This is a genomic window from Microbacterium arabinogalactanolyticum, assembly GCF_030268005.1.
Taxonomy (GTDB): Bacteria; Actinomycetota; Actinomycetes; order Actinomycetales; family Microbacteriaceae; genus Microbacterium; species Microbacterium arabinogalactanolyticum.
In genome coordinates, this window is the sequence record NZ_BRZC01000007.1 from 776,410 (window position 1) to 834,080 (window position 57,671).

Genomic DNA, 57,671 nt, shown 5'->3' on the forward strand with positions numbered 1-57,671 from the left:
GCCATGCCGACGATGCCGTAGATCACGCCCGCGCGGGCGGTCTCATGGCGGCTGAGCCCGGCGAGGCTCAGGATGAACAGCAGGGCGGCGACGATGTAGGCGCCGCCGGCGATGGCGTCGACGGTCACTTGCTTCCGCCCTTCATGAACATGCTGAGCATTCGGCGGGTCACGGCGAAGCCGCCGAAGATGTTGATGCTGGCGACCAGCACGGCGACCGCGGCGATCACCTGCACGACGGGATTCGCGGCCGTGATCTGCAGCATGGCGCCGACGATGATCACGCCCGAGATGGCGTTCGTGACCGACATGAGCGGCGTGTGCAGTGCGTGGTGCACCTTGCCGATCACGTAGAAGCCGATCACGACCGAGAGCATGAGCACGGTGAAATGCTGCGGCAGCGGGGCGGGCGCGAAGACGTTCACGAGGAACAGTGCCGCGATGCCGGCGACGATCAGGCCCACCTTCTTCCCCACCGACAGCGGCTGCTTGGCGGGGACCTCCGCGGCCGCCTCAGCGGGAGCGGATGCCGGTGCCGCGGCGACCTGCACGGCGGGCGGCGGCCAGGTGACCTCGCCATCGCGCACGACCGTGACCGAGCGCTGCACGACGTCGTCGAAGTCGATCGTGAGCGCCCCGTCCTTGTTCGGCGTGAGGAGGGCGACCAGGTTCGCGACGTTGGTGCCGTACAGCTGGGATGCCTGCGCGGACAGACGCGAGGCGAGGTCGGTGTAGCCCAGGATGATCACGCCGTTGTCGGTGACGGTCCTCTCCCCCGCGACAGAGCCCTCGACGTTGCCGCCCTGGCCTGCGGCCATGTCGACGATCACGCTGCCCGGCTTCATCAGGGCGACGTCGGATGCCGTGATCAGGCGCGGCGCCGCGCGCCCCGGGATGAGGGCGGTGGTGATGATGATGTCGACGTCGGCGGCCTGCTCGGTGTAGATCTCGGCTGCGCGGCGGTTGTAGTCCTCGCTGGTGGCCTTTGCGTAGCCGTCGGTGGACTTCTCCACGGCGACGTCGACGGGCAGGTAGACGCCGCCGACCGACGTGACCTGATCGGCGACCTCGGCCCGCGGGTCCGTCGCCCGCACGATGGCGCCCAGGCGGGCGGCCGCGCCGATCGCGGCGAGACCGGCGACCCCGGCACCGGCGACGAGCACCTTGGCGGGCGGCACGTTGCCGGCGGCGGTGGCCTGGCCGGTGAAGAACCGGCCGAACTCGTGCGCGGCCTCGACAACGGCCCGGTAGCCGGAGATGTTCGCCATCGAGGTCAGCACGTCCATCGACTGCGCGCGCGAGATGCGCGGTACGGCGTCCAGCGCGAGGGCGGTGACGCCGCGCGCGGCGAGCGCCTCGACCAGGTCCGGCCGCAGCGCCGGGGACAGCAGGCCGACGAGCGTCGTCCCCGCGGAGAGCAGGCCGATCTCCGCATCCGTCGGCGGGTTCACCTTCAGCACGACGGCGCTGTGCCAGGCATCCGCCCGCGACACGATCGTCGCACCGGCGCGACGGTACTCCTCGTCCGAATACGAGGAGCGCGCGCCCGCGCGCTCCTCGACGGCCACGTCGTAGCCGAGTCTCAACAGGTTCTGCACGGTGGCCGGGGTCGCGGCGACCCGCGCCTCATCCGGCCCCTCCTGCACGATTCCGATCTGCGTCATCGCGATCCTTTCGTCCGGCGTCCGCGCCGGATTCACGTTTCGCTCAGACTACTGATCGGGGTGGAAGAACTGTCCCACTTCTCGGACTGTGACCGCTCAAGATCCGCCGTTCTTTACCTCGAAGAAAGACGGATGCGGAGCTCAGCGTCCGGACACCTGCCCGAACAGCTTCGCGATGGGAGCCAGCACCAGCGGACGCGCGGCGAACCAGCCGCCCACGATCACGGCGATCGCCAGCACGAACACCCAGAACCCGGTCCAGTTCGCGGCGTACTCCACGCCGTCGACCGAGCCCATCGACGCGAACATGTGGTTCAGGTTGCGCAGCGCACCGGTCAGGAAGACCAGCGCGACGTGCACGACGATGAACGCCACGAAGTACAGCATCACGGGGAAGTGCACGGCGCGCGCCCACTCGATCGGGTACGCCTTCGACAGCTTCTCGGCCTTCTTGGGCCACAGGCCCGACATCCGGAAGCCGGTGATCGCCGCGAGCGGCGCCGCCAGGAACACGGTCGTGAAGTAGGCCAGCTGCTGCAGGCTGTTGTAGTTCACCCAGCCGTTGTCGGTGGGCCAGTCGAAGGAGACGTACTGCAGGCCCGCGGACAGCGCGTTCGGGAAGACCTCCCAGCTGGTGGGCACCAGGCGCAGCCAGTGCCCGGTGGTGAACAGCAGCACGACGAACACCACGCCGTTGATCATCCACAGCAGGTCGAGCGACTGGTGGAACCACAGGGTCAGGCTGATCTTGCCCTTCGCGTTTCCCCTCGGCGTCCAGAACGCCGTGGGGCGCTTCTCGGTGCGCACGCGCAGGCCCGAGCGGATGATCAGCACCATCAGGAACATGTTGAAGAAGTGCTGCCAGCCCACCCACGGCGCGAAGCCGGGGGCGACGTCGACGTGATACTCCCCCGGGTAGGTGGTGAGGAAGTCCTGCATGAAGGGCGTGCTGAGGAACGTGCGCACCAGGAAGACGACCGACACCGCGAGCAGCCCGAGAGCCGCCAGGCCCAGCAGGCCGCCGATCGCCTGAGGCCATGTCGGTCGCAGCTTCGAGGGCTGCTCCTCGGGCTGGGCGACGTGGCGCGGAGCGGTGCCCGCCCAGACGGTGCGCGTGAAGGGCAGCGGCGTGGAGACGTCCGCTTTCGCGGATGCCACGGCGGCCGCCTTCCCGTCGACGACGGCGACCTGGCTCGCCGCGCCCGCTGCAGCCTCCTGGGTTGCAAGACCCGCCGAAGCGGTCTCCGCACTCACAGTCGCCACGGGTGCTTCTGCGACGCGTGCCACTCCGGCAGGTGGCCACGGGTCGCCGCCGGCGACGCGCGGGAGCCCGCGGCGCAGGGCGGCGCCGTCGGTCAGCACGGCGACGGGAACGTCGGATGCCGCGGACGGTGCGGCCTCGACCTTGGCGGCCACGAGTGTCGCCTGTGCCTCGACCGCACCGGATGCCGCCGACGGGACCGCTTGCTCACGCACGCTGCCGGTGCTGGCGGCGGGAAGCGGTGCACTCGCTGCGGCTGCGGCGGGGACAGCGGATGCCGGGGGCCACGCTTCGCCACCCGCGACGCGCGGGAGGCCACGACGCAGGGACGAGCCCGCTGCCGCTGCCGGGGCCGTCGCTGCCGGGACGGATGCCGCGGTCGCAGGTGCCTCGGCGGCAGGCGCAGCGACTGCACCGGAACCGGTCGAGGGAACCACCTGTTCGCGTGCACTGCCGGTGCTCTCGACGGGAAGCGGTGCGCTCGACGCCACGGCCGGCGTCTCGGCCGCAGCGAGTGCCGGCGCAGCATCGACGGCAGCGGCGGGCGCGACGGCATCCGCGGCCTCGAGCTCCGTGGCGGGAGGCCAGGGCTCGCCACCCTTCAGCCGCGGAAGGCCGCGGCGCAGCATCCGAGAAGCCATGGCTACTTCTTCCGTGCTTCGATCGCCTCGATCAGCTGCGGGACGATGGTGAACACGTCACCGACGATGCCGAAATCGGCGACGTCGAAGATCGGCGCCTCGCCGTCCTTGTTGATCGCGACGATGGTCTTGGCGGTCTGCATGCCGGCGCGGTGCTGGATCGCGCCGGAGATGCCGAGCGCGACGTACAGCTGCGGCGAGACCGAGACACCGGTCTGGCCGACCTGGTGCGCGTAGGGGATGTACCCGGCGTCGACAGCGGCGCGCGACGCGCCGACGGCGGCACCCAGGGCATCCGCCAGCTGCTCGACGAGCACGAACTGCTCTTTGGACCCGAGTCCGCGACCACCGGAGACCACCTTGGCGGCTCCGCGCAGGTCGGGTCGCGACGAGGTCTTCTCCTCGGCGGCGACCTCACCGGCGGATGCCGCGGGTGCACCCGACGCGGTGACGGTCAGCGCCTCGGCGACGAGCGGCGCCGCCTCCGCGCGGGTGTCGACGGCGCCGAGGCGCACAGTGATGACCGGGGCGCCGAAGGTGGGCGCCGAGTCGGACTGGAACGAGCCCCCGAACACCGAGTGGTGCGCCACCACGCCCTCGTCATCGCGCGAGACGCCGACGGCGTCCACGGAGAGGGCCAGTCGCTCCCGCACGGCGAGGCGTCCTGCGACGTCACGTCCGGCGATCGAGTTGGAGATCAGCACGGCATCCGGACGCACCTGCTGGTACGCCGCCTGCAGGGCGTCGACGATCGGGACGGTGAGCGCTGCGGCGTCGCCGTCGGCGGTGAGCACGACCTGCGCACCCATCCCCGCCACGGCCTCGGCCGCGACCGGCGAGCCGCCGACGACCAGCGCGACCGGGGCGCCGATGGACGATGCGGCGCCGATCAGCGCGGCGGTGCTGGGAAGCACCTCGCCGTCGGGCGCGACGTCGGCGAGGACGAGGATCGACTTCTCGGGGTAGCCCATGATCACACCAGCCTGTTCTGCGCGAGGAACTCGACGAGCTGGGCGGCGGCATCGCCCTCGTCGACGATCTTGACCCCGGCCGCGCGCGGCGGCTTCTCGGAGACGGCGGTCATGATCGTGTGCGGGGTCTCAGCCGGGTCGGCCGAGACGCCCAGGTCGGCGAGCGAGAGCACCTCGAGGGGCTTCTTCTTCGCCGCCATGATGCCCTTGAAGTTCGGGAAGCGCGCGTCGGGCAGCGCCTCGGTGATGGAGATGACGGCGGGCAGCGCGGCCGTGACCTGCTGCGTGCCGGCGTCGCCGGAGCGCGTGCCGCTGATCTGTCCCTCGGCGATCTCCACCGCGCTGAGCGCGGTGGCCTGGGTGAAGCCGAGGTGCTCCGCGAGCATCGCGGGGATCACGCCACCGGAGCCGTCGGTGGACAGGTTGCCGGTGATCACGAGGTCGGGCTCGCCACGGCGGATCGCCGCAGCGAGAGTGGCGGCAGTGAGGACGAGGTCGGCGCCGCGCAGCTGCTCGTCGACGACGTGCACAGCGGATGCCGCGCCGATCGCCAGCGCGCGACGGACGGATGCCGTCGCGGACTCGGGCGACATCGACAGGGCGACCACCTCGGTGCCGGCGTTCTTGTCGGCATAGGACAGAGCGACCTCGAGCGCGCGCTCGGTGATCTCGTCGAGGACCACGTCACCCGCCCCGCGATCGGCCAATCCCGTCTCGAGATCGAGCTTGCGGTCACCGTAGGTGTCGGGGACTTCCTTCACCAGGACGTAGATCTTCATCGAGCCTCCTCGCGCCTGTGTCGATTGTAGTCGGGCGCCTTCTGCCGCACCGATTCAGAGCCTGAAATCGGATGTCACTTCTTATGGTACTGAGTTCCGTCGCATGCTGCATCCCCGACGCCGCATGCGACTAACGTGGGGGCATGGCCCGCCCTCGCCCTCTGTCGATCGATCCGCTCGCCGAAGCGAAACGGCAATGGCTCGCGCACGGCTGGGACGATGCCGCCGACGGCATGGCCGTGGTCACCTCCGTCATGCGGGCGCAGCAGCTGCTGCTGGCGCGGGTGGATGCCACCCTCAAGCCCTTCGGAGTGACCTTCGCGCGGTACGAGGTGCTGCGGCTGCTGGCCTTCAGCCGGTCGGGCACGCTGCCGCTGTCGAGCGTGGTCGCCCGCCTGCAGGTGCACGCGACCAGCGTCACGAGCACGGCGGAGCGGCTGGTGCGCGACGGCCTCGTACTGCGCGAGCCGCACCCCCACGACGGCCGCGCCGCGCTGCTCACGCTCACCGAGACCGGGCGCGACCTCGTCGAGCGCGCCACCCGCGCCCTGAACACCGACGTGTTCCGCAGCCCCGGCATCGACGCCGACGATGCGAGCGCCCTGGTCGGCATCGTGGCCAGGATGCGCAAGAACGCCGGCGACTTCACCGACCCCCGACCGGTCCCCGATCCGCTCTGATGGCCTCCTTCGTCCTGGAGCGCATCATCGCCGCGTCGCCCGAGGAGGTGTTCGACGCCTCGCTCGACGTCGGATTGCACGTGACGTCCCAGAGCTCGCACGGCGAGCGCGCGGTCGCCGGCGTCACCACCGGGATGATGGGCGAGGGCGATGAGGTGACCTGGAGCGCCCGGCACTTCGGCATCCGCTTCCGGATGTCGTCCGTGGTCTTCGACGTCGAACGACCGCGCAGGTTCCGCGACCGGCAGACGAGGGGTCCGTTCGCTCAGTTCCGGCACACCCACGAGTTCCTGCCCGCCGACGGCGGCACGCTCATGCGGGACACCCTCGAGTTCCGCTCCCCGTTCGGTCCGCTCGGCCGGCTGGTGGACGCCCTGGTCATGCGCCGCCATCTGATCGCCGTGATCACCGAGCGCAACGACGCGATCACCGCGCATTTCGGCTGAGCATCCTCATCCTGCGCCGACCTCCGCCACGATGCCCAGCGGCACGTGCGAGACCGGGTCGAGCCCCGTCACGGTGATCCACCCGTCGGCGAGGAGGGCGGCATCGCTCCCGCGCACGGGTTCGCGAGGCAGATCCTCGACCGCCAGGCGCACGTGGTGCTCGTCCTGCTGGGTCAGCGTCGTCTGCACGATTCCGAACGGGGCGAGGTCGGCCTCGACCATTCCGCGCGACTCGGCCGTGTTGGGGACGTTGACGTTGATGACCGTGCCGCGCGGATGCCGCAGCAGCGCCGGCACGAGTTCGGCGGCGGCCTCGGCGGCCTCCTCCCACCGGAACGTCTTCGGCGCCAGCCCGACGTCCAGCGATATCGCCAGACCGCGGGCGCCGTTGAGGCCTCCGGTCAGGGCTGCGCCGACGGTTCCGGAGTGCAGGATCGCCCGCCCGACGTTGGCGCCGTGATTGATGCCCGAGGCGACCACGTCCGTCGGATCGCCGAAGGCGCCGCGGGCGGCGATCAGTGCGATCAGTCCCGGACCGCCGTGCACCGCGAACGCCGGCACGCCTTCCAGGCCCTCCAGGGTGCGTCGCTCCACGCGGATCTGGCCCTCGGCGTTCTCGGCCATGATCGACGCGCTCGATCCGCTCGACTGCGTGACGGGCGCGGCGATCGTGACCTCCATGCCGTGCGCCCGCAGGACGACCGCCAGCGCATGCAGACCCGGGGAGTCGATCCCGTCGTCGTTCGTGACCAGTACGCGGGTCATCGCTCCCCCTCGCTCTCGGTGCGGGGCGTCTCGGCGCCCGGCGCCTCGCGGCGCGGCGTCTCGATCAGGCCGGCCAGTCCGTCCGGGCTCACGCCCATGCTGCCGCCGTCGTCGTCCTCACCCGGGACCGAGACCCGGATCCGCCCGCGCAGCTCGGCGATGGCATCCGCGTCACCGGTTCCCAGGCCGTGCCTCGTGACGTTCAGCGCGCCCGCCGCCGCCCCCAGCGTGATCGCGTCACGCGGCGGTTCGCCGCGCACCATCCCCGCGACCACGCCCGCGGTGAGGGAATCCCCGGCGCCGGCGCTGTCGACCACCTCGAGGCGCGGCGGAGCGACCTCCAGCAGGCCCTGCTCGTCGAGGAGCAGCAGCGGTTCGGAGGCCCGCGTGACGATGACGGTTCCCGCTCCGCGCGATCGCAGCGAGTGCATGGCCGCGGCGAGCGCGTCGGGCGAGTCCTCGTCGAGACCGTGCGCGCGCATCTCCTCGTCGCTGACCTTCAGCAGGTCGACACCGCCCTCCAACGCCGCGTCCAACCGCTCGCCGGCGAGGTCGACCACCACCGTGCAGCCGGCTTCGCGCAGATCCGCGGCGAGCCGGCGGTAGGTGTCCGGCGGCAGCACGTCGTCGTCGGCCGGTCCGCTGAGGATCACGACGCCGGAGCGCATCCCCTCGCGGATGACGGCCCCGTACAGCTCGTCGAGCTCGTGCCGCGCGATCGGATCGCCGACCTCGGTGCCGATCTCGGCGCGCTCCCCGCCGCGTCGGTCCTGCACGTAGGCGGATGCCCTGCCAGGGCGTTCGACGCCGACCACCGTCATCCCGTCGTCCTCGAGCAGGTGCCGGATGACCTGCCCGGCCTCCCCCGCCAGCGAGCAGCACATCGTCACCGAGACGCCGAGGCGCCGCAGCATCCGCGCCTGCCACACACCCTGCCCGCCCGCGTGGATATGGATCTCATCGGCATCGCCCGAGTTCTCGACCGTCACCGTGAGGATCGGTGAGGGGGCGAAGATCGTCACGTCGCTCATGCCGGTGAAGCTACCCGGGCGGATGCGGGTGCGGCACACCCTTGCGCTCGGCGGAAGCCGTCGATCCAGATCCCGCCGGCCCGTAGTATGGCCGGCATGAGCGAGCTGAGAGCGCACAAGATCCTGCAGCCGATGGGACCGGCCGGCGCCATCGTGCTCGACGACGACGAGGTGGCGATCCTCAGCACAGCCAAGGCCTTCCCCGTCGTCGTCGCGATCGGCGGCCGCACGGCGCGGCTGCGCCTGGCGCGCATGGGCGGGCAGAACCTGATCGGGTTCAGCAAGGCGGTCCGCGCCGAGATGGGCGTGGAGCTGGGAGACGAGTTCGACGTCGTGATCGCCGCCGACGCCGCCGAGCGCACGGTCGAGATCCCGGCTGCCCTGGCCGAGGCGCTGGCATCCGATCCGGCCGCCAAGGCCGCCTTCGATGCCCTCTCCTACACGCGCCGCAAGGAGATCGCCCGCGGCATCTCCGAGGCCAAGCAGGATGCCACCCGCGAACGCCGCCTGGCGAAGGCTCTGGAGGAGCTTCGCGGCTGATCGCCGTCTGCGCTCAGGCCGAGTCGCCGGCGGCCTCGGCCTCCATCGCATCGAAGTACCGGACGACGGTCTCGAGCTCCTGCGGCGTGAAGAGCGCATTCACGCGCCCCATGCGCTCGAGGATCGGCGCGTACGGATCGTCGTCGCCTCCCCGGCCCAGCAGCTGAGCGGCGTGATCCGAGATGCGCACGACGACGCGCCTGCGGTCGGCGGGGTCGGCCTCCCGCATGATGAGGCCGTTGCGCTCGAGCCGGTCCAGCACGCGAGTGGTGGTGCTGGTCGGCAGCTCGGTGAGCTGACTGACCTCCCCCGTTGTGAGCCGATCACCGGCACGCGCGATCATGCCGAGCGCCTGCAGGTCGACCACGTTGATGCCCAGCGATCGGGCGATGCGCTCGTTGGTGAGCACGGCACTTCCGATGAACCGCTGGATCCGGTCGAGCAGTCCACGGGTCAGTTCGGGGTCGCTTGACATCCTCAGGGCGCCTTCCTACTATTCCCATATCGGGATAATCCCAGGTCGGGAATGTTCCGAGATGGAGACACCTCATTCTAGGAAGGGACCCCCCGATGGACAATCTCCCCCGCCGCGGCCTCGCCATCGGCATCCTGCTGTTCGCCGCGTTCATGGACCTGCTCGACGTGACCATCGTGCAGGTGGCCCTGCCGGCGATCGGGCGCGACCTCGACGCCGGCTCGGGTGCATTGGAGTGGATCGTGTCGGGGTACATGCTCGCGTTCGCCGCGGCGCTGGTGACGGGCGGCCGGCTGGGCGACATCTTCGGACGCCGCCGCGTGTTCCTGACCGGCATCGCGGGCTTCACGCTCGTGTCGGCGCTGGGCGCTGCCGCCGTCTCCGCGGAGATGCTCGTCACGCTGCGCGTCGCCCAGGGGCTGTTCGCCGCGCTCATGGTGCCTCAGCTGCTGGCCAGCGTGCAGGCGCTCTACGCCCCGCGCGAGCGCGCCCCGCTGTTCGGCATCATCGGCGCCGTGAGCGGCATCGCGGCCGTGGTCGGGCCGGTGCTCGGCGGGTGGCTCGTCGACGCCGACATCTGGGGCCTGGGCTGGCGCAGCATCTTCCTCGTCAACGTCCCGGTCGGCATCGCCATCGTCGCGCTGGCGGCGAAGTTCGTGCCCGACACGCGGTCGGCCCGCGCGATGCGACTCGACCTCGTCGGCGTCGCACTGCTGGTGGCCGCGATCGCCGGCTTCATGGTCCCGCTGATCGAGGGGCGGGAGCTCGGCTGGCCGGGCTGGCTGTGGGCCCTGGTGGCCGCCGGCGTGCTGTTCGGCAGCTGGTTCGTCGCGCACTCCGTGCGCCGGATGAATCGCGACGGATCCGCGCTGCTGCCGATGCCACTGTTCCGCGATCGCGGCTTCTCCGCGGGCATCGTGACGCAGGCGATGTTCCAGGGCGCGATGAACGCCTTCGTGCTGCCGCTCATCCTCTATCTGCAGCTCGCCCTGTCCTTCGACGCGCTCGGCGCGGGCCTGACGCTGCTGACGTTCAGCCTGGGGGCGATGGTCGGCACCGGGTTCGTGGTCCCCCTGGTCCCCCGGCTCGGCCGTGTCCTGGTCACGGTGGGTGCGCTGGTGATGGCGGCGGGGACGCTGGCGACGCTGTGGACCGTGACGAAGGGTGGAGCGGACTTCACCGGCTGGCAGTCCGCGGTGCCGATGGCCGTGGCCGGCATCGGGCTGGCGATGCTGATCATCCCGCTGGTCGACGTCGCCCTCGCCACCGTGCCGGTCGCCGACGCGGGTGCGGCCTCCGGCGCCTACAGCACGTTCCAGCAGCTGGGCGCCGCGGTGGGAGTGGCGGTGTCGACCACCGTGTTCTTCGCCGTCACCGGCGACGACTGGAGCCGGGAGCACGTGCTCGAAGCCCTCACCGCCTCGACCTGGATCTCCGTCGCGGGGCTGGTGATCGCGGCGGGCGCGAGCACTCTGCTGCCGGGCAGGGCCGCGGTGCGCGCCCACCTCGACGCCGTCCACGCCGCCGAGGAGCACGACGACGCGGTCGCGGTCTGAACGACGCGGAGGCCCGGGGCCGTCGAGCCGGGACTCCGCGGAACCGCAGCATCCACGAGGAGCTGCTCAGGCAGATCATCCACGGACCGAGTCAACCACACCGCCCGGGGTCCGCCTGCGCCCTTCTAGTCGCCGTCGTACACGTAGTGGTCGAACCGCTCGGGAACGTTCATGCGCTGCCAGGCGAGTTCCTCGTCACGCCGTGAGCGGTCGCCCGGGAACGCCTTGGCCGTGTACCGCGGCACCTGGCGGGCGTGCCCGGCCATGTGCGCGACCGCAGCGGCCTGACCGCACACCCGCGCGGCGGCGAGCGCCGACGGGTCCTGCGCCTCACGCGCGGCCGCGTGGCAGGCGAACGCCTTCTCCCTCACGGCCTCGATGCTCAGCTCGCCGCGCAGGAACGCACGCGCCGCGTCCAGGGCCTCCTGCGGGCGGGTGTCGTCCGGCCTCTCGGCGAGGAAGAGCGGCAGCATCCGCTCGGCGCAGGCGATCGTCCACTCCACGAGTTCGCGACGGTCCGACACCGAGAGGGTCAGGTCGGCGTCGTCCGGCAGCACCTCTGTCATGGCGCTCATCGGTGCTGGAAGTGAGGGGGGCGCTTCTCGCGGAAGGCGGCCATCCCCTCCTTCTGGTCCGCGGTGTCGAACAGGGCGGCGAACGTCGCCTTCTCGACGGCGAGCCCGTCGGTGAGCGACGTCTCCATCGCGGCGTCCAGCGTCGCCTTCGCGGCGTAGATCGACGGCAGCGACTTCGACGCGATGGTCTCGGCGAGCTTCGTGGCCTCGTCGAGCAGGTCGGATGCCGGCACCACGCGGGACACGAGGCCGATGCGCTCCGCCTCGTCGGCCTTCACCATGCGGCCGGACAGCACGATCTCGGCGGCCTTGTAGTAACCGACCGCGCGGATCAGGCGCTGCGTGCCGCCCATGCCGGGGATCACTCCGAGATTGACCTCGGGCTGCCCGAACACGGCGTTGTCGCCCGCCAGGATGATGTCGCACATCATCGCCAGCTCGCATCCACCGCCCAGCGCGTAGCCGGACACGGCCGCGATCACGGGGGTGCGCACGGCGGCGAAGCGGGTCCACGCGCCGAAGTGGTCGGTGGCGACCATCTCGGCACCGGTCTTCGACTCCATCTCCTTGATGTCCGCGCCCGCGGCGAACGCCTTCTCGGAGCCGGTGACGACGATGGCGCCGACGCCCTCAGCCGCGTCGAAGGCGGATGCCGCGTCCGCGACCTCCTCGGAGACCTGACCGTTCAGGGCGTTGAGCGCCTGCGGCCGGTTGAGGGTGATCCAGCCCACCCGTCCTCGCTGTTCGACGAGGATCGTCTCGTACTCGGCCATGTGTCACTCCCCTCAGCCGCAGCACTGCGGCACGATCAGTATTCCAGGTGGGAACCTTTCCGGTTCCTGAACGGGAGGGGTCAGACGTCACCCTTGCGGATGTCTGTGATGATCCCCGAGAAGTCCCGTCCGGCGCCCTCGCCCGCGGCGAACGCGGCGTAGATCTCCTGCGCGAGGCGGCCCATCCTGGCATCCGTCGACGTCTGCTCGATCGCCTGGAGCGCGAGCCCCAGATCCTTCGCCATCAGGGCGCCGGCGAAGCCGGGCTGGTAATCGCGGTTCGCCGGGCTGGTGGGCACGGGGCCCGGCACGGGGCAGTTGGTGGTCAGCGCCCAGCACTGGCCGGATGCCTGGGACACGACGTCGTACATGGCCTGGTGCTCCAGCCCCAGGCGCTCCGCCAGCACGAACGCCTCGGCGACCGCGATCTGCGAGATGCCCAGGATCATGTTGTTGCACACCTTCGCGGCCTGGCCGAGCCCCGGCCCGCCGCAGTGCACGATGCGCTTGCCCATGGCCTCGAGCAGCGGAAGGGCCGCCTCGAAGTCCTCGTCCGCCCCGCCGACCATGAACGCCAGCGTGCCGGCCTCCGCGCCGACGACACCGCCCGAGACCGGGGCGTCGACGTTGCGATGCCCGGCGTCGATCGCCAGCTGATGCGCCGTGCGCGCCTCGTCGACGGCGATCGTGGACGACTCGATGAACAGCGTGCCCGGCGCGGCGGCGGCCAGCAGCTCTTCCTGGTATGCGGCGATCACGTGCTTCCCGGCGGGGAACATCGTGATGACGACCTCGGCGTCGTGCACGGCATCCGCTCCGCTGTCCGCGACGGGGATGCCGGCGGCGCGCGCGGCGTCGATCGCGGCGGGCACGAGGTCGAAGCCGTGCACCTTGTGACCGGCCTTCACCAGGTTCACGGCCATGGGCAGGCCCATGTGACCGAGCCCCAGGAAGGCGATACGGGTCATGATGCGCTCCGCATCTGGTTCGAGCCGGCGGGGCGCAGCATCTCGCGTCCGACGATGAGTCGCATGATCTCGTTCGTCCCTTCCAGGATCTGATGCACGCGCAGGTCGCGCACGACCTTCTCGACCCCGTAGTCCTGAAGGTACCCGTAGCCGCCGTGCAGCTGAAGGGCCTTGTTGGCGATCTCGAAGCCGGCGTCCGTGGCGAATCGCTTCGCCATGGCGCAGCGCATCGTGGCATCCGGCGCCTTCGCGTCGACGGCCTCGGCGCCGTCGCGCACCATCAGGCGCGCGGCCTGCAGCTCGGTGCGCATGTCGGCGATCGTGAACAGGATCGACTGCTTCTCGGAGAGGGGCTCGCCGAACGCGACGCGCTCGTGCACGTACTGCACGGCCTTCTCCAGAGCCCAGGCCGCACCGCCCAGCGAGCAGGCGGCGATGTTGAGCCGGCCGCCGTTGAGTGCCGACATCGCGATCGCGAAGCCCTTGCCCTCCTCGCCGAGCATCGCGGATGCGGGCACCCGCACGCCGTCGAAGATCACCTGGCGGGTGGGCTGGGCATGCCAGCCCATCTTCTTCTCCGGCGCGCCGAAGCTCAGGCCTGCAGCATCTCCGGGGACGAGGAACGCGCTGATCCCGCGCGCCCCCGAGCCGGCTCCGCCGGTGCGGGCCATGACCACGTAGACGCCGGCCTCGCCCGCGCCCGAGATGAACTGCTTGACGCCCGTGAGCAGATAGTCGTCGCCGTCGCGCACCGCACTCGTGGCGATGTTCGCGGCATCCGACCCGGCACCGGGCTCGGTCAGGCAGTAGCCGCCGAACTGCTCCATGGCGGTCAGGCCCGGCAGCCAGCGGCCGCGCTGCGCGTCGTCGCCGTAGGTGTCGATCATCCACACCACCATGTTGTGGATCGAGATGTAGGCAGCGACCGCCGGGTCGCCCTTGGCGAGCTCCTCGAAGATCGCGACGGTGTCCACGCGGCCCAGGCCCGTTCCGCCGAACTCCTCGCGCACGTAGATGCCGCCCAGGCCCAGCTCGCCCGCCCTGTTGAGCGTCTCGCGGGGGAAGATGTGCTTCTCGTCGCGCTCGGCGGCGTGGGGCGCGAGCTCGGACTCGGCGAAGTCGCGCACGGCGCCGAGGATCGCCTCGCGCTCCTCGGCGGTGACGGTGCTGTCGATCATGGTCATTTCTCTCGGTCCTCGGATCTCGGGGATGTGTGCGGCAGGGGCGGGGTCACATCGTGGGCATGACGAAGCTGGCGCCCTCGCGCACGCCATGCGACGGCCAGCGGCTGGTCACGGTCTTGGTCTTCGTGTAGAAGCGGAAGCCGTCGGCTCCGTGCTGGTTCAGGTCGCCGAACCCGGACGCCTTCCAGCCGCCGAAGGTGAAGTAGGCGATCGGCACCGGGATCGGGACGTTGACGCCGACCATCCCGACGTTCACGCGGGCCGCGAAGTCGCGGGCCGCGTCGCCGTCGCGGGTGAAGATGCCGACGCCGTTGCCGTAGGGGTTGTCGGATGCCAGTGCCAGTGCCTCCTCGTAGTCCGCCGCGCGCACGACCGAGAGCACCGGGCCGAAGATCTCCTCGCGGTAGATCGACATGTCGGTGGTGACGTGGTCGAACAGGGTGGGTCCGAGGTAGAACCCGTTCTCGTAGCCCTCGACCACCAGGCCGCGACCGTCGGCGACGAGCGTGGCGCCGGCGTCGACGCCCTCCTGGATGAGGCCCTCGACGCGCGCCTTCGACGCGGCGGAGACCAGGGGGCCGTAGTCGACGCCGTCCTGCATGCCGGGTCCGACCTTCAGCTCGCCCAGGCGCTCGGCGATCTTCGCGACCAGCGCGTCGGCGGTCTCCTCGCCCACCGGGACGGCGACCGAGATGGCCATGCAGCGCTCGCCGGCCGAGCCGAAGCCGGAGCCGATCAGCGCGTCGGCGGCCTGGTCGAGATCGGCGTCGGGCAGCACGATCAGGTGGTTCTTGGCCCCGCCGAAGCACTGCGCGCGCTTGCCGTTGGCTGCGGCGGTCGAGTAGATGTATTCGGCGATCGGCGTGGAGCCGACGAACCCGACGGCCTGGATGCGCGGGTCGGTGAGGATCGTGTCGACCGCCACCTTGTCACCGTGCACGACGTTGAGGATGCCCGCGGGCAGGCCCGCCTCGAGGAACAGCTCGGCGAGGCGCACCGGCACGGAGGGGTCGCGCTCGGAGGGCTTGAGCACGAAGGCGTTGCCGCTGGCGATCGCGGGTCCGGCCTTCCACAGCGGGATCATGGCGGGGAAGTTGAACGGCGTGATGCCGGCGACCACACCGAGCGGCTGGCGCATCGAGTACACGTCGATGCCGGTGCCGACCTCGGTGGAGTACTCGCCCTTGAGCATGTGCGGGGCGCCGATGCAGAACTCGATCACATCGAGTCCGCGGATGATGTCGCCCTTGGCGTCCTCGAAGGTCTTGCCGTGCTCGCTGGAGAGCAGGGCGGCCAGTTCGTCCATGTTCTGGTGCACGAGTTCGACGAAGCGCATCATCACGCGGGCGCGCTTCTGCGGGTTGGTGGCGGCCCACCCCGGCTGCGCGTCGGCGGCGTTCTCGATGACCGCGCGCACCTCGTCGGCCGTGGCCAGCGGAACACGCGCCTGCACCTCTCCTGTGCTCGGATCGAACACGTCGGCGACGCGCCCACCGGTGGGTTCGAGCGACTTTCCGCCTACGAAATGGGGGATGTAACGAGTCATTGTGCTGACACTCCTCTGCGCCTTCTTTGGCACAGTGATCATGCTAGTCGGCACACAGGGCATTTACTAGGGCTTCCTACTAACTGGCGCATCGGACACTCCGCATAGACGAATGTCTACTTTTTCCCTCGCACCACTTCCTTTGAACCGGCTGAGCACGATAGACAGTCCCCGGGCGTCCACCCGGCGCCCGCCGATCGCGGTGCCGCGAAGACCCTTCGCGCCGCCGTGTGAAAGGAGAGATTCGATGTCAGAACGGAATGCCCGAGCGCGACGACGCGCCCTGGCGACGACTTCAGCGTTCGCGCTGGCGGCCGCAGGCCTGGTGGCCTTCGGCTCCGGCACGGCGAACGCTGCGTCGACGAGCACGGACGCGCCGCCGCCCACCGCCACGATCGGTGCCGACGAGTACTACATGAACTACGTCGCACCGCGTGCGGAGGAGGCCTTCGACCACGTGGCCGACACCGCCGTCGCCACCGCGAAGGGTGCCGTCAAGGCGCCCCTCAGCGCGCACGCGCTCGAGAAGGCGAAGCAGACCGACCAGAAGTTCGCCCAGGGCAACCCGAAGGCCGCCGAGCAGCTGGCCAAGACCGAGGCGAAGGCCATCAAGACCGGCAAGAGCCCCAAGAACCTGAAGAAGTCGAAGACCACCCAGCAGGCGAAGCTGCTGACGATCCTGGTCGAGTTCGACGGCAGCGAGGACTTCAGCGACCTGTACGTGCCGACCGAGTTCGGCGCGACGACCTGCAAGCCCGGCGCGATGCAGGGCCCGACGCTCCACAACGGCATCCCGAACCCGGCGGATGCCGCGCACGAGGACAACAACACGATGTGGGTGCCCGACTTCTCGAGCGAGCACTTCAACAAGATGCTCTTCACCGAGGACGGCATCACCGAGCGCGTGCGCACGGATCTGACCGGACCCGACGGCAAGCCCGGCTTCGACATCTCCGGCTACACCATGAAGAACATGTACGAGGAGATGTCCCGCGGGGCGTACACCCTCACCGGTGAGGCGACGCCCTGGGTCAAGGTCCCGCACTCCGAGGGCTACTACGGCGCGACCGTCTGCCACAAGAACGAGGCCGGCGAGTGGGAGGCCGGGCCCATGCAGGACCAGCAGGGGCACCCGGACAACCCGCTCGGCCCCGGGCAGCTGCCCATCGATGCGGTGGCGGCGCTCGCGGCGCAGAACCCGGACTTCCCCTGGGCCGACTACGACATCGAGGACCAGGGCGATCGCGACGGCGACGGCAACGTGAACGAGCCCGACGGCGTGATCGACCACGTGGTGCTCGTGCACGCCGGTGAGGACAAGTCCGGCGGCGGCGGCGCCGAGGGCACGTACGCGATCTGGGCGCACTCCTCGGCGGTGGCCGGCGGCGCGACCATCCCCGGCACGAACCTCAAGCTGTCGAACTACATCGTGCAGCCGGAGAACTCCGGTGTCGGCGTCTTCGCGCACGAGTACGGCCACGACCTCGGCCTGCCCGACCTGTACGACACGTCCAACGCGGGCAACTCGGACATCGACTTCTGGGACCTGATGAGCTCCGGCTCGCACTCCGGCCCCATCTTCCAGTCAATGCCCACGCACATGGGCCTCTGGGACAAGTGGGTGCTGGGCTGGGCCGACCCCAAGGTCGTGAACCCCGGTGATGACACCACCACGATCAAGGTCGGCCAGACCTCCCGCCCCGCGAAGGGCACCGAGGACGGCATCAAGGTCAACCTGCCCGACAAGAAGATCGTGCTGGCGACCCCGCACAGCGGATCCGAGATGTGGTACTCCGGCGCCGACCAGGACTGGGCGGACGTCCGTCTGACCCGCTCGATCGACGACGTTCCCGCGAACGCGCAGTTCTCGATGTGGAACAACTACGTCATCGAGGAGGACTGGGACTACGGCTACGTCGAGGTCTCGACCGACGGCGGCTCCACCTGGACCGAGCAGAAGGTCTACGACGAGTCCGGCGCGCTGGTCTCCACCGATGACGGGTACAGCGACCCCAACGGCCGCATGCAGGACTTCGGCGGCAAGAAGTACGGTCTGACCGGCTCCAGCAACGGCTGGCGGCACGACCACGTCGACCTGTCGGCGTACGCGGGCCAGGACATCCAGCTGCGACTGCGTCAGGCGACGGATGCCGCGTTCGAGGAGCGCAACTGGTTCTCGGACGACTTCGCGCTAACCAGCGACGGGAACACCGTCTGGAGCGATGACGTCGAGTCCGGCGACAACGGCTGGACCGCGACCGTCGCGTCCTTCGCCGACACCACCGGCGCCGGCTGGCACCGCGACAGCGGAACCCAGGTCAAGGCGCAGTACTACCTGGTCGAGTGGCGCAACATGGACGGCTTCGACAAGGGCCTGAAGTACGGCTACACGACGGTGTACAGCGATGAGGCCTGGAAGGTCGAGAAGGTCCCCTACAACGCCCCCGGTGCGCTGATCTGGTACCGCGACGCGATGTACGGCACCTCGAACCAGGTCACCTCGAACCTGACGAGCCTGCCGAGCTACGGCGCGAAGGGCGGCCTGCTCCTGGTGGACAGCCACTTCGACCCGCTGCGCCGCACGGGCGCGGAGGCGGCTCTGGACCCGTCGCTGCTGAAGAACATCTCCAGCCGCGCCCAGTCCTCGAACGCCGCCTTCGGCCTGCAGCCGACCTACGCGTTCAAGGACTGCCTGGTCGACGCCTCCTACAACGAGGCGTGCACCACGCTCGCGCCGCAGCCTGCCGTGAGCAGCTTCACCGACGACAAGGGCTGGGTCCCCGGTCTCGAGCTGCGCGACGGGTCGCTGTACTACCGCCTGCGCGACGCATCGGTGGTCGTGCCCTCGGTCGGCGGTGCGCCGTACACCACGCGCATCGTCAACCCCGACGGCACTCCGGCCACCGGCCTGTTCGGCGTCAAGGTGGGCAACACCGTGCTCGGCACCGGCAACCCCGCCGACTCGGGCGTGGGCTACGGCACCGTCATCACGGTGAAGAAGTCGATGCAGAACAACACCGCGGCGCTCATCTCGGTGACGCCACCGGCCGCGGGCTGATCCCGCACCGGGCCTGAGCGATCAGCCCGAACCGGAAGCGCCGGTCCCTCACGGGGCCGGCGCTTTCGGTTGCGGCGGGGCTTCCCGCTCGGACTACTGCACGTCCACCAGCACGGCGACCGTGCGGGCGGGGATCGTGACCGTGCCGGTCGCGGCATCCCAGGTGGTGGTCTTCACCACGGCATCCGAGCCCTTCGCCTGCGCGGGCGTCAGCACGAGATCGCGACCGGCCAGGCCGGCGACGGTCTGCGTGACCGGGTTCGGCGAGGCGTTGAACACCACCAGGGCGCCCTCGAGCGCCGGGTCGACGTCCTTCCCGACGAGATCGTCGATCTGCATCAGGATCACGCCCGGCACGGCATCCGCCCCGCCGTTCGGGAAGCTGACCTTCTGCCGGATCAGATCCGCGGAGCCCAGCCGGAGCAGGCCGACCTCGCTGCGCGCGCGCAGCAGATCGAGAGCGGATGCCTCGGCAGCGGCCATGTCGGATGCCGTCGGCTTGAGCGCGGGGTTCTGCAGCAGCGGCGCCATGATGCCCCATTTGCCCTGGTTGTCGGCCGCCATCGGCAGCCCCGAGCCGAACGTGGACTGCTTTCCGGTCCAGTCGATGCGATTGAACCAGTCGCCGGAGTTGTAGCTGTTGCGATCCAGCGACTTCGAGCGCAGCAGCTCGGTGCCGGCGTGCCAGAACGACGGCGACTGCGACAGGGTGACCGTCGCCAGCTCGACCGTGTTCATGCGCACTCGGTCGGCCATCGAGGTGCCGACCGGCAGCTTGAGCACCGACAGGTCGTACAGGGTCTCGTTGTCGTGCGCGTCGACGTAGTTGATCACCTCGTCGGGCTGGTCGGCGTAGCCGGCGCGCTGCCCGTTGTAGTCGATGTCCTCGCCCGTGGTGGTCCTGCCGTCGCTCGTCGTGAACGCGAAGTCGCGCAGGTTGCCGGCGAGGCCCAGCTTCACCAGGTCGGTGTCGTGGCCGAGGGTCGCGAGCTGCTGCGCCGCACTTCCGTTGATGGGGTCGCCGTTCGGGGCGGTCGCGAGTCCCGTGCCGAAGCCCTGCATGAACGTGGAGCCTCCGTCGACCGGACTGCCGCCGTGCACGGCGTCGCGCAGCCGGTCGTTGAAGGTGCCGATGCCGGTGCCGCCGAGCTGACCCTGCACGGCCTGCGGGAACAGGGCGTTGTTCGCGACCTCGCCGAAGTTCCAGCCCTCGCCGTACAGGTAGATGCGCTTGCCGTCGACGCCGTCGTCCTCGCGCGTGAGCGCGTCGAGGGCCTTGCGAGCGGCCATCATGTTGGCGACCGAGTGGTGGCCCATGAGGTCGAACCGGAAGCCGTCGACGCGGTAGCCGCGGGCCCATGTCACGAGCGAGTCGACCATGAGCTTCTGCGCCATCAGGTGCTCGGTCGCCACGTTCTGGCAGCAGGTCGAGGTCTCCACCGCGCCCGCCGCGTTGAGCCGGTGGTAGTAGCCGGGGACGAGCCTGTCCAGCACGCTGCGCTCGGCCTGGCCGGATGCCGCGGTGTGGTTGAACACCTGGTCGAGCACCACCTGCAGGCCCATGCCGTGCAGGGCGCCCACCATGGAGCGGAACTCGGCGATGCGCGCACCGCCCTCCGGGTTCACGGCGTACGAGCCCTCCGGCGTGGAGTAGTGGTACGGGTCGTAGCCCCAGTTGAAGCCGTCCGTGTCGGCGACCGCCGCGACGCACGCCTGCTGCGCGGTGTCGGCCGGGCCGTACGAGGTCAGGTCGCAGTCCGGCACGGCCTGACTCTTGCGGTCCTCCTGGATCGTCGCGATGTCGAAGGAGGGCAGCAGGTGCACGGTGTTCATGCCGGCGTCAGCCAGCTGCCGCAGCTGCTTCGTGCCCGCGCTGTCGCGGGTGAACGCCAGGTAGGTGCCGCGCTCGGCCTCGGGAACCGTGTCGTCGCCGATCGAGAAGTCCCGGATGTGCAGCTCGTAGATCGCACGGTCGACGGGCTTGTCGACCGCGGGGCTCTTCGTCGTCTTCCACGCCTTCGGCTGGAACGCCTTGTCGTCGAGGCTGACGGCGACCGAGCGCTCGGAGTTCAGCGTGAGCGCGACCGAGTAGGGGTCGGTGACCCGATTGGTCTCGATCTCTCCGGTGCTGGGCGCGTAGACCGCGACCTCCCACAGGTACTCGACGCCCTTGAGCGCCTTCTTGCCCTTGACGGTCCAGACTCCGGATGCCGCGTCGTAGACCGCCTTGTGGCGGGTCGGCTCGGCGTCCTGGGCGGCCTTCGCGTCCCACGTGAGCAGGGTGGCGCTCCGCGCGGTGGGCGCCCACAGCCGGAACGTCGGATTGACGCCGCTGAAGCCGGCGCCGAGTTCGGCATCCGCCGCCTTCGCCGCGTACAGATCGTCCAGCACGCCGGGCAGCTGCACGCCGGTGAAGGCGGTGAGCGCACCGGCGGTGTCGCTCTGCGCGACGGCCAGCTGCGTGCGCAGCAGCGCCGGCGCATCGGCATCCGCCGGCACCTTCAGCGCCAGGTAGCCGGCGAGCGCGGGGAAGCGCTTCTTCTGGGCATCCGTCAGGCCGCCGTCGACGACGGTGAGGTCGACCGCGTCGCCGCCGATGACCTGACCGTCGGTCACGGTCAGCGAGGCGTCGGCTGCCGAGTACAGCCGGTACGCGGCCCTGTCGGTCTGCCCGAGCGTGGCCGGCCACGCGATGGTGTCGCGGTCGATCCACTGGGCGCGCTGCTCCCCCGTGCCCGGCAGCGGGGCGTCGTCGCTCGCGACCTCGAGCACGTGCGTGCCGAGGGTGTAGCGGAAGGAGGTGACCTTGCCCTCGGTGGCGCTGAATGAGATGTTCGCACCGTCGCGTGCGCCGTCGGCGCCGTAGTTCTCGGCCCAGCTCAGGCCGTGCGCGACCTTGAGCTCGTAGGCGCCGGTGGGCAGCTTCGAGGTGGAGAACTCGTAGACGCCGTCGCGGTCGCCGTCGGCCATCAGGGTGGCCAGGCAGTCCGGCATCCAGTCACCGGCGCAGCCGAGCTCGTCCTGCAGGGAGCCGGGCAGCGTCACGATCGGGCCCTCGGCCGAGGACTGCACGATGTTCGTGCGCGGATCGAAGTAGAACGAGATCGGTCCGCCCTCGTGGCTGATGGTGATGTTCGGTCCGTCGGCGACGCCGTTCGCACCGTAGTTGACCGTCCAGTTCCCGTCGATCGCGGCCTTGTACTCGTAGTCGCCGGCGGGCAGGTCGAAGGTGCCCGCCCACACGCCGTCGCTGCGCAGTGTGAGCTTCGCCTTCTCGCACGCCGGGTCCCAGTCGCCGGCGCAGCCCATCTCGGAGTTCAGGCTTCCGGGCACGGTGACCATGTCGATGGGCGATTCCGGCTGCTCCTCCCCCGCATCCAGCGAGACGGCATTGCCGACGGAGGCGTAGGTGGACGCCGCGGAGTGGTGGCCGGCGGCATCCGTGGTCACCGCGCGATACTCGAGCAGAGTGCCCTTCTTCAGCCCGCGGATGTCGTGGAAGACGCGCGGGTCGGTGTCCTCGGCGGTGCCGAGCGCGTGCCACTCGTCAGAGCCGACGACCCGCCAGGAGAGGCTGGTCTGCGCCCACTGGTCGGCGGTGGCGGCCTGCACCGGCTGCTGACCGCCGACGGCGCCGCCGGGTGCCGGGGCGCTGACCGTGATCGGCGCGGCCTCGACGGGAGCGGTGACCGGGGCGTCCGCCTTCCACACGACGGCCGACAGCGCCGGCACGGTGACGGAGGTCCTGGCGCCGGCATCCGTGGTGATCGCGTTCCCGTCGCCGTACTGCACGGCGTAGGACGCGTCGGAGGTGAGGGTGGTGAGGTCGACGGTCTGCGCGCTGGTGGCGTTGTTCACCGCGACCAGGTACTCCACCTTGTCGGCGGCGTCGACACGGGAGAAAGCGTAGACGCCGGCCCCGGATGCCGCGTAGCGCTCGATCTGTGCGCCGTCGCGCAGCGCCGGGATGCCGGCGCGCAGCTTCGACAGCGCCGCGATCTGCCGGTACAGCGGGGCGTCTGTGCCGTAGCGGTCGACGGAGCCCGCCTGCTCTCCCGTGATGAGCTTCTGGTTCGCGTACTCGTCCACCTGCGTCGCGAACAGCGTCTGGCGTGCGTCCTTGTCGCCGCCGGGGCCCGCGAAACCCTGCTCGTCGCCGTAGTAGACGACCGGCTGCCCGCGAGTGAGGAACATCAGCTCGTTCGCCAACTCGATGCGCTGCAGCGGGGCATCCGTCCGCTGCAGGAACGATCCGACCCGGCCCATGTCGTGGTTGCCGAGGAACGTCGGCAGCGCGGTGGCGCTGGAGTCGGGCGTCGTGTACCGGTCATCGCCGGCGAACAGGCTCTGCAGGCCCTTGGCGGAGTTGCCGGATGCGTAGCTGACGGCGGAGGACTGGAAGGTGAAGTCCAGCACCGAGTTCATATCGGTGTCGCGGATGTAGGGGGCGAGCTTGACCGGGTCGGCGTCATACACCTCGCCGAACATGAAGAAGTCCTTCTTGCCCGCCGCGTGGGCGTAGTCGAGCACCCGGGTCGACCAGGTCTTCCAGAACTCGAAGTTCACGTGCTTGACGGTGTCGATGCGGAAGCCGTCGATGCCGAGGTCGACCCAGTCCTGGTACACCTTCACGAACCCGTCCACCACCCGCGGGTTCTCGGTCATCAGGTCGTCGAGTCCGTCGAAGTCGCCGTAGGTGACCGACTCGCCCGACCAGGTCGAGTTGCCCCGGTTGTGGTACAACGTGGGGTCGTTCAGCCAGGCGGGCGTCTTGGCGTCCTTGTCGGCGTCGGCGACGACCGGGGTGTACGGGAAGCTCGTGGACGCGTCGAGCGTGGGGAAGCCGTCGGTGCCGGCGTAGTCGGCGGGGTCGAACGCCGTGCCGTCTGCGTCCTTGTACGGGCTGGTCGCCTGGTCGATGTAGGAGTACTGCTTCTGGGCGTAGTCGACGACGTCAGCGGTGTGGTTGGTGATGATGTCGAAGTACACCTTGATGCCACGGGCGTGCGCGTCGGCGATGAGCGACTCGAGCTCGGCGTTGGTGCCCAGGTGCGGGTCGATGCGGGTGAAGTCGGTCACCCAGTAGCCGTGGTAACCGGCGCTGGCGTCGGCGCCGGTGCCCTGCACCGGCTTGTTGGCGAAGCTGGGGGTCAGCCAGATGGCGGTCGTGCCCAGGCCCTCGATGTAGTCGAGCCGGTCGCGCAGTCCCTTCAGATCACCGCCCTGGTAGAAGCCCTTGTCGGTGGGGTCGAAGCCGGTGGTCAGGCGGTCGCCGGTGAGGCCGCCGGTGTCGTTGGCGGTGTCGCCGTTCGCGAACCGGTCGGTCATGACGAAGTAGAACTGCTCCTCGGAGCCGGGCTGGCGCACCGGCTTCGCGATCAGGGCGTCGTCGTCCGCCGTGTAGCCCTGGCGGAGGCCGGTCGCCTGCACGCCGACGCGCTTGAGGTTGTCGTCGAACGTGAAGCGCAGGGTCGCAGGGCCGGCGACCGTGAGCGGGATGTTGTCGCCGCCGCCGTCGAGACCGTAGGCCTCGTCCCACGTGTCGTTCAGCGCGACCTTGTACTCGAAGCTTCCGGCCGGCACCGTGAACTCGGCCGAGTAGATACCTGCCGCGCCGGTGGGCGCGAGCTCGGTCTGGGTGCAGTCCGGCGCCCAGTCGGCGGCGCAGCCGAGCTCGGACTGCAGGTCGCCGACGAGGGCGACGGTGCGGTCGGCTGCAGCCGCCGGCGTGGCGACCGCGCCGAGCGCGGAGAGGCCGGATGCCACGACTGCGGCGATCGCGAGAGCGGCGACACGGCGAGTGGCGCGGGGCGCGATGCGGGGCTTCGATACAGCGGTCTTCTTCGACACGGATGCTCCAGGAGGGGTGGCGGGCGCGACGACGCGTCCGGGGCTGTGTCTGTGAAAGTAGCAGGATGCCGCGACCGACTGCAAGCGCTTCCAGTTACCAATACTCAGCATGAGTGCGCAGTTGACAGCCAAATCGTAAGCGCTTCCACAACCTGCGCAGCGCTGCACCGGACAATTCCGGCCCCGTTCACCTGCTGGACACGTCGTCCGCGTACAACTGTCTCTGCGCGGCCGAACGGCTTGACCGGATCAGGGTGCCGACCACTGCCGCGCCGCGGTGAGCCTCGCTCCCGCCGCGGTCTCGGACCGCGAGACCCCCGCCGAATCGGGTCGGCGGGGGTCTCTCTCTGCGGTGGAGCTCAGTGGCCTCAGCCGTGGATGTCGACCACGACGATCGTGTCGTTGTCCGGCTCGCCGGCATCCGCCACCGCACGCTCGACGGCGGTGACCGCCGCGTCCGGATCCTCCGCGTCCAGCAGGGCGGCGAAGTCGGATGCGGAGAACAGGGCGTGCACGCCGTCGGTGGTCAGCACGAGGCGATCGCCGCGCTGCACCGTGACGCCCACCACATCAGGCGCGGAGGGCAGCCCCGCCGCGAGCGCCCGATTGAGCACGGCGCGACGCGGGTGCAGCCGCGCCTCCTCCTCGGAGAGCCGGCCGTCCTCGACGAGCACCGAGACCTCGCTGTGGTCGGTGGTCAGCTGACGCAGCACGCCGTCGCGCCGCAGCCAGGCACGCGAGTCGCCGAGGTGCGCGATGGTCGCGACGTCACCCTTCAGCGCGATGGCGGTGAACGTGCTGCCGCGCTCCTCGTCGCCGACGCCGTCGGCGCACTCGGCGGCGAGCTCGTCCCAGCGCTCGGCGCCGACAGGCTCGGGCTCGGCCGCCAGCAGGCGGACGAGGTCGCCGGCCACCGAGGGTGCGCCGCCGAAGCCGTCGGCGACCGCCCACAGCGCATCGCCGATGTGCACGGCATCCAGCTGGTCGTCGCGGGCGCCCTGCCTGATGGCGTGCGCCACCAGGGTCCGGGGTGTTCGTGTCGTCGTCATGATGCTCTCCTTCGATCGTAGGTCTGCGACGAGGGCGGACACCTGGACCCGGCGCGAGCGCACGTCGGCCTCGGCCTGCCGCCAGAACGAGGTGACCTCGGCCGCGACGGCGACCGGTGGCAGCTCGAGGGCGGTTCGGATGCGCTCCAGCGGCATGCCCACGCGGCGCAGGGCCGCGATCAGGCGTGCCGGTTCGAGCTGGTCCGGTGCGTAGTACCGGTATCCGGTGCGCTCATCCACCTCGGCCGGGCGCAGCAGGTCCAGGTCGTCGTAGATGCGCAGCGCCTTGGGGCTGAGCCCGGCGGCACGGGCGAAGTCGCCGATCGACATGAGCTGCATGCGGTCCATCATCCCTCTCATCGCATCGGCGACTCTCGCCGACCGGCTCAGGTTCCGCCCTGCCCCCGGGGGAAGGTCAAACCCGCCTGCGGGCCGGGCGCGCGGGCCTCCAGCGCGCCAGGAAGGTCGCAACGGCATCGCCGGCGATGGTGGCCAGCTGCTCCTCCGAGAATCGGGACGCACCGGCGGTCAGCGTGATCCGGTCCAGCGGCGCCCCCAGCACGAGCCAGGTGAACTGCTGCGCCGCCGTTCCGGCATCTCCGGTCTCGAGGAGTCCTCGACGAGCGAGGTCCGCGAAGACCTCCGCGAGGAGTGCCTCATTGCGCTCCCAGCTGCGCTCCACGTACTCCGCGGCGATCTCCGGGAACCGTTCGGCTTCCGCGATGACGAGGCTGCGCATCTGCACGACGGGCGGACTCAGGACGGCAGCGTGCAGGATGCCGGCGAGGTCGAGAAGCGCCTGCTCGACGTCTTCGGTGCTCCGCAGCCGGTCGAGATGCGGACGCATCGCGTTCTGACCGCGTTCGACCCAGTCCGTGACGACGGCCGCGAAGAGCTCCTGCTTCGAGGCATGGCTGCGGTACAGCGTCTGCTTGGAGATCCTCGCGGCGGCGGCGATCGCGTCCATGGTGGTGGCGGCGTAGCCTTCGCGCAGCAGAATGTCACGCGCGACGGACAGGAGATCCGTGCCCTCGAGTCCGCCGGGGCGCCCCCGGCGACGCGGTCGGACTGCTTGTTCGGATGCCATGGCCATTCTCAAATAGTACTAGACAGTACGAAATTTGGGAGATATCGTACTGCTCAGTACTTAAAGGAGGCCTGATGATCTGGATCGGAATCGCCGTCGCAACCGTGGCGGCCTTCATCCTCAGTTCCGTCTACTACGCGGTCGGCACGCCGTTCGAACGCCGAGCCGCCGGGGATCGCGCGGTCGAACGCGGACGGCCGGGGCCGCTGAAGGTGATCGCCGAACTGGTGCGCACCTTCGTCCTCGCCTCCGGTTTCGCGTGGATCGCAGGCGCCGCATCCCTCCTCGCCCTGCCCGGCGCGCTGCTGCTCGCGGTGGTGCTGTGGGTGGCGTTCCCCGTGGTGCTGCTCACCGGCTCCGTCGGCTGGGATCGCGCGCCGATCCCGACGGCCGTGCTGCACGCCGGAGACTGGCTGCTCAAGCTGCTGCTGATCGCCGTCGTCATCGGACTCCTGCACTGACCCTGAGAAAGGAATGTCGATCATGGACGGGAAGACTCCGGGACCGCTGGACGTGACGTTCACCGCTCCCCTCGTGACCAGCGCCGCGCGCGGCGGCTGGACCTATGTGCAGCTGGACGGCTCAGCCGACTTCTTCGGTACCCGTGGGCTCGTCCGGGTCAGCGGAACCGTGGACGGCGAGCCGTTCCAGGGCTCCTTCATGGCCCTGGGCGACGGCACGCACAAGCTGCCGATCACGGCCGCGATCCGCAAGAGGATCGGACGGACGACCGGCGACCTCGTGACCGTGCACCTGACCGAGCGACGCGGCTGACCGGAGCCGCCCCGCTGAGGGGCGCCCCGACAGGCCTGGTCAGAGGCGCTCCAGGATGAGGGCGTTGGCCATGCCGCCGCCCTCGCACATCGTCTGCAGGCCGAGGCGCCCGCCGGTGGCCTCGAGGTGGTCGAGCAGGGTGCCGAGCAGGCGCGTGCCGGATGAACCGAGCGCATGGCCGAGGGCGATCGCACCGCCGCGGGGGTTGAGCTTCGCCGGGTCCGCGCCCAGCTCGGCCGCCCAGGCCAGCGGCACGGAGGCGAACGCCTCGTTGACCTCATAGGCATCGAGATCCTCGATGCCGAGACCTGCCCGCTCGAGCACCCGCCGAGTGGCGGGGATGGGCCCGGTGAGCATGAACAGCGGGTCGTCGCCGATCACGTCGAACGCGCGGAACCGGGCGCGGGGTGTGAGTCCGAGCTGCTCGGCGCGGTCGGCGCTCATCATCAGCGCGGCGGATGCCCCGTCGGTGAGCGGCGAGGAGTTTCCCGGTGTGATGCTCCATTCGACATCGGGGAAGCGCTCGGCATAGGCATCCGTGCGGAAGGATGCCGGCAGCCCGGCGAGCCTCTCGACCGTCGTCCCCTCGCGGACGGTCTCGTCCGTGAGGGCGTCGGGCGCCTCGGGCACGGCCACGACCGTGCGGTCGAAGAAGCCGTCCCGCCACGCCTGCGCCGCGCGAGCGTGCGACTCGGCGGCGAAGGTGTCGAGCGCGGCGCGGTCGAAGCCCCAGCGCTGTGCGATCAGCTCGGCGCTCACGCCCTGGTTGACCAGTCCCTGCGGGTACCGGGCGCTGAGCCGCGGCGACATCGGCGAACCGCCGGATGCCGAGGAGCCGAGCGGCACCCGGCTCATGGACTCCACTCCCCCGACGATCACGATGTCGTTCTCGCCGGCGGCGATGCCCGCGGCGGCGAAGTGCACGGCCTGCTGACTGGACCCGCACTGCCGGTCGATCGTCGTGCCGGGGATGTGCTCGTCGAACCCCGCGGCCAGCACGGCCTGCCGGGCGATGTTCATGGCCTGGTCGCCGACCTGGCTCACGCAGCCCAGCATCACGTCGTCGATCTGCCCGGACTCCAGGCCGTTGCGCTCCAGGATGCTCTGCAGCATCCCCGCGGCGAGATCCACCGGATGCACGCCCGACAGCGCCCCTCCCGGCTTGCCGCGCCCCACCGGGGTGCGGATGACATCGACGACGACGGCTTCGCTGCTCATACGTCCATCATGACGCCTCGCGGGTGCGACGGGCCTGGTTCCGGCCATCGCCGACGCGTCAGCAGCAGACCGCGATCAGAGCGCCCGGATGCTCCAGCCCGCGGTATGCGCGGCGCCGGGCTCGAGCACGATCAGGTCGGTGCCGGAGTTGAAGGCGTCGGGAGGGCAGGTCATCGGCTCGACGGCGAGGCCGCGCCGGCTGGCGACAGGGTCCGGGAGATCGGCCGTATGCACCTGGACCCACGGGCATCCGGCGTCCCACACCATCTCGACACCGGCGCCGGACGCGCCGCGAAGCCGTACGGCGGAGGCACCGCGCGCATCGCGCTGGAGGCCGGTGAAGGCGTGGTCGATGAACGTGTCACCGATGCGGCGCGGGGCGCGGAAGTCCCACTCCGGATGCGCGTCGACCGGCTCGAGGGCGACCGGGCTGAGCCGATCGGCGGTGACCGTGAGCACCTCGGATGCCGGCAGCAGCAGTTCCGTGTCGTCGACGTGCTCGTCGCCGGCCGTGAGGTACGGGTGCGGTCCGGTGCCCCAGGGAGCGGCATCCGCCCCGAGGTTGCGGCCCGTGACGCGCTGGTGCAGGCCGGTGGCGTCCACGGAGTACTCGACCTGGACCTCGACGCGGAACGGGTAGCCGGCCTGCGGCTGGATCACGGCGGCGAGCACGACCCGATCGTCGGCGATCTCGCGCACCGCGAAGTCGAGCCAGGTGACCAGCCCGTGCAGGGCGTGGCTGCGGGCCGGCTCCGTCAGCGCCAGCTGATACGTGGCGCCGTCGAACGCGTACCGGCCGTCGACGATGCGGTTCGGCCAGGGGGCGAGCGTGGCGCCGCGGTGCGCGGGCCGCACCTCGTCGGCGTCGAACGGGATCACCAGGTCGCGGCCCTCGAAGGTCAGGGCCCGCAGGGTCGCCCCGATGCTGGCGATCTCGGCACGATATCCGCGCGCGGTGATGGTCAGCTGTCGTCCGGAACGGGGATCGGTCACAGTCCCAGCCTCTCCAGGTAGTCGTTCACGAACCGGCGTTCCGGATCGAGTTCGGCGCGCAGCGCCGCGAAGTCGTCCCACCGAGCGTAGCGGCGCTGCACCTCGGCTCCGTCCAGTGTGAAGATCTTGCCCCAGTGGGGCCGGGCGGACGCCGGGAGCGCGGCCTCGATCGCCGGCAGCAGTGCCCGCACGGCCGTCTCGTCCTGGCGCCAGGTGAAGTGGATGCCCACGGCATCCGTGCCGTAGGCGGAACTCAGCCACAGATCGTCAGCCGCGACTGTGCGGACCTCGCTCACCAGCAGCAGCGGGGCGATCCGGTCGGCGAGCCCGCGGACCGACTCCAGCGCCGCCACGGCGTCACGGCGCGGCATCAGATACTCGCTCTGCAGCTCGGCACCCGCGGAGGGCGTGAACTCCAGCTTGAAGTGCGGCAGGCGCTGGTACCACGCACCGGGCTCGCCGCCCTGGTCGGTGCACGCCTCGGGATCGACCCCGAGGATCGGATGCCGCTTCACCTGCGCGGCTGCGGCGCCCAGCCGTGCGGGGATGTCACCGGCCAGATCGTCGGCGCCGCGCTGCTTGATCCACAGCTGGTCGGCGTGGTCGGTGCGCTGCCAGGTGGTGAAGATGCTCACGCTGGTGCCCGCCGAGGTCACCGCGTCGAGGTCGTCCAGGATCGCATCCCAGCCCGGGCGCTCGTGCACGCGCTGCGCGACCGCGTACGTCGGCTCGACGTCGAGGACGAGCTCGAGCACGACCCCCAGTGCGCCGATCCCGACCACCGCGCCGGCGAACCGCGGGTCGCCGCGGTGCAGGTGCAGCAGTTCGCCGGATGCCGTCAGCAGCAGCAGTTCGCGCACCGCCGCGGCGAGCGATCCGATCGCATCGCCGGAGCCGTGCGTGCCGGTGGCCACGGCGCCGGCGACGGAGATGTGCGGGAGGGAGGCGAGGTTCGCCAGCGCCAGCCCCTCGGCCTCGAGACGCGGCGCGATGTCGCCGTAGCGCAGCCCGCCGGACACCCGCACCGCGTCGCGTTCCGGGCTGATCTCGAAGACCACGGGCATCCGGCCCAGGGCGACGAGCGTGCCGGTGGTGTCGGCGATGTCGTTGAAGCAGTGCCGCGTGCCCAGCACGCGCACCTTCCCGCCCGCCGTGACCAGGGCGTGCGCCTCGTCGACGGTCGACGGATGCGCCACGGCACCCCGGTAGCCGATGTTCCCAGCCCAGTTGCGTTCCGCGCTCACCGGCGCCTCCTCGTGATCATGACGGCTCAGTTCTCTTGACGGCTCAGTTCTCGTGACGACTCAGCCGAGCGGGTCGGACAGCAGTCGCTGCAGGGCGGCGTCCGCCGCGCCGATCAGCAGGCGGTCGGCCCCGAGAGCCGCGGATGCCAGCTCCAGATGCTCCGCGGAGGCGGCGAGCGCGCGGGCGCGCACCTCGTCGTCGAACCCCTCGCGATCGATCTCGCGAAGGCTGCCGAGGAACCCGCCGAGCACGATGATCGACGGGTTGAGCACGTTGACCGCGTTGCCCAGGGTGGCGGCGAGGATGCGGCGCTGCCTGGCGGACTCGACCCTGGCGTCATCGGATGTCGTGAGAGCCCGCTCCAGCTCCGCGTCGTCGGGGGCGGTCAGGCCGGTGGCCCGCACGAGCCGCGCGCGGTTGACCTCGTCCTCGAGCACGCCGCCCTCGACCCGCCGGTCGGCGGCATCCGTCAGGCTCGCGGCGGTCTGCCCCCACTCCCCGGCGTACCCGCCTTCGCCGCCGATGAGCTGCCCGTGCAGCACGAGCCCTCCGCCGATGCCGCTCGCACCGCCGTTGAGGTAGACCACATCGCCGTGCTCGCGGGCGGCGCCGAACAGGCGCTCGGCCCTGGCGCCGTACGAGGCGTCGTTGCCGACCACGACGGTCAGGCCCAGCGCCTCCGCGAGCGGACCCGCGATGTCGGCGTCGTGCCAGTCCAGGTGAGGCGCGAAGCGCACCAGTCCGTCCTCCGCCCGCACCAGGCCGGGCACAGCGACGCCCGCTCCCACGATGCGGCAGTCCTTCAGGCCATCCGCCCTCCAGGCCGCGACCACCCGGGCGACGACCTCGACCACCTCGGCGACGTCGGGGTTCGACGCCGGAACGCGCTCGCGCAGTCGCACACTGCCGCCGAGGGACACCGCACCGATCTCGATCGCGTCGATCTCGGGGTTCACGCCGATCGCGACGACGTCGGGGCTCGGCGCGACGATGGGCGACGGGCGGCCGACGCGACGCGTGGGATCGGGATCGTGCTCCCGCACGAGGCCCGCCGCCGCGAGCCGGGAGACCAGGTCGGACACGGTCGACCGGTTCAGCCCCGTCTCTGCCGTGATCACGGCGCGGGAGCGCGGTCCCCCGTGGTGCACGAGACGCAGCACCTCGCCGAGATTGGTGCGCCGCACCCCCTCCACGGTCGTCGCGCGTTCGCTCATCGTCCCAGGCTACCGATCCCGGTGTGCGCCATCCGTCCATGTGCCGAGTCGGTCATGCGCGCCTCGCCGCGCGGCCCGCTCGTCACTCGACGGAGACTTCCACCAGGCGGGCGTCCTCCCCGGTGACCTCGTGCACGGCGCCGGTGAGCAGCACCGTCGCGGGCGCTGTGGCAGCGCCGGGCAGCGTGCGCTTCGTACGGGGCCGCTCGTTGGAGATCGCGCCCGCGGTGGCCCCGCTCAGATCCGACACCGGCGCCTGCGCCTCGGCATGCGACGCCGCCCACACCCGCACCTCGCCCGGCTCGACCACCCGCACGAGGCGGCGATCGCTGAACGCGAGACGCGCGGCCGGCACGTCGAACCGCACCCGCCTGCTCTCGCCCGGTGCGAGGTCCACGCGCGCATAGCCGAGCAGCTGCGCGACGGGCCTGGTCACGCTCGCGACGGGATCTCGACCGTAGAGCTGCACGACCTCGGTCGCGGACACGTCGCCGGTGTTGCGCACCAGCACGGATGCCATGAACCGGCCGTCCGTGCGGGCCTCCCCCGACACCTGCAGGTCGTCGTAGGCGAAGGTCGTGTAGGACAGGCCGAAACCGAACGGCCGCAGCGGCGCCGGGTCCGTGGAGGTCACGTCCGACGGCCCGCCGAGGATCGGATGCAGGTAGCTGTACGGCTGCGCTCCGGACGAGCGCGGCAGGCTCACCGGCATCCGTCCCGACGGCGCGATCGCGCCGGTGAGGACGTCGGCGATCGCCTCGCCACCGGCCTCGCCCGGGAAGAACGCCTGCAGCACGGCCGCCGGGCGCGCACCGTCGCCGTCCAGCGCCCAGTCGATGGCATAGGGCCGCCCCGTGACGAGCACCATCACGACGGGCGTCCCCGTGGCGACCAGGGCCTCGACCAGTTCACGCTGCACACCCGGAAGGTCGAGCGAGTCCACGTCGTTGCCCTCGCCGACCGTGCCGCGGCCGAACAGCCCGGCCTGATCGCCGACGACGACCACGGCGACATCGGCATCCGCCGCCGCGGCGACCGCCGTATCGAAACCGGACCGGTCCTCGCCCTCGACCTCGCAACCCCCGACGTGCACGAGCTCGGCATCGGGAAGCGCCGCCGTCAGCGCCTCGCGGACGGTCGGGATGCGGAAACCGAGGTCGTGGCCGGGGTGATGCGCCAGCACATGGTTGGCGAACGAATAGCATCCCTGCAGTGCGGCCGTGCGGTCGGCGTTCGGCCCGACCAGGGCGATGCGACGCGGACCGCGCAGCGGCAGGATGCCGTCGTTGCCGAGCAGCACGAGCGACTCCGCCGCCAGCCGGCGGGCCACCGCGCGATGCCGAGGGGTGTCGAGGTCGACCTGTGCGGGCGGATCCTCATCGAACGCGTCGGCGTCGAGCAGCCCGAGCTGCTCCTTCTGCAGCAGCACCCGGATCACGGCGCGATCCAGGTAGGCCTCATCGAGCAGCCCCGCGCGCACGCGCTCGACCAGCGGCGTCAGGTACGCATCGCCGGAGGGGAGCTCGACATCGATGCCGGCGGTCAGGGCCAGCTGCGCGGCCTCACCGCGATCCGCGGCCACCGCGTGCATGATCTCGAGGAACGCCACGGCGAAGTAGTCGGCCACCACGACACCGTCGAAGCCGAGCCGCTCCCGCAGCAGTCCGGTCAGCAGCGCCGGGTCGGATGCCACGGGCACCCCGTCGATCTCGGCGTAGCTGTTCATCACGCCACGCGCTCCGCCGTCCCGGATCGCCATCTCGAACGGCGGGAGGAACACGTCGGCGACCTCCCTGGGGCCGGCCGAGACCGGCGCGTGGTTGCGGCCGGCCCGGGAGCCGGAGTAGCCCAGGAAGTGCTTCAGCGTGGCGTGCACGCCCGCGGACTGCAGTCCTCGCACATAGGCCGCACCGACGGTGCCGACCAGGTACGGATCCTCGCCGATGCACTCGTCGACGCGTCCCCACCGCGGGTCTCGCACGACATCGAGCACCGGGGCGAGGCCCTGATGGATGCCGAGGCTGCGCATCGACTCCCCGACGAGCGCACCCATGTCCGCGACCAGCTCGGGGTCGAAGGACGCACCCCAGGCCAGCGGCGTGGGAAAGGTCGCCGCCTTCCAGGCCGCCAGCCCCGTGAGGCACTCCTCGTGCACGAGCGCGGGGATGCCGAGCCGGGTCTCGCCCTTGAGCCGGCGCTGCTCCTGCCACAGCCATGCCGCGCGCTCCGCCGGATCGACCGGACGCGTGCCGTAGACGCGGGTGTAGTGCCCGATCCCGTGCCGGGTGATCTCGGCGGGCACTCCGGTCTCGCGCGTCGCGCCCATCTCGTTCTGCATCGGGGCGACGACCTCGCCGCCCTGGTCGAGCCAGTAGCCCACCAGTTGCGCGACCTTCTCCTCCAGGGTCATCTCGGCCAGCAGCGCACTCACCCGCGGCGAGGCGGCGGGGAAGGCGGGGATCGTCACCGCACCCTCCGGTGCGTAGGTGGTCACATCAGTCTCCTGCAGCATCCCTCAGCCCTTCACCGCTCCGGTCAGTCCGCCGACGATGCGGCGCTCGAACATGCTGAAGAAGACCAGCGCGGGCAGCATCGACAGCGAGGTGTACGCCAGCACGCGCGCGGTGTCCACCGAGTACTGCGACGCGAAGTTCTGCACGCCCAGCGGCAGGGTGAACAGGCTCTGGTCGTTGAGGATGAACAGCGGCAGCATGTACCCGTTCCAGGCGCCCACGAACGCCAGGATGCCGACGGTGATCACACCGGGAAGGCTGAGCGGCACCACCATCCGCCAGAAGAAGCCCAGACGCGACGCGCCGTCGATGGACGCGGCCTCCTCGAGCTCCTTCGGGATGGCGCGCAGGAACGGCACGAGGATGATGATCGTCGTCGGCAGCGCGAACGCGATCTGCGGCAGGATGATCCCGGCCAGGCTGTTCACCAGCCCCAGGTTGCGGATCAGGATGTACAGCGGCGTGATGGCCACCGTCACCGGGAACATCAGGCCGGCCGCGAACAGCGCGTACATCACGCCGCGGCCCGCGAACTCGTAGCGGGCGAGCACGTAGCTCGCCATCACGCCGAGCACGACCGCACCGGCCGTGGTCCCGGCGGCGGAGATCGTGGAGTTCAGCATGGCCGTCCAGAACTCCGAGCTGGCCAGCACGTCGCCGTAGTTGCCGAGCTGCCACGGGGAAGGGAACCCGGAGGGGTCGAGCGTGATCTGCGAGTTGGTGCGGAATCCGCCGATGATCACGTACAGCACCGGCGTGATGCAGATCGTGATCAGCACCAGCGCGACCAGGTAGACCGCGGGGCTCCCCCACTTCACGTCGGCGTCGCGCGTGCGGCGGCCCTTCGGGGAGATCGCCCGGATGGCGACGCGGGTGTTCAGGGTCTCGGCGCTCACTTGCGCCTCCTTCCGCCGTCGCCGGTCAGCGCACCCTCGGTGTCACGACGCAGCACGAAGCGCTGATAGACGAGAGCCACGATCAGGGTGATCAGGAAGAGCATCACCGCGACGGCGTTGCCGTATCCGTAGCTGCCGGCCAGATGGCCGTTCTGGTACATGTAGGTCGCCATCGTGGAGGTGCCGGCGGTTGCGGCGATGTACTGACCCCAGATGATGTTGACCAGGTCGAACAGCTGCAGCGAGCCGATGATGGACAGGAACGCCCAGATCCGGATGGTCGGCCCCAGCAGGGGCACCGTGATGCTCCACTGGATCTTCCAGAAGCCGGCGCCGTCGATCGCGGCGGCCTCGTACAGCTCCTCCGGGATCGACTGCATGCCGGCGAGCATGAGGATCACCGCGAAGCCGAGGTACTTCCAGGTGATGATGATCATCAGCGAGCCCATCGCGATCGAGGGATCGGCGATCCAGGACTGCTGCAGGAAGCCGAGCCCCCACTTCTCCAGGAGGGAGTTCAGAGCGCCGGCGTCCTGCAGCATCAGGCTCCAGCCGATGCCGACGATGACCTCGGAGATGACGTAGGGCACGAAGATCAGCACGCGGATGATCGACCTGCCGCGGATCTTCTGGTTCAGCAGCAGCGCGAACAGGATCGCCACCGGCCCCTGCAGCAGCAGCGAGAGCACGACGATGACGCCGTTGTGCAGCACCGCCTGCCGGAAGGTCTCGTCCTCCCACATCATGCGGTAGTTGTCGAGGCCGATGAACTCCGTCGGCCAGCCGAAGCCGTTCCACTTGAAGAAGCCGTAGAACGCGGCCATCGCCACCGGGAGGATGACGAAGCCGACGAACATGATGAGGGCCGGTCCCGAGAGGAGCGCGATCTCGCCGCGCTTGCGCCAGTCGGGCCGCGGCGAGCGCCGCTCCGGAGCGGGCACGGGGCCCGCTCCGGAGACGGCGATCCTCTCAGGCACCGTCGTGCGCTGCAGTGCCTGGGTGTCGGTCATGAGCCGGTCAGCCCCTCGCCTCGGCCTTGGTGACCGTGTCGACGAGCTTCTTCGGCGAGCCCTGCCCTGCGAGCATCTCGACGACGCTCGTGTTCAGCGCGTTGCCGACGTTCTGCCCGAGGGCGGTGTCGAGCCACAGGGCGACGTAGGGGGCCTTCGTGTATGCCTCCATCAGCGGCTTCAGCGACGGATCGGTGACCGCTCCGGTGGCATCCTGGTTCGCCGGGATGGTCTGGAACGCCACGGCGTACTTCTCCTGCCATTCCTTCGAGGAGACGAAGTTGAGGAACTTCTCGCACGCGGCCGGGGAGTCGGCCGAGCAGGAGTAGCCGTCGACACCGCCCATCATCGCGCCGGCCCCGCCGTCACCGCCGTCCACCGCGGGGAAGGGGAACCAGCCCAGGTCGGGCAGCGGTTTCTCGTCGGGGGTGAGGCTGGCGATCACGCCCACGTCCCACGCGCCCATCAGCTCCATGGCTGCCTTGTGGTTGGCCAGCAGTCCGGCCGAGGAGTTCGCTCCCTCCTGCGGGGAGGTCGTCAGGAAGCCCTTGTTGAACGGCTCCGTCCTGGCGAAGTCCTGCAGGTTCTCGGCCGCTGTGAGCCAGCACGGATCGGAGAAGTCGGCCTTGGTCGCGAGGTTCTCGATCAGGTCCTGGCCGCAGGCCCGCAGGGCGAAGAAGTAGTACCAGTGCGCGGCCGGCCACGCGGCCTTGGCGCCGAGCGCGATCGGCTCGATGCCTGCCGCCTTCAGTTTGCTGACGGCTGCCTCGAGCTCGTCCATCGTGGCGGGCTCGGAGCTGACCCCCGCCTGCGCGAACAGGTCCTTGCTGTAGAAGAAGCCGCCGGGGAGCACCGCGCTCGGCATCCCGTAGACCTTGCCGTCGACGCTGAAGGCGCTGAACGGGGCGTCGCCGAAGGCCTTCTTCACGTCGGGGTCGATGAGCTTCGTGAGGTCCTTCACCTTGCCCGCGTTGACGATGTCGGCGAGCTTGCCGCCGCCGCGCGCCATGAAGATGTCGGGCATGTCGCCCGAGTTGACGGCGGTCTGCAGCTTGCCGTCCATGTCCTCGTTCTGGATCGACGTGACCTTGATCGTCACGTCGGGGTTCTCCTCGTGGAATGCCGCCGCCGCGTCGGCCCAGTACTGCTTGCCGGGACCCGTGGTGGAGTTGTGCCACATCGTGAGCGTGGTCGCGCCGTCAGCGCCGGCTCCGTCCGAGCCGCCGGAGCAGCCGGTGAGCCCGAGCATCCCCAGCGTCGCCACGGCCGCCGCTGCGGCGACCCATGCCTTGCCGATCTTCATGCCGTGTGTCTCCTCTTCGAGTTCGCGGTCCGGCCCCATTTGTTGCCGACTACACCGAATGTGCTCCGGCCACTCTGGCAGGTTCGATTCATCATGTCAATCGTTATCGATATCGTTTTCCATCACTAGATTGGACAGATGAACCGCCGCACGACGATCCACGATGTCGCTCACGCCGCCGGAGTCTCCGTCGCCACCGTCTCCAAGGCCATCAACGGCCGCGACGGCGTCGCGCCCGCGACGCTGGCGCACGTGCTGAGCGTGGTCGACGAGCTGGGGTACGCCAGTTCGCTGGTGGCGACGTCGATGCGACGTCGGCGCACCAACGTCATCGGCGTGCTGGTGGCGGAGTTCGAGCCGTTCGCGCTGCAGCTGCTGAGCGGGGTCTCCACCGAGCTGCAGGGCACGCGCTTCGACGTGCTGGCCTACGCGGGCAGCGTCTCGGCAGGCGAGCACCGCGGCTGGGAGCGACGCTCGCTCTCCCGCTTGGGCGGAACCCTGATCGACGGCGCCATCGTCGTGACGCCGACATCGACCCCCGCGGACGCATCGGTGCCCCTCGTCGCCATCGACCCGCACGCCGGCCCGGACGGGCCCGCGACGGTGAGCGTGATCAACGTCGACGGCGCACGGGCCGCGACCGAGCACCTGATCTCACTGGGGCATCGCCGCATCGCCCACCTGCGCGGCCGCACCGACCTCGTCTCCGCCCAGCAGCGCGAGCAGGGGTATCGCGAGGCGCTCGACGCCGCGGGCATCCGCTTCGACCCCGCCCTCATCGCCGACGGCGGCTACCGCACGGCGGATTCGACCGCGGGTGCGCACGCGCTGCTCGATCTCGTAGACCGCCCCACGGCCGTCTTCGCGGCGAACGACCTCTCCGCCATTGAGATGATCCGCGTGGCGGGCGAGCGCGGCCTGCACGTGCCGGACGACCTCTCGGTGATCGGCTTCGACGACATCCCCGACGCGGCCGCGCACGCGCCTCAGCTGAGCACGGTGCGCCAGCCGCTGACCGAGATGGGTGCCGTCGCCGTGCGCCTGCTGCTGCGGATGCTGGACGGTGAGGCGCACGAGCACGTGCGCCTGCCGGCCGAACTCGTCGTGCGGGAGACGACGGCTGCACCGAGGATCTGATTCGTTGCATCCGCACCATCGACTTGATATGTTCTGATCCACAACATTTCATCGACGTCGCTGAAGGCGGATCACCATGTCACTCACCCCCACCAAGGCCGACAAGTTCTCATTCGGACTCTGGACAGTCGGCTACAACGGCGCCGACCCGTTCGGCGGGCCCACCCGGCCGCAGCTCGACGTCGTGCACGCAGTCGAGAAGCTCGCCGAGCTCGGCGCCTACGGCCTCACCTTCCACGACGACGACCTGTTCGCGTTCGGGTCGACGGATGCCGAGCGGCAGACCCAGATCGACCGCCTGAAGGGCGCCCTGGCCGACACCGGGCTGATCGTGCCGATGGTCACCACCAACCTGTTCAGCGCCCCGGTGTTCAAGGACGGCGGCTTCACGTCGAACGACCGCCAGGTGCGCCGCTTCGCGCTGCGCAAGGTTCTGCGCCAGCTCGATCTGGGCGCCGAGCTGGGCGCGAAGACCTTCGTGATGTGGGGCGGCCGCGAGGGCGCCGAGTACGACTCCGCGAAGGACGTGCGGGCAGCTCTCGAACGCTACCGCGAGGCCGTGAACCTGCTCGGCGACTACGTCACCGACAAGGGCTACGACATCCGCTTCGCCATCGAGCCCAAGCCCAACGAGCCCCGCGGAGACATCCTGCTGCCGACGCTCGGGCACGCGCTCGCGTTCATCGACTCGCTGGAGCGCCCCGAGCTGGTCGGGCTGAACCCCGAGGTCGGTCACGAGCAGATGGCGGGACTCAACTTCGCCGCCGGCATCGCCCAGGCGCTGTACCACGGCAAGCTGTTCCACATCGATCTGAACGGGCAGCGCGGCATCAAGTACGACCAGGACCTGGTGTTCGGCCACGGCGACCTGCACAACGCGTTCGCGCTGGTGGACCTGCTCGAGAACGGCGGCGCGAAAGGCACCCCGGCCTACGACGGCCCGCGGCACTTCGACTACAAGCCCAGCCGTACCGAGGACGAGGCCGGCGTGTGGGACTCCGCCGCCGCCAACATGCGCATGTACCTGCTGCTGAAGGAGCGGGCCGCCGCGTTCCGCGCCGACCCCGAGGTGCAGGAGGCACTGGCCGCCGCGCGCGTCGCCGAGCTGTCGCAGCCCACCCTGGGAGAGGGCGAGTCGTACGACGACCTCCTCGCCGACCGGAGCGCGTTCGAGGACTTCGACCCCTCCGCGTACTTCGGCGCGCGCGGCTTCGGCTTCGTGCGGCTCCAGCAGCTGGCATCCGAGCACCTGATGGGCGCTCGCTGACCCGCTCGCCCCTGATCGCCGAGACCGGAGCATGAGATGAGAGGATGCCGCGCATGGCACTCGTGATGGGCGTCGACTCATCGACGCAGTCCTGCAAGGTCGTGATCGTGGATGCCGTCTCCGGTGCGATCGTGCGCACGGCGCGTGCGTCGCACCCGGACGGGACCTCGGTCGATCCCGAGGCGTGGTGGGAGGCCCTGCAGGCGGCGATCGCGGATGCCGGCGGCATGGACGACGTCGAGGCCTGGGCCATCGGCGGGCAGCAGCACGGCTTGGTGGCGCTGGACTCCTCGGGTGCTGTGGTCCGCGACGCCCTGCTGTGGAACGACACGCGTTCCGCGGGCGCAGCATCCGATCTGATCGCCGAGTTCGGGGCATCCGCTCTGACGCACCGCACCGGACTCGTGCCCGTGGCGTCCTTCACGATCACCAAGCTGCGCTGGCTGCGCGACGCGGAGCCCGCCAACGCCGAGCGGGTCGCGGCCGTCGCGCTGCCGCACGACTGGCTCACCTGGCGGCTGCGCGGGTTCGGCCCTGCAGATCCTCGGCTGGACGAGCTGGTCACCGATCGGTCGGATGCCAGCGGAACCGGCTACTGGAATCCCGAGACCGGCGAGTACGACCGCGAACTGCTGGTCGCGGCGCTCGGGCACGACGCGGTGCTGCCGCGGGTGCTCGACGCGTCGGAGTGGGTGACGGATGCCGCCGGCCGGGGCGTCGGCCCCGGCGCGGGCGACAACGCCGGGGCGGCGCTCGGTGTCGGGGCCCGTCCGGGGGATGCGGTGGTGTCGATCGGCACGAGCGGCACGGTCTTCGCGGTCAGCGAGCGGGCGGTGCACGACGAGACGGGCACCGTCGCCGGCTTCGCGGACGCCGACGGACGCTTCCTCCCCCTGGTCGCGACGCTGAACGCCGCACGGGTGCTCGACGCGATCGCCCGGCTGCTCGGCGTGGACCATGAGGAGCTGTCCCGGCTGGCGCTGGACGCCTCCACCGGTGCCGGCGGTCTCACCCTGCAGCCCTACTTCGAGGGCGAGCGCACCCCGAATCTGCCGGACGCCGCCGCCACGCTCAGCGGCATGACCCTGTCATCCACGACCCGCGAGAACCTCGCGCGCGCAGCCGTCGAGGGCATGCTGTCGGGACTCGGCGCCGGCCTCGACGCCCTGCGCGGGCAGGACGTCCGGATCGAGCGCGCCCTGCTGATCGGCGGCGGCGCGCAGTCGCAGGCCGTCCGCGAGATCGCCCCGCTCGTGCTCGGCATCCCGGTCGAGGTTCCCGAGCCCGCCGAGTACGTGGCACTGGGCGCCGCGCGCCAGGCCGCGCGGGTGCTGGACGCCTGAGCGCCCTGCGCTCCGGTCCGGAGCGCAGGGCGCGGGGTCAGGGCGCGGGGTCAGAACCCCTGCGCGAGGCGGTAGTACGCCTGGTTCCAGCGCACCGTCTTCTGGAACTCGGGCAGAGTGGTCGATCCGTCGATCACCAGGAGCTCGATCTGCGCCATCTCGGCGAAGTCGCGGAACGCCTCCAGACCGACGGCGGTCGACATCACGGTGTGGTGCGCGGCACCGGCGGTCAGCCAGGCCGCAGCGCTCGTGGTGAAGTCCGGAGCCGGCTTCCACACCGCACGACCCACGGGGAGCTTGGGCAGCGCCGCGCGCGGCTCGACGTTCTCGACCACGTTCGCGGTCAGGCGGAAGCGGTCGCGCATGTCGCTGAGCGCCACGACGACAGCGGGACCGGGGTCGGCGGTGAAGACCAGGCGCACCGGGTCGTCCTTGCCTCCGATGCCGAGCGGATGGATCTCCAGGGTCGGCTTGGCCGAGGTGAGGGAGGGCGAGACCTCGAGCATGTGCGCACCCAGGATCAGCTCATCGCCCGGGGTCATGTCGTAGGTGTAGTCCTCCATCAGGCTGGCGCCGCCGGGGAGGCCGGCGCCCATCACGTTGGCGACGCGCACCAGGATCGCGGTCTTCCAGTCGCCCTCGGCGCCGAAGCCGTAGCCCTCGGCCATCAGCCGCTGCACGGCGAGGCCCGGCAGCTGCTTCAGCTCACCGAGGTCCTCGAACGAGGTGGTGAAGGCGCCGAAGCCGCCCTCCTCCAGGAACGACCGCAGCCCGATCTCGATGGCCGCGCCGTCACGCAGTGACTGGTGCCGCTCTCCCCCGCGCCGCAGCTCGGGGACGACCTCGTACAGCTCCTCGTACTCGGCTACCAGAGCGTCGATGTCGGATTCGGACGCCGCCGCGACGGCATCCGCCAGCTCGTTCACGCCCCAGGTGTTCACCTGCACGCCCAGGCGCAGCTCGGCCTCGGTCTTGTCGCCCTCGGTGACGGCGACGAAGCGCATGTTGTCGCCGAAGCGCGCGAGCTTGAGGCTGCGCGAGGCCGCGAGGCCGGCCGCGGCCCGCTGCCAGGTGCCGAGCTCCTGGCGCACGCGCGGGTCGGACGCGTGCCCGACGATGGTCTTGCGCGGCACGTTCAGCCGGGTCTGGATGTAGCCGAACTCGCGGTCGCCGTGCGCGGCCTGGTTCAGGTTCATGAAGTCGAAGTCGATGTCGGCCCAGGGCAGCTCGACGTTCGCCTGGGTGTGCAGGTGGGCGAGCGGCTTCTGCAGGGCGTCCAGGCCGGCGATCCACATCTTGGCAGGGCTGAAGGTGTGCATCCACGCGACGACGCCGATCACGCTGTCGTCGGCGTTCGCCTCGAGCATGACCTTCTTGATGGCGGCGGAGTCGGTCAGCACGGGCTTCCACACGATGCGGACGGGCACCTCGGAGGCGCCGTCGAGCGCATCCGAGATGGCACGCGACTGATCTGCGACCTGCGCGAGCGTCTCGGGTCCGTACAGGTGCTGGCTGCCGGTGAGGAACCAGACCTGGTAGCCGTCGAGGGAGGTGGTGAGCTTGGGCATGGACGCAATCCTTAGATGGAGACTGTGGCGGCGGCCTCGATGGCCAGACCCGCGCGGTAGCGGTCGAGGTAGATGGTGAATCCGGCGACGTCGGCCGGGTCGGGGTCGATGACGGAGAGGGATGCCCCCGCGAAGACGTGCTGGTCGAGGTAGGCGTCCAGCGGCTGCTCGCCGGCCGCCGACAGGTAGGCGGCGAGCACCGCGATGCCCCACGCCCCACCCTCGGATGCCGTGTCGCCGACCGCCACGGGTGCGTCCAGCGCCCCCGCCAGGAAGCGCTGCGCGACACCGGCGGTGCGGAACATGCCGCCGTGGGCATACATCCGGTCGAGCGCGACGCCCTCGTCGGTCAGCACCTGCATGCCCAGTGCGAGCGTGCCGAACACGCCGTAGAGCTGGGCGCGCATGACGTTCGCCAGGGTGAAGCGACTGTGGGGCGTGCGCACGAACAGCGGACGCCCCGCGTCGAGGCCGACGAGGGGCTCGCCGGCGAGGTGGTTGTAGGCGAGCAGTCCGCCTGCATCCGCCTCGCCGTCCAGCGCCTCGCGGAAGAGCGTCTCGAAGACGGCATCCGACGATCCGCGGATGCCGGACGCCTCGGCGAACCGGGTGAACATGCCCACCCACGCCGCCAGTTCGCTGGCGCCGTTGTTGCAGTGCACCATGGCGACCGCGTCGCCGGCAGGAGTCGTCACCAGGTCGAGCTCGTGGTGCACCTCGGCCAGCGGATGCTCGAGCACGACCATCGCGAAGATGCTGGTGCCCGCGCTGACGTTGCCGGTGCGCGGTGCGACCGCGTTGGTCGCGACCATGCCGGTGCCCGCGTCGCCCTCCGGCGGGCAGAGCGGGATACCGGGCCGCAGTGCTCCGGTCGGGTCGAGCAGCGCGGCGCCCGCCGCGGTGAGGGACCCGGCGTCCTCCCCGGCGACGAGCACCTCGGGCAGCACGGAGCGCAGGTCGCCGCCGGCGCGCTCGTCGTAGCGGGCGATCATCGTCTGGTCGTAGTCGCGCGCGGAGGAGTCGATCGGGAACATGCCCGAGGCGTCGCCGATGCCCAGCACCCGGCGCCCGGTGAGCCGCCAGTGCACGTATCCGGCGAGTGTGGTGAGGAAGCGCACGTCCTCGGCGTGCGGCTCGGCGTCGAGCTGCGCCTGCCGCAGGTGCGCGACGGACCAGCGCAGCGGGATGTTCACGCCCAGCAGCTCGGTGAGCTCGGCTGCGGCCGGGCCCGTGTTGGTGTTGCGCCAGGTGCGGAACGCGGCGAGCAGATCGCCGGCCGCATCGAAGGCCAGGTAGCCGTGCATCATCGCGGAGACGCCGATGGCGCCGAACGTGTCGGGGCGCACGCCGTAGCGGTCGTGCACGTCGGCGATCAGGTCGGCGAACGCGGACTGCAGGCCGGTCCACACCTCGTCCAGGCTGTAGGTCCACAACCCGTCCTCCAGCCGGTTCTCCCAGGAGAACGAGCCGGTGGCGAGAACCTCGGCGGCGGAGGAGCCGATCAGGCAGGCCTTGATGCGGGTGGAGCCGAGCTCGATGCCCAGGCTGGTGCGGCCGGCGAGGATGTCCTCGCGACCCGGGTGTCCCGTCGAGGCGGTCATCGGCGTGCGTCCGCGCTCTGGCCGTACACGTTCTGATACCGGTTGTAGAGACTGTCGATGGCCTCCTGCGGGATGGGGATGAGCGGGCCGGCCTCGCGGGCGAGGTGCACGGTGCGGGCGACGTCCTCGACCATGACCGCGGCCTTCACGGCATCCTTCGCGTTCACGCCGATCGTGAACGGTCCGTGGTTCTGCATCAGCACCGCACGGGAGCGATGCCCGGTGAGGGTCTCGACGATCCCGCGACCGATCGAGTCGTCTCCGATGATCGCGAACGGTCCGATCGGGATGGGGCCGCCGAACTCGTCGGCCATCGCCGTGATCACGCATGGGATCTCCTCGCCGCGCGCCGCCCAGGCCACGGCGTAGTCGGAGTGCGTGTGCACGACGCCGCCCACCTCGGGCATGTGCCGGTACACGTAGGCGTGCGCGGCCGTGTCGCTCGAGGGCGAGCGGTCGCTGCCGGGAGTGCCCGGGATCACCTCGCCGTCCAGGTCGCAGAGGATCATGCTGTCCGGAGCCAGGTCGTCGTAGCTCACGCCGGAGGGCTTGATGACGAATAGGTCGGCGTTCGGATCATCGCCGACGCGGACGCGACCGGAGATGTTCCCCCCGGTCCACACCACGAGGCCGTAGCGGACGAGCTCTCCGTGCAGACGGGAGACGTCCTCGCGGACGGACTGGATCGCGGCCTGCAGCTCAGGGCTGAAGTCGGGGGCTTCCTTGCTCACGGGCACCTCATCGATCTGATGATCGGCCACTGTGACCGGTCACATCGCCCAGCATGACACCCTCGCGCGCCGCCGTCAACATCACGTGCGCGGCTCGCCGCGTCGTCAGGCGCGCGGAGGAGCGACCGAGTCGCGGCGCACCAGCACGGGGGCGACCGGGTCGAGGGCGGATGCCGCGGCACCCGCTTCTGCGATCACGACGGCGACGGCCCGGCGGGCCAGCTCCGCGAAGTCCTGCCGCACGGTCGTCAGCTGCGGCCAGTAATACGCGGCATCCGGGATGTCGTCGAAGCCGACCACGCTGATGTCGCGGGGCACCCGCACCCCGGCCTCGTGCAGCCCGCCGAGCAGACCGAGCGCCATCTGGTCGTTCGCGCAGAACACGGCGGTGACGCCGGCGTCGATGATCGCGACGGTCGCCGCATAGCCGGATGCCGCCGACCAGTCCCCCTCGATGACCGGACCCGGCTCCAGCCCGCGCGCCGCGAGCTCGGCGGCGAAGCCGTCGGCGCGCGACTCGGCCTCGAGCCAGTCCGCAGGACCCGCGAGATGCGCGATGCGGGTGTGCCCGGCGTCCGCCAGTTCGGCGACCGCGAGCCGGGCGCCCGCCGCCTGATCGACGGACAGGCCGCGTGCGCCGCGCCCCGAGGAGTGCAGGGTGACGATGGGCACGTCGATGTGCAGGGCGTTCAGCGCCTCGAGCGTGCGCGCGTGCGGGGCGACCACCACGATGCCGTCCATGCCCTGGGCGATCAGGTGGTCGACGGCGGCGACAACGGCATCCGCATCGGCCGCATCGGCGAACGCCGCGCTGACCCAGTACCCCGCGGCACGGGCGGACGCCTCGATCGCGGCGATGCTGCGTGAGGGGCCGTACTGCTCGGCGTTCGAGGCCAGCACGCCCAGGGTGCGCGATCGCCGGGTGCCCAGGGCCCGCGCGGCGTTGTTCATGCGGTAGCCGAGCTCGGCCATCGCCGACAGCACCCGCTCGCGGGTCTCCTCGGCGACCTCCGGATGCTCGTTCAGCACGCGCGACACCGTCTGCCGGGAGACCCCGGCGAGCGCGGCGACGTCGCGCACGCCGACGGCACGCGTGCGCTCTGCGGGCGGGGAGCTCGACGGGGTCACGCCGAAGAGTGTACGTCGCCGAGCGCCTCGTCGTCCGCCGGGTGAGGGCCGTGCTTCGGCATGACCCCGTCCCGGACACCGGCGGCGGGCGCGGTGAGGCGACTCACTCGCGCCCCGGCGGCGCGCCCGACCAGTCCGTGAGGACGTGCTCGATGTGCTTGTGCACCAGGCGCCGCGCCAGAGAGGCGTCTCGGGCCTCGATCGCGTCGATCATCGCGTGGTGCTCCGATGCCGAATCCCTCAGCTGACCGCGTTGGAGCAGCGCGCTCAGTCCGAACAGCCGGGTCTGCGACCGCAACGAGGTGATCAGGTCGATGAGCCGCGCGTTGCCCGCGTAGCGCAGCAGAGCCAGATGGAAGTCGCTGTCGGCGTTGAGGTAGCGGACCAGGTCGCCCTCCTCCGCACCGGCGACGATGTCGTCGGCCTGCGCGCGCAGCGCGGGGAAGTCCTCCTCCGGTATCAGCGGGGTGGCACGCTCGATCGCCGGCGGCTCGAGGAACAACCGCAGATCGGTCACCTCGCGCAGGTCGTCGGCTGACACCTCGGTGACCCGGAAGCCCCGGTTGGGCACCGCGATCACCAGCCCCTCGCGCACGAGGTCGAGCATCGCCTCGCGGACCGGGGTAGCCGAGACGCCGAACTGGTCACCCAGGCTGGGCGCCGAGTACACCTGGCCCGGCTGCATGTCACCGCTGATGATGGCGGATCGCAGGGCGCGCTTGACCGTGTCCCGGATGCTGGGCTGCCGGTCCAGCCGCACGACGCTACGCAGCTCGGGAACGCTCATGGCGATCTCATTCCTTCCGTCCTGGGCGGCTCTCCGATCCGCTGGGTTCGATCCTCGCACGCCGTCCACCCGGATGGCTGGCAGCTGGTCCTGCGCCGGTTCAGCCCCTCTCCACGCTCGACCTCGCCGGAAGCACCAGACGTCTCAGCGGCTCCTCGTTTCCCGCACGGTCGGATGCCGCGAACTCGATGACCTGCTCGCGGTCGGTGAGCGTGCGCACGAACGCCTCCTGGAACGTCGCCCAGAAGGTCCCCTCGCCCTGCCAGTGGATCTGCTCCACGCCGGACACGTCGTCCTCGGCCACCAGCAGTATCTCCACGCTCGCACCGAGGTCGGTGACCCGAGCCTGCGTCACCGGCGGCCGGGTGTCGATGTGCAGCACGCGGGTAGCCGTGCCCGTGCGTCCTCCGGCGATCGCCCGGGCCTGCACGACGACCTCCCCTTCGACATCCACGCGGAGGGGCCCGTCGTACCGCTGCCACCGCCCGTCACCGATGCGTACGTCGATCCGCGCCTGCGCGCCGTCCCAGGTGGCGGCGCGCAGCAGGACGGTCGGCGCCTGCAGGTGCCAGCCCGATGCCGCGGCGGGTTCGGCGGTGCGGATCTCGACCGCCGGAGCGGCCGGCTCATCCACTCGGATGCTGTCGCGCGCGGCATCCAGCGACGCGACCGCGGAGCCGTCACCGTCGCCGAACGCGATGACGGCGGCGCGCGCGGCGTGCAGGACGGTGTGCGCCTCGGCGCCTCCGAGCAGTCCGTCCCGGAGCCCGTCGCGCACCGCGGTGACGACGCGCTCGGCGAACTCCGTCACAGTGACCGGCCCGGGACCGGCCCAGACATCGTCGAGCAGTGTGCTGCCGTCCTCCCGCTGCCGCGCCGGAACCTCCGTCTGCACGCCGGCGAAGCCGACCGCGGCATCCGCCACCCGCACGTACATGTGGTACCGCGCATCGGCCCCCGTCCACGACGGCACGAAGCGGATACCGTCCACGGTCACTCCGCCGTCGCGAAGCGCCTGTGCGGGGTCAGCGTCGCTGACGAGCGAGCCGTCTGGATGGCGGGCCGCTGCGATCGCGAGCTCGAGGGCGGTGGTGCTGTCGGAGCGCGCCACCAGCACGTGCGGCCCGTAGCGCAGGTGCACCAGGTGCGGGTCGTCGACAGCGGGGACGGCACGCAGAGCGGTGGGGAGCTCCAGCGTCAGCGCCTCTCCTCGGCGCCAGGTCCGGCGCACTGAGGCGTACCCGTTCCGCACGTCCAAGGCGAGCGGCCGGCCCGCCACTGTCGCGCGCGGTTCGCCCTCCACCCAGTCGGGGATGCGCAGGTGCACGGTCAGCGCCAGCGGGCCACCGGTGGGCTCGACGCGAACGCGCACGGTGGAGGCGAACGGATGCTCCTGCTCCAGAACGACGCGCACCCCGCGCTCGGTCCAGTCCAGCTCGGCCGGCGTGTACTGGGTGACCCACAGGTCGCCGTCCTCCCCGCGGAGGAATATGCTCGCCTGCTGCGTCACGTGGTTCTCCAGGCCGGTCCCGCCGCAGCACGTGCCGATGTTGTCGTACTCGGGCAGCGCGCCAGGGTGCACGGGGAACATGTAGGTGACCTCGGGGCTGACGTCCGAGTCGACGTCGCGCCGCGAACCGAGGATGTGGTTGCTCAGTGCCCGGTCGATGTAGTCCGTGTACCTGGGGTCGAGGGTGTGCGCGAACAGCCTGCGAGACAGCTTGACGAGGTTGTACGTCGCGCAGGTCTCGGCATTGCGCCGCCCGATGTCACGCGCGACCGACCCGGCGGGACCCCAGAGCTCGCTCTCGCCGGTGCCGCCGTGCGGGTACATCCGGCCCGGCACGACCTGACCCCAGACGCCCTGTGCTGCGTCCAGGTACTCACGATCACCCGTGGCCTCATACTCGTCCACGTATCCGATCAGCTGCGGCAGATGCTGATTGGCGTGCATGCCGTCGAGGATGTCGAGGCCGGAGCGGCCGGCGTCGATCAACTCCCTCTGGTCGAACAGCCGCGCCGTGTCGAGGAACTCGGGCTCCCCGGTGACGGCGGCCAGCCGCGCCAGCGTCTCGTTCATCCCGCCGAACTCACCGGCGATGTACAGCGACCACATCCGCTGCAGCTGTGCGGCATCCAGTCTGCGCAGCCGGGACCCGACCCAGCGTGCCATGCCGGTCACGATCTCCAGCGCCTGCGTGCTGCCGGCCAGTTCGTATGCGTCGAGCAGGCCGGCCATGATCTTGTGGCAGGTGTAGTACGGCGCCCAGATCTCGCCGTACGGCGCGTACTGCTCCAGTCGCGAGAACTGCCATTCGCCGTAGGCGGCGAGGAAGCCCGGATGCGAGTACCGTCCGCTGGCGGCCAGCGCCGCCTGGACCTCGGCGAGACCGGCGACGAACTCGTCGACCTTGCCGCGCAGTCCGGCATCCGCCTCACCCGCCGCCGCCAGCGAGAGCATGGAGAGGAAGTGACCGGCGTAGTGCCCCCGCAGCAGGTTGGCGGTGTGCGCCGCCTCCCGGCCCGGATAGTCATGTTCGCTCCATGGCTGCTCGTCCGGGTGACCGAAGCCCTCCCAGGCCCCGGGCGGCTCCGCGCCGCGCACGTCCAGCCCGGCGTTGGCGCGGAACACCGCCAGCAGCCGGTCGACGGGGTACGCGCGGGCCAGATGCAGCATCTGCCGACGGGAGCGGGCGAACATCCCGTCCTCCCCGATCCGTACATCGCCGAGCGGGAACGGGCGCAGCCGCGGTGCGGAGACTGCGCTCATGCCGCGGTCCCGAGTCGCTCCCGCACCCACCGCTCGACGCCGTCCGCGTCGATCGGCAGCGCCTCGGAGAGCACCTCCGAGCCGTGCGGCGTGACCAGCACGTCGTCTTCCAGACGCACCCCGACACCGCGCAGCTCGGGCGGCACGGTGAGGTCGTGGGCGTGGAAGTACAGTCCGGGCTCCACCGTCATCACCACTCCGGCCTGCAGCGGTGCGCCCATGTAGTCCTCGTAGTGGGCCTGGCTGCAGTCGTGCACATCCAGCCCGAGGTGGTGCCCGATGCCGCACGCGAGGTAACGGCGGTGCTGCTGCCCGTGCGGGGAGAGCGCCTCGTCCACGGAGACCGGCAGCAGCCCCCAGTCGTGCAGGCCGCCGGCGATCACCTCCATCGCAGCGAAGTGGAAGTCCAGGTACTCGACGCCGGGACGGATCTGCTCCAGCCCGGCGCGGTGGGCGCGCTCGACCAGGTCGTGCACGGCTCGCTGGGCGGGCGAGAAGGCCCCGGAGGCCGGGATGGTGCGCGTGACGTCGGCCGTGTACAGCGAGCGTGCTTCGACTCCCATGTCCAGCAGCAGGGCCGCGTCCGGCAGCACGTCGCCATCGCAGCGGACCCAGTGCAGGATGGGCGCGTGCGGGCCCGATCCGACGATGGTGGAGTAGCCCGGCCCATTGCCGAACGTGCGGGCGTGCCGGTCGAAGGTGCCCTGCAGCCAGCGCTCCCCGAGACCCTCTGCGATGGCTCGCGGAACCTCCCGGGCGACGGCGTCGAAGCCCCCGACGGTGGCGTCCACGGCCGAGCGGAGCTGCCCGATCTCCCAGTCGTCCTTCATCATTCGCAGGATCGACACCGACCGTTCCAGCTCGGCGGACAGTTCGGCGTCCACCTCGTGAGCCAGGTCGGTCGCCGACCGGGCGGCGTGCGCGCCGCGCAACTCGCTGCGCCGGCCCTTCAGCGCGCTCAGCGGCTCCACCGTGATCTGCAGCGCCACTGCCCACTCCGCAAGGCCCGCGGATGGCCCGACCCAGAGCTCGCCGTGGGCGGCATCCGAGAAGAAGCCCGAGTCACCCGGGCGGAACGGCTCGGGGATGTAGAGCACGGCGTCGTGTCCCCCCGGCCGCGCGGACATCACCAGGACCGCCCCCTCGGCCTGGCATCCGGTGAGCCAGACGAAGCCGCTGTCGGCACGGAACGCATACTGCGCGTCGTCGTTGCGAGTGGGAGCGGTGCCTGCGGCGAAGAGCAGGGTGCGTCCCGGATGAGAGGCACTGAGACGAGCACGGTGGGAGGCCGCCGCCTCGGCAGTGCCCGGCTCCACATCGGGCAGGACGGTCTGCTCCTGCCAGCCCTGGCCGATCATGTCCGTGAAGGCGGGCACCTCTGCCAGGCGGGGGTAGCGGGTTCCGGCGTAGGGCGGGCGGACCGAGGTCCGAGGTCCGACTGTCATCTGTGTTCTCCTCCACGATCGCGTACTCGTTCGCGCAGCGCCGAGAGCACCCGGCCGGAGCCGATGCCGTCGTGCTCGAACTCGTTGGTCACCCAGTACTGCGCGTTGCCGATGCCGGACAGGGTCTCCAGCTGCAGCCCCGCATCGACGTACATGTCATCGAAGTAGACGGCGGCTGCCAGCGGCACCTCATTCGCCGCAAGACGCTCCCGGTCGTACAGTGGGCTCCACTCGACCTGTTCCGCGAGCACGTGCACGGCGTCGCGGAAGCCTCGCAGAAGACGCACCTCGTCGAACATCCATGGGAAGGCCATCTCCCCGGTGAACAGCAGCGGCCGACGGCCGGTGTCGAACTCGGGACGCCGATCGCGCTCCCGCTGCGCGGCCCATCCGGTCGGCCCGCTCTCCTGGTCGCCGTAGATGGACTCCTGCAGGGTCCAGAACAGCGGGTTCCCCGCGCTCGAGCTTCGGGCGAGCACCTCCGCGAGGAAGCCCTCGGAGAGTCGACCGGGGCGAGCGAACGCCTTCTCGACCAACCAGTGCATGCGCTCGTGCCCGGGCTTCATGCCGAGATCGATTCCCAGTGACTGGAAACGATGCACCGTGAGCGCATCGCCGTCGGGCAGCCGCACGTCGCCTTCGGCCAGCCGGTCGGCTATCCGCGCGACCGCCTCGGCGTCTTCCGGGAATCTGCGGTACAGCTCGGCGGTCTTCGCCGCCACCCGATCGAAGGTGCGGGCGTACACATCGGCCGCGCGGGGCGGGACGCCGGGGATTCCACCCGCGACATAGCAGGCGGCGAGTGCCTCCGGCGCCTGCGACAGATAGGTCAGCGTGAGGAAGCCGCCGTAGCTCTGCGCAAGGGTCGCCCAGCGCCGGCCGCCATACAGCGCCGTACGCACATGCTCGAGGTCGCGCACGATCGAGTCGGCGCGGTGCAGTGAGAGCAGGCGGGCCCCGGCCGCCCCGTCGAGGTCTGAGAAGTCAGCCGACTCCAGCGGACTGCTGCCTCCGGTGCCGCGCTGGTCGACGAGCACGACCCGGTAGTCGCGCAGCGCCTCGTCGATCCATCCGTCCCGCAGCAGGGGCCGCGGATTGGCACCGCCCGGGCCGCCCTGCAGGTACGTCATCAGCGGCAGGTCATCGCCGGCCCGCTCCGGATCCACGAGCTCCCTGACGAGCAGGCTGACGGTCCCGGCGCCCGGATCCGCCCAGTCCAGGGGTACGTCCAGTCGCTGCTCGCGTACCGCGATCCCCGGCAGGTGGTACGAGACCGTCATCGACCCTCCTCCTCGGCCGCGGTCGCGATGGACCCGGCACGTCGCGCCTGCTGAGCCTCGCGCCGGCGTCGATCCCACTCCGGGTCGATGCGCGGCACGGCCTGCAGCAGGGTCTTGGTGTAGTCGTCCTGCGGGTGGTCGAACACGACGTCCCGCGGCCCGGTCTCCACGATCCGGCCCTGATGCATCACTGCGACCCGGGTCGCGATCTGGCGCACCACGGCGAGATCGTGCGCGATGAACAGGTAGCCGAAACCCTCATCCGCCTGCAGCTCCCGCAGCAGGTTGATCACCTGGGCCTGCACCGACACGTCCAGAGCGGACACCGCTTCGTCGCAGATCACCAGCCGGGGGCCGGCCGCCAGCGCCCTGGCGATGCCGATGCGCTGCGCCTGGCCGCCGGAGAACTGGGAGGGGTAGCGCTCGCTGTGGTCGGGGTTCAGGCCGACACGGGCCATCAGATCACGGGCGAACGCACGGGCGCCGCCCGGGATCTTCCGCTTCTGGTACACGAGCGGTGCGGTCACCAGACGCTCCACGCTGTGCTTCGGGTTCAGCGACGAGTACGGGTCCTGGAAGATCACCTGCACGGCGCTGCGGAAGTCGCGCAGGTCGGAGCCCTTCAGATGCGTGACGTCCTGTCCCTCGAACTCGACGGTGCCACTGGTGACGTCGACGAGCCGGGCCGCCAGGCGCGCGGTCGTGGATTTACCCGATCCGGACTCGCCGACCAGGGCGAGCGTCTCGCCGCGGCGCACCTCCAGGGTGACGTCGTCGACTGCGCGGAACACCGTGCGCTGCTTGAAGATCCCCCGCGAACGCGAGTACTCCTTCACCAGCCCGGTGCCCCGGAACAGCGGAGCCGATTCGGTGCTCATGGTCGCTCCTCCGTCGTGGTCGTGCGCGTCGATCCGGGGACCACGATCACGTCGGTGGTCCGCAGCTCACCGATCTCGTCATCGATGCGCGGCACGGCATCCAGCAGACGCTGCGTGTAGTCGGCCTGCGGATCGCAGAAGATCTGCTCCGCAGCACCCTGCTCCACCATCTCGCCGTTGCGCATCACGACGATGTGATCGGTGACCTCGCTGACCACCGCCAGGTCGTGTGTGATCAGCATCAGTCCGGCTCCGGTCTCCTCGCGGATCTCATCGAGCAGATCGAGGATCTGCGCCTGCACGGTGACGTCCAGCGCGGTGGTCGGTTCGTCGGCGATGATCAGGTCGGGTTCCATGCTCAGTGCCATCGCGATCATGATGCGCTGCCTCATGCCACCGGAGAACTGATGCGGGTAGTGGTCGACGCGCTCGGCGGCGTCACGGATCCGCACTCGGTCCATGGCTTCGATGGCGACCTTGCGCGCTTCCCGACGGCTGACACCCGGGCGATGCGCCCGATAGGCCTCGGCGATCTGCACCCCCACCTTGTAGTACGGGTTCAGCGAGGAGAGCGGGTCCTGGAAGATCATCGCGATGCGGTCGCCCCGCACGTCGCGCATCACCCGGTCCGGCAGTCCGATGAGCTCGCGGCCGTCGAAGACGATCGACCCGGTCGCGGTTCCGCCCTTCGGCAGCAGCCCCATGACGGCCAGGCTGGTCATCGACTTGCCTGATCCGGATTCGCCGACGATGCCGACCGCACCGCCGCGCGGGACGTCGAAGCCGAGGCCGCGCACGACCGAGGTGGTGCCGTTGGCGGTCGGGAAGCCGATGGTCAGATCGCGCACCGACAGCAGCGGGGTCCTGGCGTTCCCGGTCATTGCGCACCTCCTGTCCGCACCCGAGGATCGATCACCGAGTAGAGCAGGTCGACGACCAGGATGCCCACGATGACGAACACGGCCGACAGCAGCGTGACCGCCATGATCACAGGCTGGTCGTTCGCGGCGATCGAGTCGGCGGTGAGCTTGCCCACGCCGTTGAGGCCGAACACCTTCTCGGTGATCAGTGCACCGCCCAGCAGTCCCGCCAGGTCGAGTCCGAAGATGGTCACGATCGGGGTCAGAGCCGGACGCAATGCGTGACGCCGCCACACCAGCGCGGGAGCGAGGCCCTTCGCCCTGGCCGTGCGCACGAAGTTCTCCTGCAGCGTCTCGATGACGTTGGCGCGGGTGAGCCGTGTGTAGGTGGCTGCGTATCCCGCCGCCAGCACGACCCATGGCATCAGGAAGTTCAGGAACCATCGGCCGGGGTCGTCCGTGAACGAGACCGCCTGCGGGAAGGGCAGCCAGCCCAGGGCGACCACGAGCACGAACTGCAGCACGAGAGCGAGCACGTAGTTCGGGATCGACATCGCCGTGAGGGTGAGACCTGCGAAGAAGCGGTCGACGAACGCGCCCTCCTTCGCGGCGCTGAGCACGCCGGTGACGAGTCCCGCCAGCACCCACAGCACGGCCGCCCCCAGGGCGATGGTCACCGAGATCGGCAGTCGCTGCACGATCATGTCACCGACCAGCTGGCTGGTCTGGAAGGAGTAGCCCAGACACGGAGCCGCGCAGTCCACGGGCGCGCCGGCGACCATGAAGGTGCGCCCGGTGAACAGCCCGCCGACGTAGGTGAAGAACTGCGTCCAGAACGGCTGGTCCAACCCGAGGTTCGTGCGGATCTGATCGATCAGCTCCGGTGTGCAGTTCTTGCCGCAGATCTGAGCGGCCGGGTCCGGCGAGAGCAGGAAGAAGATCGCGTAGGTGAACAGCGTCACCAGGAACAGCACGACGACCATGCCGAGCACGCGGCCGGTGATGTAACGGATCATGCGCGCGTCTCCCCGCTGACCAGGATCGCCCGCACGCGGTCCCCGAGCGTGACGAAGGACAGCACCAGCAGGAACAGGAACGCGCCGGGGAAGACGAAGTACATCGGGTCGACCGCGTACCACGGCGCCGCGGAGGCGATCATCTGCCCCCAGGACGGCGTGGGGGGCACGACCCCGACGCCGAGGAAGGAGAGGCCCGCCTCTGTGCCGACGTAGCCGGGTACCGCGAGAGCTGCCATGACGAGGATCGTCGAGGTGATGTTGGGCAGGATCTCCCGGAAGATGATTCGCGCGGAGCCTGCGCCGGACGCCTTCGCCGCCTCGACGAACTCCCGCTCTTTGATGGAGAGCGTCTGGCCGCGCACGATGCGTGCGAGGTAGGGCCAGCCGAACAGCGAGATCACCACGACGAGCAGCACGATCCTGTTGTCGGAGGGGAGCGCCGAGAGAATGGCGATCATGAAGATCAACGCGGGGAAGGCCATCATGAACTCCATGACGCGGGAGATGATCGTGTCGATGATGCCGCCGAAGTAGCCGGCCAGCATGCCGAGCACGGTGCCGATCACGGTGGTGATGACGGTGGCCGACAGCGCGACGGCCATCGACACCTGCGCTCCGTACGCGATGCGGACGAAGATGTCCCGGCCACTGCCGGGCTCGACGCCGAACCAGTGCTCGGCACTGATGCCGCCGGCGGGTCCGATCGGGATCGCGCCCATGTTCGGGTCGATGGCTCCCTGATCGAACTCGTACGGCCCCCACCCCGTGATCCGGGCGAGCAGCGGGGCGGCCAGCGCCATCAGGATGATCAGGACGATGTAGGCGGAGGACAGCACCGCCGCCCAGTCCTTGACGAATGCGTGCACGAGCCGGCGGCCGGAGGTGGGTGCCGATTCCGAGAGGGACTCGGAATCGGCACCCGGTGCGGCCTCGATCTCGAGCGAACTCGAGGTGAGGGTCATGGTCAGCCCTTCGACGGGTCCTTCAGACCGACGATGGTGAGGTCGGTCATGTTGGTGCTGGGGTGGTACCCCGCGATATTGGTGCCGGGCAGGAACAGACCCTTCTCCCACACCAGCGGCGCGATGGGCGACAGCTCCAGGATCTGCTTGTCCAGATCGCCCCACGCCTTCTTGGCCGCATCGGTGTCGGTCATCGTCATGATCTCGTCGATGCGCGCGTTGACCGCCGGGTCGTTGAGCTGCGAGAGGTTGTTGTTGCCCTTCTCGGTGACCTTGCGGCCGTCGAACAGCGGCGGGATGAACGTGCTGGCGCTGGAGGCCCAGTCCGGGCACCATCCGGTGATGGCGGCATCGTGCTGCTGAGCCGGGGTGCCGATGGTCTCGTAGTACACCGAGGTGTCGATGACGTTCAGCTTGACGGTGATGCCGGCGCGCTTGAGCGACTCCTGCACAGCCTCGGCCTGCGCCTGCATGGCCGGCTGCGAGCGGATGTCCATGGTGAAGGTGAAGCCGTCGGGCAGGCCGGCCTTGGCGAGCAGCTCCTTCGCCTTCTCCGGGTCGCCCTTCCCGTCCTTGCTCTTCCAGAGGTCGAAGTCGGCGTGACCGCTGACGGCCGGCGGGATGATCGTGGTGGCGACGTCCGCCAGCTGCGTACCACCGCTGGCGTTCTGGACGGCCGAACGGTCGAGCGCCCAGTTCACGGCCTGACGCGTCTCGACCTTGTCGAACGGCGGCTTGGTCGTGTTCATGCCCAGGTAGGTGGTGCAGAACGCCGGCGCGCTGATCACGCGCGCCTTCAGCTGCGGGGTCTGCAGGCGCGGCAGGGTCGCG

At 70.4% G+C, this 57,671-nt stretch carries 47 protein-coding genes (2 of these 47 only partly in view); 10 read left to right on the forward strand and 37 right to left on the reverse strand.

Going from position 1 to position 57,671, the window contains the following annotated elements; genetic code table 11:
• From pntB to MIAR_RS15295, 5 genes are all read right to left on the reverse strand, one after another.
• Positions 1-128, reverse strand: partial view of a Re/Si-specific NAD(P)(+) transhydrogenase subunit beta gene (pntB, locus tag MIAR_RS15275; protein WP_285637703.1) — the beginning only. 1,273 nt of this gene lie to the left of the window's left edge; the window shows 128 of its 1,401 coding nt (coding positions 1-128); it begins with the start codon at positions 126-128; its stop codon lies beyond the left edge, outside the window.
• Entirely contained in the window at positions 125-1,663 is a 1,539-nt protein-coding gene (locus MIAR_RS15280) for a Re/Si-specific NAD(P)(+) transhydrogenase subunit alpha (protein WP_285637705.1), read from the reverse strand. The genes pntB and MIAR_RS15280 overlap by 4 nt, the downstream gene beginning before the upstream one ends.
• Positions 1,664-1,804: 141 nt before the next feature.
• Complete coding sequence (locus MIAR_RS15285) at positions 1,805-3,565, reverse strand: cytochrome b/b6 domain-containing protein (RefSeq protein WP_285637707.1); 1,761 nt, start codon at positions 3,563-3,565, stop codon at positions 1,805-1,807.
• A gap of 2 nt (positions 3,566-3,567) precedes the next feature.
• Entirely contained in the window at positions 3,568-4,536 is a 969-nt protein-coding gene (locus MIAR_RS15290; RefSeq protein WP_285637709.1) for an electron transfer flavoprotein subunit alpha/FixB family protein, read from the reverse strand.
• A 2-nt stretch (positions 4,537-4,538) separates the two neighbouring features.
• A complete protein-coding gene (locus tag MIAR_RS15295; protein WP_285637711.1) occupies positions 4,539-5,315 on the reverse strand; it encodes an electron transfer flavoprotein subunit beta/FixA family protein in 777 nt (258 codons plus the stop codon).
• 143 nt (positions 5,316-5,458) lie between these two features.
• Here MIAR_RS15295 and MIAR_RS15300 point away from each other — a divergent pair, with 143 nt between their 5' ends.
• A complete protein-coding gene (locus MIAR_RS15300; protein ID WP_285637712.1) occupies positions 5,459-5,995 on the forward strand; it encodes a MarR family winged helix-turn-helix transcriptional regulator in 537 nt (178 codons plus the stop codon).
• Complete coding sequence (locus MIAR_RS15305; protein WP_285637713.1) at positions 5,995-6,441, forward strand: SRPBCC family protein; 447 nt, start codon at positions 5,995-5,997, stop codon at positions 6,439-6,441. The genes MIAR_RS15300 and MIAR_RS15305 overlap by 1 nt, the downstream gene beginning before the upstream one ends.
• Before the next feature lie 6 nt (positions 6,442-6,447).
• Here MIAR_RS15305 and surE read toward each other — a convergent pair whose 3' ends face one another.
• Together surE and MIAR_RS15315 are read right to left on the reverse strand one after the other, a co-directional pair.
• On the reverse strand, positions 6,448-7,206 hold the full coding sequence (gene surE, locus MIAR_RS15310) for a 5'/3'-nucleotidase SurE (protein ID WP_285637714.1): 759 nt from the start codon (positions 7,204-7,206) through the stop codon (positions 6,448-6,450).
• A complete protein-coding gene (locus MIAR_RS15315; RefSeq protein WP_285637715.1) occupies positions 7,203-8,237 on the reverse strand; it encodes a 1-phosphofructokinase family hexose kinase in 1,035 nt (344 codons plus the stop codon). The genes surE and MIAR_RS15315 overlap by 4 nt, the downstream gene beginning before the upstream one ends.
• Positions 8,238-8,333: 96 nt before the next feature.
• Between MIAR_RS15315 and MIAR_RS15320 the strand changes: the two genes are divergently transcribed.
• Entirely contained in the window at positions 8,334-8,777 is a 444-nt protein-coding gene (locus MIAR_RS15320; protein WP_285637716.1) for a YdeI/OmpD-associated family protein, read from the forward strand.
• Positions 8,778-8,790: 13 nt separating this feature from the next.
• Here MIAR_RS15320 and MIAR_RS15325 read toward each other — a convergent pair whose 3' ends face one another.
• The gene (locus MIAR_RS15325) at positions 8,791-9,252 is read right to left on the reverse strand and encodes a MarR family winged helix-turn-helix transcriptional regulator (RefSeq protein WP_285637717.1); all 462 of its coding nucleotides are present in this window, start codon (positions 9,250-9,252) and stop codon (positions 8,791-8,793) included.
• A gap of 95 nt (positions 9,253-9,347) precedes the next feature.
• Here MIAR_RS15325 and MIAR_RS15330 point away from each other — a divergent pair, with 95 nt between their 5' ends.
• The gene (locus MIAR_RS15330; protein ID WP_285637718.1) at positions 9,348-10,808 is read left to right on the forward strand and encodes an MFS transporter; all 1,461 of its coding nucleotides are present in this window, start codon (positions 9,348-9,350) and stop codon (positions 10,806-10,808) included.
• A gap of 125 nt (positions 10,809-10,933) precedes the next feature.
• Here the strand turns inward: MIAR_RS15330 and MIAR_RS15335 are convergent, their stop codons facing one another.
• From MIAR_RS15335 to MIAR_RS15355, 5 genes are all read right to left on the reverse strand, one after another.
• Positions 10,934-11,374, reverse strand: coding sequence for a putative immunity protein (locus MIAR_RS15335; protein WP_285637719.1), 441 nt, complete (start codon positions 11,372-11,374; stop codon positions 10,934-10,936).
• A gap of 5 nt (positions 11,375-11,379) precedes the next feature.
• Complete coding sequence (locus MIAR_RS15340) at positions 11,380-12,156, reverse strand: enoyl-CoA hydratase-related protein (RefSeq protein ID WP_285637720.1); 777 nt, start codon at positions 12,154-12,156, stop codon at positions 11,380-11,382.
• Between the two features lie 80 nt (positions 12,157-12,236).
• A complete protein-coding gene (mmsB, locus tag MIAR_RS15345; RefSeq protein ID WP_285637721.1) occupies positions 12,237-13,124 on the reverse strand; it encodes a 3-hydroxyisobutyrate dehydrogenase in 888 nt (295 codons plus the stop codon).
• Complete coding sequence (locus tag MIAR_RS15350; RefSeq protein WP_285637722.1) at positions 13,121-14,308, reverse strand: acyl-CoA dehydrogenase family protein; 1,188 nt, start codon at positions 14,306-14,308, stop codon at positions 13,121-13,123. The genes mmsB and MIAR_RS15350 overlap by 4 nt, the downstream gene beginning before the upstream one ends.
• Positions 14,309-14,354: 46 nt before the next feature.
• The gene (locus MIAR_RS15355; RefSeq protein ID WP_285637723.1) at positions 14,355-15,854 is read right to left on the reverse strand and encodes a CoA-acylating methylmalonate-semialdehyde dehydrogenase; all 1,500 of its coding nucleotides are present in this window, start codon (positions 15,852-15,854) and stop codon (positions 14,355-14,357) included.
• A gap of 247 nt (positions 15,855-16,101) precedes the next feature.
• On the opposite strand from MIAR_RS15355, the gene MIAR_RS15360 reads away from it, so the two are divergent.
• On the forward strand, positions 16,102-18,912 hold the full coding sequence (locus MIAR_RS15360) for an immune inhibitor A domain-containing protein (protein ID WP_285637725.1): 2,811 nt from the start codon (positions 16,102-16,104) through the stop codon (positions 18,910-18,912).
• Positions 18,913-19,005: 93 nt separating this feature from the next.
• Here the strand turns inward: MIAR_RS15360 and pulA are convergent, their stop codons facing one another.
• From pulA to MIAR_RS15375, 3 genes are all read right to left on the reverse strand, one after another.
• Positions 19,006-24,762 carry a pullulanase-type alpha-1,6-glucosidase gene (gene pulA, locus MIAR_RS15365; RefSeq protein WP_285637727.1) on the reverse strand — a complete coding sequence of 1,919 codons (5,757 nt, stop codon included), beginning with the start codon at positions 24,760-24,762 and terminating at the stop codon, positions 19,006-19,008.
• Between the two features lie 368 nt (positions 24,763-25,130).
• Complete coding sequence (locus MIAR_RS15370) at positions 25,131-26,159, reverse strand: MerR family transcriptional regulator (protein ID WP_285637728.1); 1,029 nt, start codon at positions 26,157-26,159, stop codon at positions 25,131-25,133.
• A 67-nt stretch (positions 26,160-26,226) separates the two neighbouring features.
• A complete protein-coding gene (locus MIAR_RS15375) occupies positions 26,227-26,898 on the reverse strand; it encodes a TetR/AcrR family transcriptional regulator (RefSeq protein WP_285637729.1) in 672 nt (223 codons plus the stop codon).
• A 74-nt stretch (positions 26,899-26,972) separates the two neighbouring features.
• On the opposite strand from MIAR_RS15375, the gene MIAR_RS15380 reads away from it, so the two are divergent.
• Positions 26,973-27,359 carry a DUF1761 domain-containing protein gene (locus tag MIAR_RS15380; protein ID WP_285637730.1) on the forward strand — a complete coding sequence of 129 codons (387 nt, stop codon included), beginning with the start codon at positions 26,973-26,975 and terminating at the stop codon, positions 27,357-27,359.
• Between the two features lie 22 nt (positions 27,360-27,381).
• Complete coding sequence (locus MIAR_RS15385; protein WP_285637731.1) at positions 27,382-27,672, forward strand: DUF1905 domain-containing protein; 291 nt, start codon at positions 27,382-27,384, stop codon at positions 27,670-27,672.
• Between the two features lie 39 nt (positions 27,673-27,711).
• Here MIAR_RS15385 and MIAR_RS15390 read toward each other — a convergent pair whose 3' ends face one another.
• The 8 genes from MIAR_RS15390 to MIAR_RS15425 all read right to left on the reverse strand — a co-directional run bounded on the left by MIAR_RS15390 (position 27,712) and on the right by MIAR_RS15425 (position 38,064).
• Positions 27,712-28,890: a thiolase family protein gene (locus MIAR_RS15390; protein WP_285637732.1), complete on the reverse strand. Its 1,179-nt coding sequence runs from the start codon at positions 28,888-28,890 to the stop codon at positions 27,712-27,714.
• Positions 28,891-28,965: 75 nt separating this feature from the next.
• Positions 28,966-29,883: an aldose-1-epimerase gene (locus MIAR_RS15395; RefSeq protein WP_285637734.1), complete on the reverse strand. Its 918-nt coding sequence runs from the start codon at positions 29,881-29,883 to the stop codon at positions 28,966-28,968.
• Positions 29,880-31,127 carry a D-arabinono-1,4-lactone oxidase gene (locus MIAR_RS15400; RefSeq protein ID WP_285637735.1) on the reverse strand — a complete coding sequence of 416 codons (1,248 nt, stop codon included), beginning with the start codon at positions 31,125-31,127 and terminating at the stop codon, positions 29,880-29,882. Before MIAR_RS15400 ends, MIAR_RS15395 begins: the two co-directional genes overlap by 4 nt.
• Before the next feature lie 60 nt (positions 31,128-31,187).
• Complete coding sequence (locus MIAR_RS15405) at positions 31,188-32,342, reverse strand: ROK family transcriptional regulator (RefSeq protein ID WP_285637736.1); 1,155 nt, start codon at positions 32,340-32,342, stop codon at positions 31,188-31,190.
• Between the two features lie 82 nt (positions 32,343-32,424).
• Positions 32,425-34,854: a beta-xylosidase/alpha-l-arabinosidase gene (locus MIAR_RS15410; RefSeq protein ID WP_425561607.1), complete on the reverse strand. Its 2,430-nt coding sequence runs from the start codon at positions 34,852-34,854 to the stop codon at positions 32,425-32,427.
• Between the two features lie 3 nt (positions 34,855-34,857).
• A complete protein-coding gene (locus MIAR_RS15415; RefSeq protein ID WP_425561608.1) occupies positions 34,858-35,751 on the reverse strand; it encodes a carbohydrate ABC transporter permease in 894 nt (297 codons plus the stop codon).
• Positions 35,748-36,761, reverse strand: a complete 1,014-nt coding sequence (locus MIAR_RS15420; RefSeq protein WP_285637740.1) for a carbohydrate ABC transporter permease — start codon at positions 36,759-36,761, stop codon at positions 35,748-35,750. The genes MIAR_RS15415 and MIAR_RS15420 overlap by 4 nt, the downstream gene beginning before the upstream one ends.
• 7 nt (positions 36,762-36,768) lie before the next feature.
• Positions 36,769-38,064, reverse strand: a complete 1,296-nt coding sequence (locus MIAR_RS15425) for an extracellular solute-binding protein (RefSeq protein WP_285637742.1) — start codon at positions 38,062-38,064, stop codon at positions 36,769-36,771.
• A gap of 138 nt (positions 38,065-38,202) precedes the next feature.
• Here MIAR_RS15425 and MIAR_RS15430 point away from each other — a divergent pair, with 138 nt between their 5' ends.
• From MIAR_RS15430 to xylB, 3 genes are all read left to right on the forward strand, one after another.
• Positions 38,203-39,201 (forward strand): LacI family DNA-binding transcriptional regulator, encoded by a 999-nt coding sequence (locus tag MIAR_RS15430; protein ID WP_285637744.1) that lies wholly within the window; start codon positions 38,203-38,205, stop codon positions 39,199-39,201.
• Between the two features lie 76 nt (positions 39,202-39,277).
• Positions 39,278-40,468, forward strand: a complete 1,191-nt coding sequence (gene xylA / locus MIAR_RS15435) for a xylose isomerase (protein WP_285637746.1) — start codon at positions 39,278-39,280, stop codon at positions 40,466-40,468.
• 53 nt (positions 40,469-40,521) lie between these two features.
• Positions 40,522-41,811, forward strand: a complete 1,290-nt coding sequence (xylB, locus tag MIAR_RS15440; protein WP_285637748.1) for a xylulokinase — start codon at positions 40,522-40,524, stop codon at positions 41,809-41,811.
• A 50-nt stretch (positions 41,812-41,861) separates the two neighbouring features.
• Here the strand turns inward: xylB and araA are convergent, their stop codons facing one another.
• The 13 genes from araA to MIAR_RS15505 form a co-directional block, all read right to left on the reverse strand.
• On the reverse strand, positions 41,862-43,379 hold the full coding sequence (gene araA / locus MIAR_RS15445) for an L-arabinose isomerase (RefSeq protein WP_285637750.1): 1,518 nt from the start codon (positions 43,377-43,379) through the stop codon (positions 41,862-41,864).
• 11 nt (positions 43,380-43,390) lie between these two features.
• Entirely contained in the window at positions 43,391-44,980 is a 1,590-nt protein-coding gene (locus tag MIAR_RS15450; RefSeq protein ID WP_285637752.1) for a xylulokinase, read from the reverse strand.
• Entirely contained in the window at positions 44,977-45,711 is a 735-nt protein-coding gene (locus tag MIAR_RS15455) for an L-ribulose-5-phosphate 4-epimerase (RefSeq protein ID WP_285637754.1), read from the reverse strand. Before MIAR_RS15455 ends, MIAR_RS15450 begins: the two co-directional genes overlap by 4 nt.
• Before the next feature lie 105 nt (positions 45,712-45,816).
• The gene (locus MIAR_RS15460; RefSeq protein WP_285637756.1) at positions 45,817-46,839 is read right to left on the reverse strand and encodes a LacI family DNA-binding transcriptional regulator; all 1,023 of its coding nucleotides are present in this window, start codon (positions 46,837-46,839) and stop codon (positions 45,817-45,819) included.
• 103 nt (positions 46,840-46,942) lie between these two features.
• The gene (locus MIAR_RS15465) at positions 46,943-47,626 is read right to left on the reverse strand and encodes a GntR family transcriptional regulator (RefSeq protein ID WP_285637758.1); all 684 of its coding nucleotides are present in this window, start codon (positions 47,624-47,626) and stop codon (positions 46,943-46,945) included.
• A gap of 100 nt (positions 47,627-47,726) precedes the next feature.
• Positions 47,727-50,396 carry a glycoside hydrolase family 127 protein gene (locus MIAR_RS15470; RefSeq protein WP_285637760.1) on the reverse strand — a complete coding sequence of 890 codons (2,670 nt, stop codon included), beginning with the start codon at positions 50,394-50,396 and terminating at the stop codon, positions 47,727-47,729.
• Positions 50,393-51,841: an aminopeptidase P family protein gene (locus MIAR_RS15475; RefSeq protein WP_285637762.1), complete on the reverse strand. Its 1,449-nt coding sequence runs from the start codon at positions 51,839-51,841 to the stop codon at positions 50,393-50,395. Before MIAR_RS15475 ends, MIAR_RS15470 begins: the two co-directional genes overlap by 4 nt.
• A complete protein-coding gene (locus MIAR_RS15480) occupies positions 51,838-53,121 on the reverse strand; it encodes an alpha/beta fold hydrolase (protein WP_285637764.1) in 1,284 nt (427 codons plus the stop codon). The genes MIAR_RS15475 and MIAR_RS15480 overlap by 4 nt, the downstream gene beginning before the upstream one ends.
• On the reverse strand, positions 53,118-53,999 hold the full coding sequence (locus MIAR_RS15485) for an ATP-binding cassette domain-containing protein (RefSeq protein WP_285637766.1): 882 nt from the start codon (positions 53,997-53,999) through the stop codon (positions 53,118-53,120). The genes MIAR_RS15480 and MIAR_RS15485 overlap by 4 nt, the downstream gene beginning before the upstream one ends.
• Positions 53,996-54,880 carry an ABC transporter ATP-binding protein gene (locus MIAR_RS15490; protein WP_285637768.1) on the reverse strand — a complete coding sequence of 295 codons (885 nt, stop codon included), beginning with the start codon at positions 54,878-54,880 and terminating at the stop codon, positions 53,996-53,998. The genes MIAR_RS15485 and MIAR_RS15490 overlap by 4 nt, the downstream gene beginning before the upstream one ends.
• Positions 54,877-55,875 (reverse strand): ABC transporter permease, encoded by a 999-nt coding sequence (locus MIAR_RS15495; RefSeq protein WP_285637770.1) that lies wholly within the window; start codon positions 55,873-55,875, stop codon positions 54,877-54,879. Before MIAR_RS15495 ends, MIAR_RS15490 begins: the two co-directional genes overlap by 4 nt.
• Positions 55,872-56,840 (reverse strand): ABC transporter permease, encoded by a 969-nt coding sequence (locus MIAR_RS15500; RefSeq protein WP_285637772.1) that lies wholly within the window; start codon positions 56,838-56,840, stop codon positions 55,872-55,874. The genes MIAR_RS15495 and MIAR_RS15500 overlap by 4 nt, the downstream gene beginning before the upstream one ends.
• 2 nt (positions 56,841-56,842) lie before the next feature.
• Positions 56,843-57,671, reverse strand: the end of a protein-coding gene (locus MIAR_RS15505; RefSeq protein ID WP_285637774.1) for an ABC transporter substrate-binding protein. Its footprint extends 875 nt past the window's final position; only the last 829 of its 1,704 coding nucleotides appear in the window; the start codon falls outside the window, past its right edge; its stop codon occupies positions 56,843-56,845.

What these genes read in the sequence shown, in the direction of transcription:
- MIAR_RS15280 (WP_285637705.1), bottom strand. Translation starts at nt 1,663, where the DNA reads ATGACGCAGATCGGAATCGTGCAGGAGGGGCCGGATGAGGCGCGGGTC.
- MIAR_RS15285 (WP_285637707.1), bottom strand. Translation starts at nt 3,565, where the DNA reads ATGGCTTCTCGGATGCTGCGCCGCGGCCTTCCGCGGCTGAAGGGTGGC.
- MIAR_RS15290 (WP_285637709.1), bottom strand. Translation starts at nt 4,536, where the DNA reads ATGGGCTACCCCGAGAAGTCGATCCTCGTCCTCGCCGACGTCGCGCCC.
- MIAR_RS15295 (WP_285637711.1), bottom strand. Translation starts at nt 5,315, where the DNA reads ATGAAGATCTACGTCCTGGTGAAGGAAGTCCCCGACACCTACGGTGAC.
- MIAR_RS15300 (WP_285637712.1), top strand. Translation starts at nt 5,459, where the DNA reads ATGGCCCGCCCTCGCCCTCTGTCGATCGATCCGCTCGCCGAAGCGAAA.
- MIAR_RS15305 (WP_285637713.1), top strand. Translation starts at nt 5,995, where the DNA reads ATGGCCTCCTTCGTCCTGGAGCGCATCATCGCCGCGTCGCCCGAGGAG.
- surE (WP_285637714.1), bottom strand. Translation starts at nt 7,206, where the DNA reads ATGACCCGCGTACTGGTCACGAACGACGACGGGATCGACTCCCCGGGT.
- MIAR_RS15315 (WP_285637715.1), bottom strand. Translation starts at nt 8,237, where the DNA reads ATGAGCGACGTGACGATCTTCGCCCCCTCACCGATCCTCACGGTGACG.
- MIAR_RS15320 (WP_285637716.1), top strand. Translation starts at nt 8,334, where the DNA reads ATGAGCGAGCTGAGAGCGCACAAGATCCTGCAGCCGATGGGACCGGCC.
- MIAR_RS15325 (WP_285637717.1), bottom strand. Translation starts at nt 9,252, where the DNA reads ATGTCAAGCGACCCCGAACTGACCCGTGGACTGCTCGACCGGATCCAG.
- MIAR_RS15330 (WP_285637718.1), top strand. Translation starts at nt 9,348, where the DNA reads ATGGACAATCTCCCCCGCCGCGGCCTCGCCATCGGCATCCTGCTGTTC.
- MIAR_RS15335 (WP_285637719.1), bottom strand. Translation starts at nt 11,374, where the DNA reads ATGACAGAGGTGCTGCCGGACGACGCCGACCTGACCCTCTCGGTGTCG.
- MIAR_RS15340 (WP_285637720.1), bottom strand. Translation starts at nt 12,156, where the DNA reads ATGGCCGAGTACGAGACGATCCTCGTCGAACAGCGAGGACGGGTGGGC.
- mmsB (WP_285637721.1), bottom strand. Translation starts at nt 13,124, where the DNA reads ATGACCCGTATCGCCTTCCTGGGGCTCGGTCACATGGGCCTGCCCATG.
- MIAR_RS15350 (WP_285637722.1), bottom strand. Translation starts at nt 14,308, where the DNA reads ATGACCATGATCGACAGCACCGTCACCGCCGAGGAGCGCGAGGCGATC.
- MIAR_RS15355 (WP_285637723.1), bottom strand. Translation starts at nt 15,854, where the DNA reads ATGACTCGTTACATCCCCCATTTCGTAGGCGGAAAGTCGCTCGAACCC.
- MIAR_RS15360 (WP_285637725.1), top strand. Translation starts at nt 16,102, where the DNA reads ATGTCAGAACGGAATGCCCGAGCGCGACGACGCGCCCTGGCGACGACT.
- MIAR_RS15370 (WP_285637728.1), bottom strand. Translation starts at nt 26,159, where the DNA reads ATGGACCGCATGCAGCTCATGTCGATCGGCGACTTCGCCCGTGCCGCC.
- MIAR_RS15375 (WP_285637729.1), bottom strand. Translation starts at nt 26,898, where the DNA reads ATGGCATCCGAACAAGCAGTCCGACCGCGTCGCCGGGGGCGCCCCGGC.
- MIAR_RS15380 (WP_285637730.1), top strand. Translation starts at nt 26,973, where the DNA reads ATGATCTGGATCGGAATCGCCGTCGCAACCGTGGCGGCCTTCATCCTC.
- MIAR_RS15385 (WP_285637731.1), top strand. Translation starts at nt 27,382, where the DNA reads ATGGACGGGAAGACTCCGGGACCGCTGGACGTGACGTTCACCGCTCCC.
- MIAR_RS15390 (WP_285637732.1), bottom strand. Translation starts at nt 28,890, where the DNA reads ATGAGCAGCGAAGCCGTCGTCGTCGATGTCATCCGCACCCCGGTGGGG.
- MIAR_RS15405 (WP_285637736.1), bottom strand. Translation starts at nt 32,342, where the DNA reads ATGAGCGAACGCGCGACGACCGTGGAGGGGGTGCGGCGCACCAATCTC.
- MIAR_RS15410 (WP_425561607.1), bottom strand. Translation starts at nt 34,854, where the DNA reads ATGCTGCAGGAGACTGATGTGACCACCTACGCACCGGAGGGTGCGGTG.
- MIAR_RS15420 (WP_285637740.1), bottom strand. Translation starts at nt 36,761, where the DNA reads ATGACCGACACCCAGGCACTGCAGCGCACGACGGTGCCTGAGAGGATC.
- MIAR_RS15425 (WP_285637742.1), bottom strand. Translation starts at nt 38,064, where the DNA reads ATGAAGATCGGCAAGGCATGGGTCGCCGCAGCGGCGGCCGTGGCGACG.
- MIAR_RS15430 (WP_285637744.1), top strand. Translation starts at nt 38,203, where the DNA reads ATGAACCGCCGCACGACGATCCACGATGTCGCTCACGCCGCCGGAGTC.
- xylA (WP_285637746.1), top strand. Translation starts at nt 39,278, where the DNA reads ATGTCACTCACCCCCACCAAGGCCGACAAGTTCTCATTCGGACTCTGG.
- xylB (WP_285637748.1), top strand. Translation starts at nt 40,522, where the DNA reads ATGGCACTCGTGATGGGCGTCGACTCATCGACGCAGTCCTGCAAGGTC.
- araA (WP_285637750.1), bottom strand. Translation starts at nt 43,379, where the DNA reads ATGCCCAAGCTCACCACCTCCCTCGACGGCTACCAGGTCTGGTTCCTC.
- MIAR_RS15450 (WP_285637752.1), bottom strand. Translation starts at nt 44,980, where the DNA reads ATGACCGCCTCGACGGGACACCCGGGTCGCGAGGACATCCTCGCCGGC.
- MIAR_RS15465 (WP_285637758.1), bottom strand. Translation starts at nt 47,626, where the DNA reads ATGAGCGTTCCCGAGCTGCGTAGCGTCGTGCGGCTGGACCGGCAGCCC.
- MIAR_RS15470 (WP_285637760.1), bottom strand. Translation starts at nt 50,396, where the DNA reads ATGAGCGCAGTCTCCGCACCGCGGCTGCGCCCGTTCCCGCTCGGCGAT.
- MIAR_RS15475 (WP_285637762.1), bottom strand. Translation starts at nt 51,841, where the DNA reads ATGACAGTCGGACCTCGGACCTCGGTCCGCCCGCCCTACGCCGGAACC.
- MIAR_RS15480 (WP_285637764.1), bottom strand. Translation starts at nt 53,121, where the DNA reads ATGACGGTCTCGTACCACCTGCCGGGGATCGCGGTACGCGAGCAGCGA.
- MIAR_RS15485 (WP_285637766.1), bottom strand. Translation starts at nt 53,999, where the DNA reads ATGAGCACCGAATCGGCTCCGCTGTTCCGGGGCACCGGGCTGGTGAAG.
- MIAR_RS15490 (WP_285637768.1), bottom strand. Translation starts at nt 54,880, where the DNA reads ATGACCGGGAACGCCAGGACCCCGCTGCTGTCGGTGCGCGATCTGACC.
- MIAR_RS15495 (WP_285637770.1), bottom strand. Translation starts at nt 55,875, where the DNA reads ATGATCCGTTACATCACCGGCCGCGTGCTCGGCATGGTCGTCGTGCTG.
- MIAR_RS15500 (WP_285637772.1), bottom strand. Translation starts at nt 56,840, where the DNA reads ATGACCCTCACCTCGAGTTCGCTCGAGATCGAGGCCGCACCGGGTGCC.